54 protein-coding genes, 3 tRNA genes and 1 pseudogene (1 of these 58 only partly in view) are annotated in these 56,394 nt (G+C 58.6%); 27 read left to right on the forward strand and 31 right to left on the reverse strand.

Translation table 11 applies throughout. The features are described from left to right. From ACZO0A_RS05995 to ACZO0A_RS06025, 7 genes and pseudogenes are all read right to left on the reverse strand, one after another. Positions 1–627: FAD-dependent monooxygenase (locus tag ACZO0A_RS05995; protein WP_486846156.1), on the reverse strand; the 627-nt coding region annotated here is incomplete at its 3' end. A gap of 79 nt (positions 628–706) precedes the next feature. Further along, the gene (locus tag ACZO0A_RS06000; RefSeq protein WP_302375418.1) at positions 707–2,020 is read right to left on the reverse strand and encodes a CdaR family protein; all 1,314 of its coding nucleotides are present in this window, start codon (positions 2,018–2,020) and stop codon (positions 707–709) included. Then, on the reverse strand, positions 2,004–2,900 hold the full coding sequence (gene cdaA / locus ACZO0A_RS06005; protein WP_215692255.1) for a diadenylate cyclase CdaA: 897 nt from the start codon (positions 2,898–2,900) through the stop codon (positions 2,004–2,006). Before cdaA ends, ACZO0A_RS06000 begins: the two co-directional genes overlap by 17 nt. 152 nt (positions 2,901–3,052) lie before the next feature. Next, positions 3,053–3,520, reverse strand: coding sequence for a 2-C-methyl-D-erythritol 2,4-cyclodiphosphate synthase (gene ispF, locus ACZO0A_RS06010; RefSeq protein ID WP_417064932.1), 468 nt, complete (start codon positions 3,518–3,520; stop codon positions 3,053–3,055). Positions 3,521–3,589: 69 nt separating this feature from the next. Continuing rightward, a pseudogene (locus ACZO0A_RS06015) lies at positions 3,590–4,189 on the reverse strand (2-C-methyl-D-erythritol 4-phosphate cytidylyltransferase); the annotation flags it as partial. 197 nt (positions 4,190–4,386) lie between these two features. After that, positions 4,387–5,763 carry a sensor histidine kinase gene (locus ACZO0A_RS06020; protein ID WP_486846157.1) on the reverse strand — a complete coding sequence of 459 codons (1,377 nt, stop codon included), beginning with the start codon at positions 5,761–5,763 and terminating at the stop codon, positions 4,387–4,389. A gap of 2 nt (positions 5,764–5,765) precedes the next feature. Then, entirely contained in the window at positions 5,766–6,470 is a 705-nt protein-coding gene (locus ACZO0A_RS06025; RefSeq protein WP_486846158.1) for a response regulator transcription factor, read from the reverse strand. A gap of 249 nt (positions 6,471–6,719) precedes the next feature. Between ACZO0A_RS06025 and ACZO0A_RS06030 the strand changes: the two genes are divergently transcribed. From ACZO0A_RS06030 to ACZO0A_RS06045, 4 genes are all read left to right on the forward strand, one after another. After that, positions 6,720–7,628 (forward strand): ABC transporter ATP-binding protein, encoded by a 909-nt coding sequence (locus tag ACZO0A_RS06030; RefSeq protein ID WP_302370419.1) that lies wholly within the window; start codon positions 6,720–6,722, stop codon positions 7,626–7,628. A gap of 1 nt (position 7,629) precedes the next feature. Continuing rightward, positions 7,630–8,382, forward strand: coding sequence for an ABC transporter permease (locus ACZO0A_RS06035; protein WP_486846159.1), 753 nt, complete (start codon positions 7,630–7,632; stop codon positions 8,380–8,382). Positions 8,383–8,385: 3 nt separating this feature from the next. Next, positions 8,386–9,120, forward strand: coding sequence for an ABC transporter permease (locus ACZO0A_RS06040; protein WP_291210427.1), 735 nt, complete (start codon positions 8,386–8,388; stop codon positions 9,118–9,120). Between the two features lie 165 nt (positions 9,121–9,285). Further along, entirely contained in the window at positions 9,286–9,678 is a 393-nt protein-coding gene (locus ACZO0A_RS06045; RefSeq protein WP_215692248.1) for a hypothetical protein, read from the forward strand. A 145-nt stretch (positions 9,679–9,823) separates the two neighbouring features. Here the strand turns inward: ACZO0A_RS06045 and ACZO0A_RS06050 are convergent, their stop codons facing one another. The 8 genes from ACZO0A_RS06050 to deoD form a co-directional block, all read right to left on the reverse strand. Then, positions 9,824–11,146: a thymidine phosphorylase gene (locus tag ACZO0A_RS06050; protein WP_291231055.1), complete on the reverse strand. Its 1,323-nt coding sequence runs from the start codon at positions 11,144–11,146 to the stop codon at positions 9,824–9,826. Between the two features lie 69 nt (positions 11,147–11,215). Further along, positions 11,216–12,208: an ABC transporter permease gene (locus tag ACZO0A_RS06055; protein ID WP_215692246.1), complete on the reverse strand. Its 993-nt coding sequence runs from the start codon at positions 12,206–12,208 to the stop codon at positions 11,216–11,218. After that, positions 12,205–13,320 carry an ABC transporter permease gene (locus ACZO0A_RS06060; RefSeq protein ID WP_302375417.1) on the reverse strand — a complete coding sequence of 372 codons (1,116 nt, stop codon included), beginning with the start codon at positions 13,318–13,320 and terminating at the stop codon, positions 12,205–12,207. Before ACZO0A_RS06060 ends, ACZO0A_RS06055 begins: the two co-directional genes overlap by 4 nt. After that, positions 13,317–14,831 (reverse strand): ABC transporter ATP-binding protein, encoded by a 1,515-nt coding sequence (locus ACZO0A_RS06065; RefSeq protein WP_302375514.1) that lies wholly within the window; start codon positions 14,829–14,831, stop codon positions 13,317–13,319. Before ACZO0A_RS06065 ends, ACZO0A_RS06060 begins: the two co-directional genes overlap by 4 nt. 219 nt (positions 14,832–15,050) lie before the next feature. Beyond that, a complete protein-coding gene (locus tag ACZO0A_RS06070; protein ID WP_302375416.1) occupies positions 15,051–16,187 on the reverse strand; it encodes a BMP family lipoprotein in 1,137 nt (378 codons plus the stop codon). A 139-nt stretch (positions 16,188–16,326) separates the two neighbouring features. Next, complete coding sequence (locus ACZO0A_RS06075) at positions 16,327–17,490, reverse strand: BMP family ABC transporter substrate-binding protein (RefSeq protein ID WP_302375415.1); 1,164 nt, start codon at positions 17,488–17,490, stop codon at positions 16,327–16,329. A gap of 62 nt (positions 17,491–17,552) precedes the next feature. Continuing rightward, entirely contained in the window at positions 17,553–17,972 is a 420-nt protein-coding gene (locus ACZO0A_RS06080) for a cytidine deaminase (RefSeq protein WP_215692242.1), read from the reverse strand. A gap of 1 nt (position 17,973) precedes the next feature. After that, on the reverse strand, positions 17,974–18,705 hold the full coding sequence (deoD, locus tag ACZO0A_RS06085) for a purine-nucleoside phosphorylase (RefSeq protein WP_291210408.1): 732 nt from the start codon (positions 18,703–18,705) through the stop codon (positions 17,974–17,976). A gap of 104 nt (positions 18,706–18,809) precedes the next feature. Between deoD and ACZO0A_RS06090 the strand changes: the two genes are divergently transcribed. Next, positions 18,810–19,724 carry a radical SAM protein gene (locus tag ACZO0A_RS06090; protein ID WP_302375414.1) on the forward strand — a complete coding sequence of 305 codons (915 nt, stop codon included), beginning with the start codon at positions 18,810–18,812 and terminating at the stop codon, positions 19,722–19,724. Positions 19,725–19,726: 2 nt separating this feature from the next. Continuing rightward, positions 19,727–21,604: a hypothetical protein gene (locus ACZO0A_RS06095; protein ID WP_302375413.1), complete on the forward strand. Its 1,878-nt coding sequence runs from the start codon at positions 19,727–19,729 to the stop codon at positions 21,602–21,604. Positions 21,605–21,643: 39 nt separating this feature from the next. Here ACZO0A_RS06095 and ACZO0A_RS06100 read toward each other — a convergent pair whose 3' ends face one another. After that, the gene (locus tag ACZO0A_RS06100; RefSeq protein WP_302375412.1) at positions 21,644–22,033 is read right to left on the reverse strand and encodes an MmcQ/YjbR family DNA-binding protein; all 390 of its coding nucleotides are present in this window, start codon (positions 22,031–22,033) and stop codon (positions 21,644–21,646) included. Between the two features lie 92 nt (positions 22,034–22,125). On the opposite strand from ACZO0A_RS06100, the gene ACZO0A_RS06105 reads away from it, so the two are divergent. The 3 genes from ACZO0A_RS06105 to udk are packed head-to-tail and all read left to right on the forward strand — an operon-like array spanning position 22,126 to position 23,547. Continuing rightward, positions 22,126–22,401 carry a sporulation transcriptional regulator SpoIIID gene (locus tag ACZO0A_RS06105; RefSeq protein ID WP_302375411.1) on the forward strand — a complete coding sequence of 92 codons (276 nt, stop codon included), beginning with the start codon at positions 22,126–22,128 and terminating at the stop codon, positions 22,399–22,401. 30 nt (positions 22,402–22,431) lie between these two features. Then, positions 22,432–22,911: a deoxycytidylate deaminase gene (locus ACZO0A_RS06110; protein WP_291210393.1), complete on the forward strand. Its 480-nt coding sequence runs from the start codon at positions 22,432–22,434 to the stop codon at positions 22,909–22,911. Positions 22,912–22,923: 12 nt separating this feature from the next. After that, positions 22,924–23,547: a uridine kinase gene (gene udk / locus ACZO0A_RS06115; RefSeq protein ID WP_215692235.1), complete on the forward strand. Its 624-nt coding sequence runs from the start codon at positions 22,924–22,926 to the stop codon at positions 23,545–23,547. A gap of 202 nt (positions 23,548–23,749) precedes the next feature. Here udk and ACZO0A_RS06120 read toward each other — a convergent pair whose 3' ends face one another. After that, complete coding sequence (locus ACZO0A_RS06120; protein WP_215692234.1) at positions 23,750–24,946, reverse strand: cation:proton antiporter; 1,197 nt, start codon at positions 24,944–24,946, stop codon at positions 23,750–23,752. Between the two features lie 317 nt (positions 24,947–25,263). On the opposite strand from ACZO0A_RS06120, the gene ACZO0A_RS06125 reads away from it, so the two are divergent. From ACZO0A_RS06125 to ACZO0A_RS06150, 6 genes are all read left to right on the forward strand, one after another. Beyond that, positions 25,264–25,352 (forward strand) — tRNA-Ser (locus tag ACZO0A_RS06125). Positions 25,353–25,525: 173 nt separating this feature from the next. After that, the gene (locus ACZO0A_RS06130; protein WP_291210386.1) at positions 25,526–25,903 is read left to right on the forward strand and encodes a BlaI/MecI/CopY family transcriptional regulator; all 378 of its coding nucleotides are present in this window, start codon (positions 25,526–25,528) and stop codon (positions 25,901–25,903) included. A 2-nt stretch (positions 25,904–25,905) separates the two neighbouring features. After that, a complete protein-coding gene (locus ACZO0A_RS06135; RefSeq protein ID WP_302375410.1) occupies positions 25,906–27,810 on the forward strand; it encodes a M23/M56 family metallopeptidase in 1,905 nt (634 codons plus the stop codon). Positions 27,811–27,814: 4 nt separating this feature from the next. After that, positions 27,815–29,044, forward strand: a complete 1,230-nt coding sequence (locus ACZO0A_RS06140; RefSeq protein ID WP_302375409.1) for a murein hydrolase activator EnvC family protein — start codon at positions 27,815–27,817, stop codon at positions 29,042–29,044. Between the two features lie 14 nt (positions 29,045–29,058). Continuing rightward, complete coding sequence (locus ACZO0A_RS06145) at positions 29,059–30,414, forward strand: M23 family metallopeptidase (protein ID WP_302375408.1); 1,356 nt, start codon at positions 29,059–29,061, stop codon at positions 30,412–30,414. Between the two features lie 187 nt (positions 30,415–30,601). Beyond that, on the forward strand, positions 30,602–31,048 hold the full coding sequence (locus ACZO0A_RS06150) for an Lrp/AsnC family transcriptional regulator (protein WP_294828869.1): 447 nt from the start codon (positions 30,602–30,604) through the stop codon (positions 31,046–31,048). A gap of 40 nt (positions 31,049–31,088) precedes the next feature. On the opposite strand, the gene ACZO0A_RS06155 is transcribed toward ACZO0A_RS06150, so the two are convergent. The 3 genes from ACZO0A_RS06155 to ACZO0A_RS06165 all read right to left on the reverse strand — a co-directional run bounded on the left by ACZO0A_RS06155 (position 31,089) and on the right by ACZO0A_RS06165 (position 33,965). Beyond that, a complete protein-coding gene (locus ACZO0A_RS06155; protein WP_215692228.1) occupies positions 31,089–32,030 on the reverse strand; it encodes an AEC family transporter in 942 nt (313 codons plus the stop codon). Between the two features lie 224 nt (positions 32,031–32,254). Next, entirely contained in the window at positions 32,255–33,331 is a 1,077-nt protein-coding gene (locus tag ACZO0A_RS06160; RefSeq protein WP_302375406.1) for a tyrosine-type recombinase/integrase, read from the reverse strand. 139 nt (positions 33,332–33,470) lie between these two features. Beyond that, positions 33,471–33,965, reverse strand: a complete 495-nt coding sequence (locus ACZO0A_RS06165; RefSeq protein WP_302375404.1) for a helix-turn-helix domain-containing protein — start codon at positions 33,963–33,965, stop codon at positions 33,471–33,473. A gap of 147 nt (positions 33,966–34,112) precedes the next feature. Between ACZO0A_RS06165 and ACZO0A_RS06170 the strand changes: the two genes are divergently transcribed. From ACZO0A_RS06170 to ACZO0A_RS06225, 12 genes are all read left to right on the forward strand, one after another. Next, positions 34,113–34,328: a helix-turn-helix domain-containing protein gene (locus ACZO0A_RS06170; protein ID WP_302375402.1), complete on the forward strand. Its 216-nt coding sequence runs from the start codon at positions 34,113–34,115 to the stop codon at positions 34,326–34,328. Between the two features lie 3 nt (positions 34,329–34,331). Next, a complete protein-coding gene (locus tag ACZO0A_RS06175; RefSeq protein ID WP_302375400.1) occupies positions 34,332–34,550 on the forward strand; it encodes a helix-turn-helix domain-containing protein in 219 nt (72 codons plus the stop codon). Further along, the gene (locus ACZO0A_RS06180; protein ID WP_302375398.1) at positions 34,547–35,986 is read left to right on the forward strand and encodes an AAA family ATPase; all 1,440 of its coding nucleotides are present in this window, start codon (positions 34,547–34,549) and stop codon (positions 35,984–35,986) included. Before ACZO0A_RS06175 ends, ACZO0A_RS06180 begins: the two co-directional genes overlap by 4 nt. Before the next feature lie 234 nt (positions 35,987–36,220). After that, positions 36,221–36,409: a hypothetical protein gene (locus ACZO0A_RS06185; RefSeq protein WP_302375396.1), complete on the forward strand. Its 189-nt coding sequence runs from the start codon at positions 36,221–36,223 to the stop codon at positions 36,407–36,409. Between the two features lie 171 nt (positions 36,410–36,580). Next, positions 36,581–36,754 (forward strand): hypothetical protein, encoded by a 174-nt coding sequence (locus ACZO0A_RS06190; RefSeq protein WP_302375394.1) that lies wholly within the window; start codon positions 36,581–36,583, stop codon positions 36,752–36,754. Positions 36,755–36,910: 156 nt separating this feature from the next. Further along, positions 36,911–37,087: a hypothetical protein gene (locus tag ACZO0A_RS06195; protein ID WP_302375393.1), complete on the forward strand. Its 177-nt coding sequence runs from the start codon at positions 36,911–36,913 to the stop codon at positions 37,085–37,087. A gap of 6 nt (positions 37,088–37,093) precedes the next feature. Next, a complete protein-coding gene (locus tag ACZO0A_RS06200) occupies positions 37,094–37,246 on the forward strand; it encodes a hypothetical protein (protein WP_302375391.1) in 153 nt (50 codons plus the stop codon). A 232-nt stretch (positions 37,247–37,478) separates the two neighbouring features. Further along, complete coding sequence (locus tag ACZO0A_RS06205; protein ID WP_302375389.1) at positions 37,479–37,901, forward strand: hypothetical protein; 423 nt, start codon at positions 37,479–37,481, stop codon at positions 37,899–37,901. Between the two features lie 18 nt (positions 37,902–37,919). Beyond that, a complete protein-coding gene (locus ACZO0A_RS06210; protein WP_302375387.1) occupies positions 37,920–38,756 on the forward strand; it encodes a phage major capsid protein in 837 nt (278 codons plus the stop codon). A gap of 59 nt (positions 38,757–38,815) precedes the next feature. Then, positions 38,816–39,172, forward strand: coding sequence for a hypothetical protein (locus tag ACZO0A_RS06215; protein WP_302375385.1), 357 nt, complete (start codon positions 38,816–38,818; stop codon positions 39,170–39,172). Position 39,173: 1 nt separating this feature from the next. Continuing rightward, positions 39,174–39,440, forward strand: coding sequence for a hypothetical protein (locus ACZO0A_RS06220; protein WP_302375382.1), 267 nt, complete (start codon positions 39,174–39,176; stop codon positions 39,438–39,440). A 350-nt stretch (positions 39,441–39,790) separates the two neighbouring features. Continuing rightward, positions 39,791–40,048, forward strand: a complete 258-nt coding sequence (locus tag ACZO0A_RS06225; protein ID WP_302375380.1) for a hypothetical protein — start codon at positions 39,791–39,793, stop codon at positions 40,046–40,048. Positions 40,049–40,226: 178 nt separating this feature from the next. Here the strand turns inward: ACZO0A_RS06225 and ACZO0A_RS06230 are convergent. From ACZO0A_RS06230 to ACZO0A_RS06280, 11 genes are all read right to left on the reverse strand, one after another. Next, positions 40,227–40,310: transfer RNA gene (locus ACZO0A_RS06230), tRNA-Leu, on the reverse strand. Between the two features lie 180 nt (positions 40,311–40,490). Next, complete coding sequence (locus ACZO0A_RS06235; protein WP_308132721.1) at positions 40,491–42,053, reverse strand: MFS transporter; 1,563 nt, start codon at positions 42,051–42,053, stop codon at positions 40,491–40,493. Positions 42,054–42,125: 72 nt separating this feature from the next. After that, positions 42,126–45,125, reverse strand: a complete 3,000-nt coding sequence (locus tag ACZO0A_RS06240) for a glycoside hydrolase family 3 N-terminal domain-containing protein (RefSeq protein ID WP_215692226.1) — start codon at positions 45,123–45,125, stop codon at positions 42,126–42,128. Between the two features lie 62 nt (positions 45,126–45,187). Further along, positions 45,188–47,107 (reverse strand): glycoside hydrolase family 2 protein, encoded by a 1,920-nt coding sequence (locus ACZO0A_RS06245; protein ID WP_302375376.1) that lies wholly within the window; start codon positions 47,105–47,107, stop codon positions 45,188–45,190. A gap of 173 nt (positions 47,108–47,280) precedes the next feature. Beyond that, positions 47,281–48,564 (reverse strand): ATP-binding protein, encoded by a 1,284-nt coding sequence (locus ACZO0A_RS06250; RefSeq protein WP_486846160.1) that lies wholly within the window; start codon positions 48,562–48,564, stop codon positions 47,281–47,283. Next, positions 48,565–49,272 carry a LytR/AlgR family response regulator transcription factor gene (locus ACZO0A_RS06255; RefSeq protein ID WP_215692223.1) on the reverse strand — a complete coding sequence of 236 codons (708 nt, stop codon included), beginning with the start codon at positions 49,270–49,272 and terminating at the stop codon, positions 48,565–48,567. 99 nt (positions 49,273–49,371) lie between these two features. Further along, a complete protein-coding gene (locus tag ACZO0A_RS06260; protein ID WP_291232136.1) occupies positions 49,372–49,704 on the reverse strand; it encodes a hypothetical protein in 333 nt (110 codons plus the stop codon). Positions 49,705–49,759: 55 nt separating this feature from the next. Further along, a tRNA-Gly gene (locus ACZO0A_RS06265) sits at positions 49,760–49,835 on the reverse strand. 129 nt (positions 49,836–49,964) lie between these two features. Continuing rightward, complete coding sequence (locus ACZO0A_RS06270) at positions 49,965–54,008, reverse strand: PolC-type DNA polymerase III (RefSeq protein ID WP_374116766.1); 4,044 nt, start codon at positions 54,006–54,008, stop codon at positions 49,965–49,967. Positions 54,009–54,514: 506 nt separating this feature from the next. Continuing rightward, positions 54,515–55,570: a flavodoxin-dependent (E)-4-hydroxy-3-methylbut-2-enyl-diphosphate synthase gene (gene ispG, locus ACZO0A_RS06275; RefSeq protein WP_302375370.1), complete on the reverse strand. Its 1,056-nt coding sequence runs from the start codon at positions 55,568–55,570 to the stop codon at positions 54,515–54,517. 10 nt (positions 55,571–55,580) lie between these two features. Beyond that, positions 55,581–56,394, reverse strand: partial view of a M50 family metallopeptidase gene (locus tag ACZO0A_RS06280; protein WP_302375368.1) — the 3' portion only. The gene runs 278 nt beyond the window's last position; the window shows 814 of its 1,092 coding nt (coding positions 279–1,092); the start codon falls outside the window, past its right edge — the gene reads right to left on this strand; the stop codon is at positions 55,581–55,583.

Below are 56,394 nucleotides of genomic sequence, written 5' to 3' on the forward strand. Positions count from 1 at the left end.
GACGCCGCGCAGCAGGTCAGTACCCACATGGGGCTTTTGCCGCCAGGCGATATCAGCGGGTGCGCCGTGGTCGAGGAACGCCCCGGTCACGAACGCGCAGAGCGGGTCGCCGACGCGGGTGGTCAGCTTGCCGTCGGAAAAGGTTCCCGCGCCGCCCTCACCAAACTGGATATTGGCGTTTGGGTTCAGTTCGCCGGTCTTTTCAAAATGCCCGACGGCCCGGATGCGCTCATCCAGCGCAGGGCCGCGTTCCAGCACGAGCGGGCGGTAGCCATTGCGGGCCAGCAGCAGCGCCGCAAACAGGCCCGCAGGGCCAAGGCCCACGACGACCGGGCGGTGCGCCAGCGGAATTTTTCCCACAGAAAAGTCAAATTTTGGCGGCTGCGTATAACAGACACAGGGCGAGGCCCCGGCCAGCGCCGGTTCCTCACCCTCGTCGTTGAGTGTGACTGCGATGGTGTAGACGAGCACCGGCGTACCGTGCCGGGCGTCCACGCTGAGTTTTGCCACGCCGCAGTGCGCCGCCTTGCGGGCGGGCACACGCAGGATGGCCAGGGCCTTGGCCGCCGCCTCGGCATCCGGGTCGGGGCAGGTCAGCGGCAGGCGGATATTGCGGACTAGAAGCATAGACAGGATTCCTTCGGTTATTGATTTATGGCACGCCACCGGGTAGGGGCCGGGCATACCCGGCCCCTACGGCACTGCGTTATTTCGACGTGACCTCGCACTGGACGGTGTAGCTGCCGGTGGCGAAGATGCGGCTGGACGACGGGATCTGGATGCTGACGGCGATGGTCTGCTGGCCGACGGTCAGGTTCAAGCTCTGGCAGTCGATTTGCGCGACGATGCTGTCGGCGCTCAATTCCTCGATTTCAGCCGCCGGGCCGTAGAGCGTCACGTTGCTGACAAGGCTCGACAGAATTTGCAGCTCGTAGTTGCTGGGCACGTTGATGGCCCGGATGTTCGACACGTTCAGCTTGGTGGAGGCCATATCGGCGGTATCAAATTCCAGGGTAACGTTCGTTACGCCGTCCAGCGAGACGATACCCGCAGGCAGCTCGATGAGCCGCTGGTAGTCGCGGCCTGGCTCAAACTCCCGCGCCAGGTCAAAGTCCGTCACGGTCAGGCTTTCCAGTGTGCCGATGGTGCGTGCCGGACCAGCCACTTTGAGCGTCTGCTGGCTCAGCGAACAGTGCAGGCTTTCTACATCGAAACCGTTCGGCGTGCCGATGAAATCCACCTCCAGCGGCAGTTCGCGCACCTGGTATACCGTCAGCGTCACATTGGCGGAATCGCTGTCCATCGAGGTGTACTGCGGTGTGAACACATTGCCTTCCTCGTCGCGCAGTTCCAGCATGGCGGGCACTGTGGTCGTGTCGGCCAGCTCGCCATCGATCTGCACCGGGGCCACGATGCTGGACACCTGATCCAGCTCGCTCGTCGGGCCGCGCAGCGTAATTTCGGCAGGCACGGCGGCGGTGCGGTTCAACATATAGCCGGTGGAAATCGGCACAGCAGAGGCATCCACCGTGACCGGGATGGTTTTCTCGCTGACCTCGTCAAACACAACGTCGATGGTCTCGGGGCTTTCGACCGTGCAGTCGATATCGCCGGGGAAATCGGTAGTGTTCGTCACACGGGCCTGTAGGCGCAGCGTGACTTTGCCCGCGCCGCTGACGCCCGCGTAGCTGGGGTAGACCATGATATCGGAGTTCTGGATGTTGCCGATGATGGTGCTGTTGCCCTCGACCTTGACGGTAACGCCCTCAATGTCCGGCTTTTCCACGATATCCAGGCCCTGGGCCGTGTAGGTGGACGCGCCGCTTGTGTAGTTGATGGGCACGTTTGCTACGATTTTGCTGCCCTGCGGGTCAATAAAAACGGTAACGATCGTCCAGGTAACAAAGCCCAGGATGATGGCCAGCGCCATTGTAAAAATCGGGTTATCCCAAATCGTGCGCGGGCCTTTGGGCGCTGCGCCCTTTGCCCCCGGCACGCCGGGTTTATTCGGATTTGCCATGGTTCAGTGCGCCTCCCTTGCGCAGCAGCTTTTGCAGGGGCGAAGTGTTTTCGGCCTCGTCCTCCGCCGGGGGGACGATCTCCTCCTGCAGCAGATTGAAGAGGTTCTGGCGATCCAGGCGGCGGATCAGCACACCGTTCTTCGCCATGGAGATGATTCCCGTTTCCTCGCTGACGATGACGACAATGGCGTCGGAATTTTCGCTCATGCCAAGGCCGGCGCGATGGCGGGTGCCCATGTCCTTGCCCATTTCCAGGTTGTTGGACAGCGGCAGCACGCAGCCGGCAGCTACGATGACGCCGTCGCGGATGACGACCGCGCCGTCATGCAGGGGCGTACCTTCATAAAAAATCGTGCCCAGCATTTCGGGGATGACATCAGCGTGCATCGGCGTACCGGTGCGGATGATCTCATCGAGGTTATTGTTGCGTTCCAGCACCAGCAGGGCACCCGTGCGGGTGTCGGACAGCTGCTCGGCTGCGTCGCAGATAGCGACGACGGCGCTCTGCCAGGCGGCGCGCAGCGAAGGGTCTCTGCGGTGGGTGCCGAATAGGCGGTTGGCCCACATGGTACTTTGGCCCATGCGTTCCAGCGTGCGGCGCAGTTCCGGCTGGAAGATAACGACCGCCGCCATAAAACCGATGGTGAGCACATTATTCAGCAGCCAGGTCACCGTTTTCAGGTTGAGCATCACAGCCAGGCCATAAGACACGATGATAAGCAGGATGCCCTTGACCAGCTGGCCCGCGCGGGATTTGCGCGCAAATTGCAAAAGCTGGTAAAAAACAAACGATATAATGATGATATCCAGTGTATCAGACAGAGGTTCAAATGTACGCAGACTGCTTAGGATCGCGCTGATTGTCTGGTTAGGCAGCATGAGCGCCGCGTCCCCCTTTCCGGGTCAAAGATAAAACTGTGTCTTGCTGAGATGTAGGGGCCGGGCATGTCCGGCCCGCGGCTTTCCCGCAAGTACACAGGTAAGGCAAGGTTGCGGGCCGCATATGTGCGGCCCCTACAAACCGCCCTTGTTTACTCAATCAGCGCCACCGCGTGGGCGGCGATGCCGAGGCCCTCGCCGGTGAAGCCGAGGTGTTCCTCAGTGGTGGCCTTCACGCTGACGGCGTCCAACGGCAGGCCGAAGGCGTCGGCAATGTTCTGGCGCATGGCCGGGATGTGCGGGGCCAGCTTGGGGCGCTGGCACAAAATCGTGGCGTCGATGTTGCAGACTTTATAGCCGTGCTGGGCGATGATTTTTGCCACCTCGCGGGTCAGTGCCAGCGAGTCCGCGCCCTTGTAAGCGGGGTCGGTATCAGGGAAATGCTGGCCGATGTCCCCCAGCGCCGCCGCGCCCAGCACAGCGTCCATGACGGCGTGCAGCAGTACGTCAGCATCCGAGTGGCCGAGCAGTCCCTTCTCGTAGGGTACTTCGACGCCGCCCAGAATCAGCTTGCGGTCCTCCACAAGGCGGTGAACATCATATCCGTGACCAATGCGCATGGTTTTCTCCTTTTGTAGGTCCTCTTTGGTGGTGATTTTGTAGTTGGCGTAGTCCCCCGCCGTCAGCGTGACCGGCAGGCCCGCCAGCTCAAACAGGCTGCAATCGTCGGTGACAAGGCTCGCTTTTTCGCCGGTGACGGCACCCAGCGCCTGCAAATACAGTGTGCGCTGAAAGCACTGGGGCGTCTGCACGGCGTAGAGCGCGGCACGGTCGGGCGTCTCGACGACGCGGCCGGACTTATCCGCAATTTTGATGGTGTCCTTGACCGGCACAGCGGGGGCCGCCGCGCCAGAAGCGGCGGCAGCGGTCAGCGCTGCGGTGATGACCTCGGCGCTGATAAAGGGGCGGGCGGCGTCATGGATGGCGACCAGCTCCCCGGTGGCGGCGGCCAGGCCGTTGCGCACGCTGTCGGCGCGGGTGGCCCCGCCCTGCACAACGGCACAGGGCTTGGGGCAGGCGGCGGCGATTGCCTCGCAGGCGGCGCGGTTGCCGCCGCAGACCAGCACCAGCTGGGTGACAGCCGGGTGCGCAGCCAGGGCGGCGCAGCTTGTCTCCAACACGGTGCGGCCATCCGGCAGACGGAAGCTGAGTTTATCAAATCCCATTCGGCGGGACGCGCCCGCCGCCACGATGATGGCGGACACGGCGGGCAGGTTTTGGTTTTCCATGGGCGAAGTGCCCCCTTTATATAGGTATAATAAATATTATACAAGGTCATACAGAAAAAATCCACTAAAATCTGGATGATTTTTTGTGCGGAGTGAAAAAAGTATCGCATTCCCCGTAGGGGCCGGGCATGCCCGGCCCTCCACCGTACGGCAAGCGCGATATTTCGAGAGAGCTAAGGGCGGGACACGTCCCGCCCCTACCTATGTGCCTGATTTTCTGTGGGCAATGTCACCACGGCCTTTGCCCCCTGCGGTGCATTCTGCATAAACTGCACACTGCCGCCGTGGGCCTGGGCGATCTGCTCGACAACGTGCAGGCCCAGGATGTGGGGCGTATTCGCCCCTGTTTCACCGGTCTGCAAGGCGTGCAGCACCGCTGCCGGGTAGCCCGCGCCATCGTCGGCCACTGTCAGTTCCAGCGCGTTTTCGCGCAGGGCCGCCGCCAGCGTGATATGCACGCCGGGGGCGTTGTGGCGTGCAGCGTTGTTCAAGAGATTTTCCACCGCGCGGCCCAGCAGAGCGGCATCGGCGTGCAGCACAGCCTTGTCAGCATCGGGCGGTAGTTCCACCGCCATGTCGCAGCCCGCCGCCAGCGGGCTTTCGCAGAACTCGGCGGCCAGGCGGCGCAGCAAGGGCCCGGCCTGCACAGGCTGGCGGCGCAGCGGCTGTGCGCCGTATTGCAGTTTGCTGGTCAGGTTCAAATCCTCGATGAGCGCCCGCAGCTTCTCGCTCTGGGTGCGGATGTCCCCGGCCTTCTGCCGCACGGCGGCGGGCAGCGCGGCGTCCTGTTCCAGCTGTTCGGCCCAGCCCAGAATCAGCGCCAGCGGTGTGCGCACATCATGGCTGACCCCGGCGATCCAGTTCGTCCGCGCGTCGTCCCGCCGGGCAATGATTTCCTTGCGGCGGCGCAGCTGCTCACTGGCGCGGTTGACCGCGTCGGCCAGCTCGCCCGCATAGCCGGTGGTGGGTAGTTCCACCGTGCCGCCGTCGGCAATGGTGTCCAGCCCTGCCGCAATGGCCCGCAGCTGCCGCGCCCCCCGCCAGCTGAAAAAGACGCAGCACCCCACCACAGCGGCCAGCAGCACCCCCAGCGTAGGCAGCAGGCCCGCTGCCGTAGCGTACATCAGGGCGGCACTGCTGTAAATGTTGTACTTCCAGACTGAGCCGCGGGGCTGCGCCGCCACAAACAAACCGTAGTCCGCCGTCCAGCAGAACACCGGCCAATCGTCGAGATACCAGCGGGAGAAGGACGCGATTTCCGACGCTGTGTAGCGTTTATTTAAATTTTGCGGCAGGTCGTACTGCCAGATGACCGTGCCGTTTCCATCCAGAACCATGGCCCAGGCGTAGCCCTGCATCCACTGGGCAGGCGTTTGGGTGGTGTCAAATTGCAGGCCGTCGGCGGTGGGGGTCAGGGCCTCGGCCAGTGTGCCGATGCGGGCACGGTCGTCGGATGTTTCGCCATAATGCAGGCCCAGATAGACCGTCAGCCCCAGCAGCAGGCCCACCACCAGCAACACCACCGCTGCCGTGGCTAGCACATAGCGGCGTATCATGCGTGTAAAGGTTTTCAACTTCACATCTCCCCTGCCAGTTTGTAGCCGATGCCCCGGACGGTCACAAGCCACTGCGGGCGGCCGGGATCGGCCTCGATTTTCTCCCGCAAATGGCGGATGTGTACGTTCAGGCTGTTCTCATAGCCGTAGTAGTCCGCACCCCAGACTGCCTCACACAGAGCGTCGTAGGTCACGATATGCCCGCGCTCATCGGCCAGCTTTTGCAGGATGGCCCGCTCGGTGGCCGTCAGCGCGGCAGTGCCCTCCGCGCGGTGAACGGCGGCGTCCTGCAGGTCCACCGTGACACTGCCCATCGCTACTGTGCGGGGGCGGCACAGTTCGGCCCGGTAGGCGCGCTGCAAAATATGCTGGACGCGCAGGAGCAGTTCCTGCATCAGAAACGGTTTTGTCAGGTAGTCGTCCGCGCCGAGGCCTAAGCCGAACAGTCGATCGGCGTCGGCATCCCGGGCCGAGAGAAACAGCGCCGGCACATCGGATCCTGCGTGCAGGTCGCGGAACAGCCCGAAGCCGTCGCCGTCGGGCAGGTTGATGTCCAAAATCATCAATTCGGGGCGGCGGCGGGCAAAGGCGGTTTTGGCATCGGCACAGCTGGAGGCGGTGCGCACGGTTTTGTAGCCCGCCGTGTGGAGGTTATCCGCCACAAGGGCGAGCAGGTCGGGGTTATCATCGACAAGGAGAATATCAGCGTCGTAGATGGTGGTCATGGTTGCATCCCTTTACATTGGTGTTGAGAATGTAGGGGCCGCACATATGCGGCCCACGGCTTTTCCTGAAACGGTCATCTGCCATGCGGCTGCGGGCCGGGCATGCCCGGCCCCTACCTATCATACAACGATTCAATCAGCTCCACCATAACACGCCCCCAAATTTAAGCCAAAATTAAGCTGCCCTTACAGCTTCTTTAAGGTCGGCAGTGTATGCTGAAACCACCGAAACAAAAAGGAGTGTTGACAATGCAAACGGTAATTGAGACAAAATCCCTGTGCAAGCAGTACGGTACGCGGATGGCCGTTGACCATGTGGAGCTGCACGTGCCCCAGGGCTGCGTGTATGGGTTCATCGGGCCGAACGGTGCTGGCAAATCCACGACAATGAAGATGCTGCTGGGGCTGATCCACCCGACGTCCGGCAGCGTGCGGCTGCTGGGCCAGCCGCTGACCCGCGAAAGCCGCCTGGCTTTGCTGCGCCAGACCGGCAGCCTGATTGAAAACCCGGCTGGCTACCTGCACCTGACCGCGCAGGAAAACCTGGAAATCGTCGCCGACTTAAAGGGCGTGCCCCACAAAGACATTGGCCGCGTGCTGGATATCGTCCACCTGGCGCAGGACCGCAGCCGCAAGGTGGGGCAGTATTCGCTGGGCATGAAGCAGCGGCTCGGTATCGCCATGGCACTGCTGGGCAGCCCGAAGCTGCTGATCCTGGACGAGCCAACGAATGGCCTGGACCCCGCGGGCATCCAGGAAATGCGGTCGCTCATCCAGGATATGCCCGCCACTACCGGGGCAACGGTGCTGATCTCGAGCCACCTTTTGGGTGAGATGGAGCAGATGGTCGAGCAGGTGGGCATCATCGACCATGGCCATATGCTGTTTGAGGGGCCGCTGGCCGAATTGCAGCGTCACAGCCGGGGCAGCGTGACGCTGCGGCTGCTGGACCCCGCCAAGGCCGCGCCGATTTTGCGGGCGCACGGCATCGCGGCGGACGGCGGCTGCATTACCCTGCCGCCGCTGCGGGATGACCTACTGGCCGCGCTGGTGCAGCAGCTGGCCATGAACGGCGCGGGTGTGGTGGAACTGACGCCCCACACCAAGACGCTGGAAGAAATTTTCCTGAGCCTGACGGCCAACGAGGAGGCGGACTGATATGCTAAGCGCATTGCACGCGGAATTTCAAAAGGCGCACCGCCGCCACGATTTAGCGATTTGTCTGGTTGTGCCGGTGGTCGTGTTCCTCTGGACGGGGCGGCTTACTTCCAACGACCCGGAGGAATTGGCCAACGCGTACAGCGCCCTGCTGTACGCCCTGCCGGTGCTCAACGCGATTTTGATGCCGGTGGTCATGGCACTGCTGGCAAGCCGGTTGTGGGATATTGAGGTCAAGGGCAGCACGACAAAGCTCCTGTACACGCTGCAAAGCCGCCGCAGCCTGTTTGCGGCCAAGGCGGCGTTCGGCATCGGCGAGGTCGTTTTGATGGTCGCGCTGGAAATGGGCGCGGCAGTTTTGCTGGGGTGCACGCAGCACTACACCGAGGCGCTGCCGGTGGGGCAGCTGTTTTATCTGGGCGGCTGCACGCTGGCCGTGGATGTGATGCTGTATTTATCCGAGCTGCTGCTGATGCTGGCGTGGGAAAATCCGCTGCCTGCGCTCTGCGTCAGCATTGTAGGGGCGTTGGTAGGGCTGTTCTCGGCGTTTATGCCGCCCATCGTCAGCTATTTTGTGCCGTGGGGATATTTTGTCCCGCTGAGCAGTTACGAGGTCGCCGTCTGGGACCAGGAGACACACACGGTCCTGTTCGGCACGCGGCCCTTCAACTGGGGGCTGCTGGCGTTCACCGCGGCGCTGGCGGCAGTGCTGTTTGCAGCGGTCTGGCGCATGATGCGCGACAAGGAGGTATAACGAATGCTGAAACGTTGTATTGTTGCGGAAAACCGCAAGCTGCACGCCTCGCCGATTTGGGCCATGTTTGTGGTGCTTCCGCTGATTTCTGCTGGGTATGGGACCTTCAATTATCTGCAAAATCTCGAGATTCTGACCGAGCGGTGGTACAGTTTATGGACACAGCACACGCTGTTTTATTCGATGCTGTTCTTCCCGGCGATGGTGTCGGCGTATGCTGCCTACCTGTGGCGGCTGGAACATATGGGGCACAACTGGAATTTGATTATGGCCGTGCCGGTGCGGCCGTTTGATTTGTTCCTGGCGAAGTTTTTGGTTGTTGTAAAGCTGATGTGCTTTACACAGGTGTTTGTGTATATTTTGTATCTGGTCTGCGGGCGGCTGTTTGCCGGGTTTACCGATTGGCCGCCTGTCTCCACGTTATTCTTTATGCTGCGCGGCGTTTTGGGCGGGCTGGCCGTGGCGGCGGCGCAGCTTGTGCTGGCAATGCTGATCCGCAGTTTTGCGGTGCCGATTTTCTTAGGGCTGGTCGGCGGCATTATGGGGATGCTGCTGGGCAGCAAAGGCTTTTCCCTGCTGTGGCCCTACTGCCTGATGCAGCAGGGCATGAACGCCAACCGCAGCGAGGATATGCTGGCCGGGAATGCCGTGCCGTTTTTGCTGGCGTGCGCGGGATGGCTGGCGGTGGTGTTTGTGATTGCGGGGGTCGTGTTGGAGAAGCGGGATGTGAAGGCGTAAAGTTTGCCGCCATGTAGGGGCCGCACATATGCGGCCCGCCACTTTCCCGCAAGTGGGCGTCTGCCTTACACGCGCGGGCCGGGCATGCCCGGCCCCTACAACTGTGCTTGCCATTTTATCCGCCCTGCTGTATAATGAAACCATCAACAAACAGGAGGGCACGCCATGACTGCCAATGCTGCCGATTTTGCCGGTACCGGATGCGGACGCCGCTATGAAAAAGAGTTGGAAACACATTTCCGCGATTGTATGCTGTTTTATCTGGATGGCCGCATCCGGTTTGAGCGCTACTGCTATGGCGAGGCCGCCTGCCTGGTGTTCAGCGTATGGGCGCATGGCTTTGACGCTGACGGTAAAATTTTGTGGGACCGCGAGCCGGAGTTTGAGAGCCAGCAGACCGCCATCCCCCGCTATCTGACCGACGTGCAGGAAAGTGGAAATGCTTTACAGTTCGATAATGCCCGCAAACGGTACGTGCTGACCGAGGAATTTGACGCGGACAAGGCGAATGGGTACAGCAAATTCAAGGTGTTCTGGCTGAAACGGAAGAAAAAATAAAAAGAGCCTTGCAGCGTGTTGATGCGTTGCAAGGCTCTTTTGTTGTAAAGGCCGCGCGGGCGGCATATATGCCGCCCCTACAAGGCTTTTCTGAGCAGGCTTGTAGTGGCCGGGCATGCCCGGCCCCTACGGAGCAGTTAAGGAATCAGAACCGCTCCACACCGTCTGCGGTCACGCGGGCGTAAATCAGCGGCGGGACGGTCGGCTTTTCGGCACGGATGATGAGGCCGCCGCGGTACATTTCCTCGGCTGCGTCAAACAGGCTCTCGTCGTCAGCGTAGAACGTGCAGATGCTCTCCCCCGCTTTGACGTAATCGCCAAGCTTTTTGTGCATCGTGATACCGGCGGCAAAGTCGATGCTGTCCCCTTTCTTGATGCGGCCCGCGCCCAGCAGCACGCTGGCGTTGCCGATCTTCTCAACGTCATTCTTATAGATATAGCCGTCAGCTTGGGCGGTCAGCTCATAGCTGTACTTGGCTTTCCGGAACTTGTCGGCGTCTTTCAGCACGCTGATATCGCCGCCCTGGGCCGCAAACATCCGGCAGCATTTTTCAAAGGCCGTGCCGTCGGCAATGACGCTCTCGGCCAGCTTGCGGCAGGTGAGCATATCGCCCTTGCCCGCCAGCACCAACATATTGCTGGCCAGCTGCAGGCAGACCTCGGTCAAATCGACCGGGCCTTTGCCCTGCAAAACGGCCATGCTCTCGGCCACTTCCAGCGAGTTGCCGATGTTGTAGCCGAGGGGCTTGTCCATATCGGTGATGAGCGCCGCAACCTTGCGACCATGGGCCGTGCCGATGGCAACCATCTGGCGGGCCAGCTCCAGGGCACCGTCCAGATCCTTCATGAACGCGCCGTCGCCCATCGTGACATCCAGCAAAATGGCGTCGGAACCGGCGGCCAGCTTTTTGGACATGATGGAGGAGGCAATCAGCGGAATGCAGCCGACTGTGGCGGTCACATCGCGCAGGGCGTACATTTTTTTGTCAGCCACAGCAATTTTGCCGCTCTGGCCGATAACCGAAATGCCAATCTCGTTGACCTGCTTGAAGAACTCCTCCTGGGTCAGGCTCGTGCGGGTGCCGGGCACAGACTCCATCTTATCGATCGTGCCGCCGGTGTGGCCGAGGCCGCGGCCGCTCATCTTGGCAATCTTCACGCCGCAGGCTGCGACGATGGGCGCAATGACCAGCGTCGTCTTATCGCCGACGCCGCCGGTGGAGTGCTTGTCTGCCTTGATGCCCGCGATGGCGGACAGATCGACCATATCGCCGGAGTGGGCCATGACGTCGGTCAGCATGGCGGTCTCCTCGTCAGTCATGCCGCGCAGGTAAATCGCCATGAGCAGCGCCGACATCTGGTAGTCGGGCACGTCCCCTGCCACATAGCCGTTGACGGCAAAGGCAAGCTCGTCATGGTTCAGCGTACCGCCGTCGCGTTTCTTGGCGATAACATCGTACATTCGCATAATTTTTCTCCTTTTAAAAAGCAGAGGCCACCCGGCAGTTCAACCGGGCGGCCCTGCGTACTGTTGTGATTAACGGCTGCCCTTATCGTAAGGAATGCCCTCGGCCTTGGGGGCCTGGGAGTTCTTGGAGGTGAAGATCAGCACGATCATCGTGACGATATACGGCAGCATCTGGTAGAAGTTGGAAATTTCCTTGACACCCTCAAACTTCGGCAGGAAACTCAGGGTGGAGTTCAGCGCGGCAATGACCTTGAACAGCGCGAAGAACAGCGACGCGCCCAGGATCGGCAGCGGTTTCCAGTTGCCGAAAATCATAACGGCCAACGCCAGGAAACCGTAGCCGCCGACGTCGGAGTTGAAGCCGGAACCGGCTGCCACCGTGTAGGCCAGGCCGCCGATGCCGCCCAGGAGGCCGGAAATCAGCACACCGGCATAGCGCATCTTGTAGACGTTAATGCCGACGGAATCCGCCGCCTGGGGATGCTCGCCGCAGGCGCGCAGACGCAGACCAAAGCGAGTCTTGTACAGCACGATGTAGGCTGCGATGAACAGGACGATGGCGACCGGAGTCGTCAGGTAGAAATACTTGAAGATCAAGTTGTTCCAGAAGCTGGGGCCGTCCACCGGGGCAAGGCCGAAGGTCTCGCGGGTGATGCGCACCCAGTTGGGAATGAAGATGGTGGTCAGGCCCTGGCCCTGAATGGCCCAGGTCATGACGACCGCGAATGCGGGGGCAAACTGGTTTAGCGCTGTGCCGCCGATGGTCTGGTCAGCCTTCAGGTTGATGGCCGCGAACGCCAGGAACAGTGAGAAGATCATGCCGGTAATGCCCGCCACCAGAATGGCAATGAACATCGACAGCTGCGGGTGCGCGGGGCCGAAACCGCTCTGGTCCAGGCCCTGCAGCGTAAAGCAGGCAAACAGTGCGCCAATGATCATCATGCCTTCCAGCGCGATGTTGATAACGCCGGAGTGCTCACTGAACATACCGCCCATAGCGACGAGCAGCAGCGGCACTGCGAACAGGATTGTCATACTGATAATGTTAGCAGCGATCATCATTTCGCAGCACCTCCCTTTTCTTTACGGCCGGAGACCGCCTTGGCAATGACGCCGCGCATCAGCAGGGCGAAAGCCGCCAGGTAGATGATAACGGCAATAACGATATCGATTGTCTCGGAGGAGTATGCAGGCTGCATGGCGGCACCGCCGACCTGAATGTAGCTGATGAACAGCGCGGCAAAAATCGTGCCGATGGGGTTGGAGCTGGCCAGCAGGGCGACCGGGATGCCGTTGAAGCCCATGCCGAGGATGGACTTTTCCAGCACGTACTGGCCGGTACCGGCCAGGTAGTAGATGGCGCCGCCAATGCCGGACAGCGCACCGGAAATGACCATGGAAAGCACGATGTTACGCTTGGAATTGATACCCGCATACTGGGCGGCATCACGGCTGAGGCCGCAGGCTTTCAGCTCATAACCGAAGGTCGTCTTTTGCAGGATGACCCAGACGAGGATGGCAAAAAGAATCGTGATAATGATGGAAATGTTGATCCAGCTGGAATTGCCGAACAGCGCGGCAAACGGCCCCTTGGGCAGGATAGCCCCTGGGTTGGCGGCGCTCAGCGCGGCGGTACGGTCCGAGTTGGACGCGCCCCAGCCGGAAGCCAGCATATTGGGCATATTCGCCAGCAGCAGGTTCACCAGATACATACCGATCCAGTTGAACATGATGGCGGTGATGACCTCATTGACGTTGAAATACGCCTTGAACAGGCCCGGGAAAACGCCCCAGATGGCACCGCCCACAGCGCCCGCCAGCAGGCAGACGTACCACGGCATCTGGAACTGAATGGCGCACAGCAGCGAGAAAAATGCACCCATGGTGTACTGACCGGAAGCGCCGATGTTGAACAGGCCGGTCTTGAAGGCAAAGCCGACGGACAGGCCGCACATCATCAACGGCGCTGCCTGATACAGCACCTTGCCCAGCTTGTCCATGTTGGAAAAACCAGTGGTCAGCATGGCTTTCATGCCGCCCAGGGATGCCGAGGGATTCAGCAAGACCAGCAGCACAAAGCCCAGCACCAGACCGATGACGATGGACAAAAGGCTTGCCAGTACGCCTACGACGGCGGGACGCTGCAAAAGCGGCTGTTTATTTTGTTTGCTCATGCTTTCGCCTCCCCTTGCTTTTTGGCACCTGCCATGTACAGGCCCAATTCTTCCACGGTGGTCTTGCGCGGGTCAAACTCGCCCACGATCTCACCTTCATAAATGACCAGGATGCGGTCAGACAGGTTCATGACCTCGTCCAGTTCGAGACTGACGAGCAGGACCGCGCGGCCCTTGTCGCGCTCGGCCACGATCTGCTTGTGGATATACTCGATTGCGCCGACGTCCAGGCCACGGGTGGGCTGGACTGCGACCAGCAGCTCCGGCTCCTTATCGACCTCGCGGGCGATGATGGCCTTCTGCTGGTTGCCGCCGGACATACTGCGGGCGATGGTGGCAGGGCCTTGGCCGCTGCGCACGTCATACTGCTTGATAAGGCGCTCGGCGTATTCCTGCACGGCGGCCTTTTTGATGAAGCCGTGATTCTGGAACTCGGGCTGCCAATAGCGCTGCAAAACCATATTGTCCGCCAACGTGTAATCCAGCACCAGGCCGTGCTTGTGGCGGTCCTCCGGGATATGGCTCATACCCGCCTTGCTGCGCTCGCGGATGGGGGCGCTGGTGATGTCCTTGCCTTCCAGCTTGATGGTGCCGGAGGTGGGCTTTTCCAGACCGGTAATGCCGTAGATCAGTTCACTCTGGCCGTTGCCGTCGATACCGGCGACGCAGACGATCTCGCCCGCGTGGACATTGAAGCTGACGCCGCGCACGGCGTTGTTCTTGTGTACCTTGCTGGGCACAACGAGGTTTTCCACTTCCAGAATCGGCTTGCCCGGCTCGCAGGGCTTTTTCTCGACGGCAAACTGCACGTCGCGGCCAACCATCATCTTGGACAGTTCCTCTTTGGTGGTGTCCTTGATATCCACCGTGCCGATGTACTTGCCCTTGCGCAGGACCGTGCAGCGGTCGGAAACGGCCATGATCTCGTTGAGCTTATGGGTGATGAACAGGATGCTCTTGCCCTCGGCCTTGAAGCCGCGCATGATATCCATGAGCTCGTCAATCTCCTGCGGAGTAAGAACTGCCGTAGGCTCGTCGAAAATCAAGATCTCATTGTCGCGGTACAGCATCTTCAGGATCTCGACACGCTGCTGCATACCGACGGAAATGTCGCTGACCAGCGCGTCCGGGTCGACCTTCAGGCCGTACTTTTCGCTCAGGGCCATGACCTTTTTGCGGGCCTCGTCCTTCTGCAAAAAGCCGTGCTTCGTATCCTCGACGCCGAGGATGATGTTATCGAGCACCGTGAAGCACTCGACCAGTTTGAAGTGCTGATGCACCATGCCTATGCCCAGTGCGTTGGCATCGTTCGGGTTGTTGATCTTGACTTCTTTTCCGTTTTTCTTGATCGTACCCTGCTCCGGCTGGTACAGACCAAAGAGCACGCTCATCAAGGTAGATTTACCGGCGCCGTTTTCGCCCAGCAGGGCATGGATCTCGCCCTTGCGCAGCTGCAGGGTGATATCGTCGTTGGCTTTGATACCGGGGAATTCCTTGGTGATGTGCAGCATTTCGATGACATAATTATCTGCCAATCGTTGCACGCCCCTTTCAATGTGTACGGGCTTGTACACAAATTCTTACTCTATATTATACAGAAAAACTCTGCTGTGCACAAGAGAATCTGCGCAAAAAGTCGTCAGAATTTGTAGAAAACCAACAAAAACCACCCTGCGCGGGATGCGCAGGGTGGTCAAAAGTCATGCCTTTAAAGCATCTGCCGTATCAGATCAGCTCTGGTAGTCCACGGTGATGGTGGTGACAGCGGGCTTGACATCAGCATCGAAGCTGTCGTCGATGGCCAGAGAGCCGTCCACGATAGCAGCGTACATGGTGTCGTACTGCTCCTGGGTGAAGCTGGTGAACTTGCTGGTCGCCATGGGCAGACCAACACAGTTCTCAGCAGCGCCGAGCTTGGTCTCCTTGCCGGAGTAGGTCTCACTGAACTTCCAGCCGTTGTTCAGGGCATCGGTCAGGGCCTCGTTGACAGATTCGGCCAGACCCTTCATGGCGGAGGTGATAACGGTGTCGAACTGACCGGACTGGTCAACGTCAACGCCGATCATCTTGCCGCCGTTGGCCTGAGCAGCAGCGTCGCAGCTCTGGCAGACAGGGCCGCCGCAGGCAAAGACGACCTCGGTACCCTCAGAGTACCAGCCATCCATCTTGTTCTTGACTTCATCGGTAGCAGCGAAGCCGCCGGAGTACCAGTACTTGATGTTGACATCCGTAGCACCGATCTCCTTGGCAGCAGCGTCAGCGCCCTGCACGAAGCCGTAGCCGTAACGGATAACAGCGGGAACGGCCATGCCGCCCAGGAAGCCCAGCTCCTTGTAGCCGTCATAAACAGCGGCGTAGCCGGCCAGGTAACCAGCCTGCTCTTCCTTATAGGTGATCAGAGCGGTGTTGGCCGTGGGGGTCTTGTCGCCCAGGTCGGCGGTGGAAACGTCCAGGGCCAGGAACTGCACATCGGGGTACTTCTCCTGAGCCTCGGCAATGGCGGAACCGAACAGGTAGCCAGCCACGACGATGGACTTAGCGCCGTCGTTGACAGCGTTGTCCATCTGCTCCAGACGGGCAGCGTCAGAGTCCTCAGTGGGACGGTAGTAGTTGGCGCTCAGGTTGTTTGCAGAGCAGAAGTCCTGCACACCCTGCCAGGTGTACTGGTTGAAGGACTGGTCATCGATGTTGCCAACGTCGGTAACGAAGGCGACATCGGTCTTGCTGCCGGAAGTGCTGGCGGCAGAAGCGGCCTCAGAGGTAGCCTCCGTCGTGGTGCTCGTGGCGGTGCTGGCGGAAGAACCGCCGCAGGCAGCCAGAGAGAGCGCCATGCTGGCAGCCATTACAAAAGCAAGAAACTTTTTCATGGTTTTGATCTCCTTAGGTTGTTTTTCAGTTGCGCAGCGGGGCGAGTTCCCCGCCGCAGTACCTTCAGTATACCGCATCTGCGGCGGCAATTCAATGAAAAAAGATGACAAAAAGAATTACAAAAGCATAACAAAGGGTTTACATGGTCCGATTCACCGTCACATTGGGGGTGTCGGGCAGGGTGTCCAGGTCGGCGTAGGCATCCACTTTGCGCACGCTGGTACGCAGATCCTCGTACAGTTTTCGGTAATCGTCCTGGGTGAAGGTGTCAAACCGCCAAGGCGCACCCGCTTCCAGCGCGACCGCGCCGGTGGTGTAGCCGACCTTCTCGGTCTGGCCCGCGCTCTGGGTGTCCCAGCTGCCATTCGTGAAGAAGCTGTACAGCTCCCGCTGGACGGCGGCGTTATAGCACTTGACCGCGCTTGCCAGCACGCGGCCGCTCAGGGCGGTGTTGTCCACATCGGTGGTGACAGCCTTACCGCCGGTCTGGTTGACTGCGGAGACCGCACCCTCGTACAGGTTGCCGCCGCTGACCATAATGAGCGCTGTACCGTTATTGTACCAGTCCACCATACGCTGGGTGATGGCATCGCTGTTCTCGTCGGTGTCAGTGAACCAGGTCTGTAAGGTCACGTCCTCGCCCTGTAATTCTGCGGCGGCCTCTGCCCCCTGCAAAAAGCCGGTGGCGTACCGCACAATGCCGGGCACCTCCCGCGTGCCAATGAAGCCGAGGGCGGTGTACCCTTCGGTCACGACGGCGTAGCCCGCCAGATACCCGGCCTGTTCTTCCTGGAAGAGGACGCAGTGGACGAGTTCGGCAGTCTTGTAGGCGCTGTAATCGGCGTTGTGGGGTTCATCGTCGAACAGCAGGTAGTGTACATCGGGGTAGTTGTCCTGGATGCGGTAGAGTGCTTCGCCCGCAGCCTCGCCCTGGCAGACGACAAGCCTTGCGCCGCTCTCGGCGGCGGCACGCAGGGCAGTCTCGGCATCATCGGCCGTATTCCCCGCGGCGGCATAGGTATCGGCGGTGTAGCCGTACGTGTTGGCGAAGGTCTGCACGCCCTGCCACAGCATGGCGTCTGCCCCGTTCTCTGTGCCGGAGGGGCCTGTCACCAGTGCAATGGTCTGTCCGCCTGCCGGGATCAGCGTCGGGTCATCGGGCTGGTAGACGAACGTTGCGTCGTTGGTGGGGGCGGTCACGGTATTCTGTTCCTGCGCCGGGTCGGCGGCGTCAGCCGTTTTGCAGGCGGTCAGCCCTGCCAGCAGTACCAGCGTCAGGAACAGTGCTAAGAATTTCTTCATGGGTTAAGGGAACTCCTTTGGTTTTCTGAAAAGCCGCCCCTCAAAGGGGAGCCAAAGAATTTTCACTCCAGATTCGCCGGGCCGAAGCCGTAGGGCAGCAGGTCGCCGAGGGTGGTCACGATGTAATCGTTCTCGTCTTTCGCCATAATGACGGTCAGCTTCGGCCCGCCGAACTCATAGAGCGCCTGGCGGCAGACACCGCAGGGGCCAGTGACGAGGGTGTTCTTCTCCCCCACTTTGCTGCCCACAATGGCGATAGCGTCAAACTCGCGCACCCCCTCGCTGACTGCCTTGAACAGGGCCGTGCGCTCGGCGCAGTTCGTGGGGGTGTAACCTGCGTTCTCGATGTTGCAGCCCTTGAACACGCGGCCATCCCTGGCCCGCAGCGCCGCGCCCACATGGAAGCGGGAGTACGGCACATAGGCAAACTTCTGGCCCTCAAAGGCTTCGCGGATCAGGGCCTGGATCTCAGCTTTTTCCATCTTACTTCTCCAAAAAGGCGTCCACGCCCAGCGCGACCTTCATCATGGCGGTAAAGCTGGTTTGGCGCTGTTCGGCGGTGGTGATCTCCGGCGAGACAAAGCTGTCGGAGATGGTCAGCAGGCAGGCCGCGCGCTTGCCCAGCACCTTCGCGTTGTGGAACAGCGCGAAGCTTTCCATCTCAACGGCCAGGCAGCCCTTTTCGTCGCGCAGTTTTTCCCAGTAGGTGGGCTTGGCGTCGCTGGGCTGGCGGTAGAACACGTCGGAAGAATGGATGTTGCCCTCGATGAGAGGGATGTCCGCAGCCTTGGCGCTGGCACGCAGGGCGTCGTTCAGCTCGGCGCTGGGGGTCTGGATATCGTCGGTGTCGCCGCTCTGGGTCACGGCGTAGTTGCTCTCGGAGTAAGCACCGGTAGCCAGCACAACGTCAAACAGCTTGGCCTTGTCGGTGTAGGAGCCTGCGGAACCGATGCGGATGATGTTCTCAACGCCGTACTGGCTGAACAGTTCATAAGAATAAATACCGATGGACGGCATACCCATACCGCTGCCCATCACGCTGATGGGGCGGCCCTGGTAGGTGCCGGTATAGCCGAGCATACCGCGCACATCGGTGACGACGCGCGGGTTCTCGAGGAAAGTCTCGGCAATGAATTTAGCGCGCAGCGGGTCGCCGGGCATCAGCACGGTCTTGGCAAAATCGCCCTTTTCGGCGCGGTTATGAGGGGTAGACATAAGAGCACACTCCTTTATTTTAGGTTATTTGTAGGTATAGTATACCACACTTTCGCAGTTTGTGGTAAAATTAAATGAAAGATTTTTGTGAAAGAGGGATTCTTATGCAGCTGCCGCACCATTGCACCCTTTGCCCCCGGGCTTGCGGGGCCGACCGCGCCGCCGGGCAGCGGGGCCTTTGCGGGGCCGACGATACCCTGCGGGTAGCCCGCGCCGCCCTGCACCACTGGGAAGAGCCGTGTTTAAGCGGCGACCCCAGTGCCGAGACCGGCAGCGGCACGGTATTTTTCAGCGGGTGTACGCTACGGTGCTGCTACTGCCAGAACTACCCCATCAGCCAGGGTGAGGTTGGCAAAGCGATTTCCGTAGAGCGGCTGGCCGAGATTTTTATGAATCTGCAAAACGGCGGGGCGAAAAATCTGAACCTCGTCACGGCATCGCAATACCTGCCCTGGGTCACGGCGGCGCTGGATCAGGCAAGGACCGCCGGATTCTGCCTGCCAGTCGTTTACAACACCGGCGGGTATGAAACGGTGGAGGCCGTCAAGGCGCTGGCCGGGTATGTGGACATCTGGCTGGCGGACTACAAGTATGCGGACGGTGCGCTGGCTGCCGAGCTTTCCGCCGCGCAGAACTACCCTGCCGTGGCCGACGCCGCCCTTCGCCAGATGCTTTTGCAGACCGGTGCGCCGGTGTACGATGCGGACGGCTATTTACAGAAGGGTGTCATTGTGCGGCATCTGGCGCTGCCCGGCCATGCGGCGGACAGCAAGGCCGTTTTGCAGCGGCTGGCCGCACTGCGGGCGGAAACGGGCGTCGCATTTATCCCGAGTTTGATGAGCCAGTTTACCCCTTTTTATAAGGCGGCCGAGCACGGTTTAGGGCGGCGCATCACGACCTATGAGTACCGGCAGGTCATTGACGAGGCCGTGCGCCTGGGCCTGACCGACGGCTATATGCAGGAAAAAAGCAGCGCCCGCGAGGAATACACGCCGCCGTTTGATTTGGAAGGAGTGTAAAGATGCTGCTTTCGATTCTCTATCTTGCTTTATTCATATACGTTGGCCTGCTCTTGGCCCGCCGGGCGGTGCCGGATGGGAGCGCTGCCGTTATTCTGCCGCTGGGCTGCGGGTTCGGCGTGTCGCTGCTGGCGGTGCTGCCTGCAGTGCTTGCGCTGGCGCTGGGCTTCACGCTGCCCGCCGTTCTGCTGGCGGCTGCAGCCGCAGGCGTTCTGGGCGGCGTGCTGCTGCGCCGGGGTGTGCGGCTGCGCGGCATGGCAAAAGATGCCGATTGCGGCGCACTGTGGGCCTGCATCCTGCCGGTCGCGCTCATCACGCTGTACCTGCTGCACACCCATGTACTGCACACGGTAAACGGCGCGTACCACACCGGGCAGAGCTGCTACGGCGATATGCCGATGCACCTGGGGTTCATTAAATATATCGCGCAGAGTGGTGAATTTTTACCGTGCTATCCCCTATTGGGCGGCGAGCACCGGTTCGGGTATCCGTTCTTGTGCGAGACTGTCTCCAGCGTATTTTTGGTGCTGGGGGCGGACCTGCGCACGGCGTATCTTCTGCCGATGCTGCCCGCATTTTTGTCGGTGTACGGTATGTTCTGGCAGCTGGCCCGCCGGATGACGGGCAGCGCCGCCAAGGCAAGCCTTGCGTTTTACCTGTTCTTTATGGGCAGCGGGTTCGGCTTTGTGTATTTTCTCGGCAGTGCTGAAAAGTTTGCGGGCATCTTCACCGGGTTCTACACCACACCGACGAATTTTGTGGAGCAAAACATCGAGTGGGTCAACCCCATCGTTGATCTGCTCATCCCCCAGCGGGCAACGCTGTTCGGCTGGTGCGTGCTCTTTCCCGCCGTGTACCTGCTGTGGCGGTTCTGCTATGAGGGCAAGCGCCGCCTTTGGCCATGGCTGGCCCTGCTGGCGCTGCCCCTGCCGCTTTTGCATACCCACAGTGCGCTGGCGCTGGTGCTTTTGTGCCTTGTGGGCGGCGTATACACTCTGGCGCAGGGTGCACGGCGGGAGACGCTTTTGCCCTGGCTGGGGCTGGCGGCAGTGTGCGGCGCGGCGTGGCTGGCGCAGATGCTGCCCACCGTGCTGGCCCAAAGCCTGGACGGTCAGCACATGCTGCGGCTGCACTTTAACTGGATCAACGGCCAGGACGACGGCACGCTGAAGGACAATTATTTCTGGTTTTACATCAAAAATATCGGGCTTGTGTATCTGCTGCTGGTTCCGGCGTTTATCCACGCCAAGCCCAAACAGCGGTGGCTCTACGGCGGCGGGCTGGCAATTTTGGCGCTGGCGGAGTTTGTTGTGTTCCAGCCCAACAATTACGACAATAACAAACTGCTTTACGTCTGGCATATGCTGGGGTGCATTTTAGCGGCGCAGCTGTTGGTCGATTTGTTTGCCAAGGTCCGTGCCCTGCCCTGGCGGGCGTTGGGGCTGGCGGCGTGCTGTTTTGCGGCCATGTTCGGCAGTGTACTGACCGTCGGGCGGGAGATTTTCAGCGACTACCAGCATTGGAGCGCGAATGACATTGCACTGGCCGACTATATTGATGCGAACGCCGAGAGCGACGCGCTGTTTTTGACAAGCGACAGCCATGTCACGCCGGTATTTGCGCTGGCCGGACGGCGGATACTCTGCGGGTCGGGCAGTTATGTCTATTACCACGGCATGGATTACGCCGACGAGTACAGCGCCATGGCAGCGCTGTACGAGCATCCCAACGAGAGCACACTGGCGGCGTGGGATGTGGGGTATGTGCTGTTTGATTCCTCCGTCTACGGCAAATTTGCCGATGCAGACGAGAGTTGGTACGCCGCGCGGTATCCTATCTGGTACGAAAATGACGGATGCCGCGTGTATAAAATTGTATAAACAAGATCCGCGCCGGATGTTTTCCTGCGCGGGCCTTGCCTATTCCCCCAAAATTTCTTTCTGCATTTTCTTTGTCAGCTTGGCAAAAATCAGTGCATACCCGCTTTTGCACAGGCGCATGACCTCTTCCTGCGGCACGGCCCCATCCAGCCGCACGCTGATCCAGTGCTGCTTGTTCATGTAATACCCAGGCAGGATATCCGGGTACTGTCGCTGCAGGAAGTTTCCCTCTTCCGGTGCGACTTTCACCGTCAGCATCGGATGGTTTTGGTATTCCGGGGCACAGTCGTCTGCCGTAGTCAGCAGTGCGGCGAACATTTTGCCGCCCACCATATAGCGATCCCAGCCCCACTCGGGTTTATAATCCCGCACTGCGCCGGGATTTGCCAGCAGCAGGGTATCCAATTCCGGGTAACGTTCAAATGTCATCGGGTTTCCCTCCTTTGTAAAAACAGTATAGCATACTCCGCCCCTCTTTCACATAGGATTTGACAGAAATTCCTATGTGAGGAGGTCAGGCTATGAAGGGCGACCCTGAGGAGCGCGCGGCGGCGGTGGGACGGTATATCGCGGAGAGCGGCGCGACCGTGCGGGCGGCGGCAGCCGTGTTCGGCGTGAGCAAATCCACGATCTGGAAGGACCAGCACCGGCTGCGCCGCCAGAACCCCGGCTTGTGGGCCGAGGTGCAGGCCGTCGTGCAGAAAAACAAGGCCGAGCGTCACCTGCGCGGCGGCGAGGCCACGCGGCGGAAATATTTGCGCGAACCATCTTGCACCGCGCCGCACGGCACAGTATAATAAAGAAAAAGCCAAAAGGACGGTGTACCTATGAAACGGCAGGATTACATCAGCTGGGACGAATATTTTATGGGCATTGCCATGCTTTCGGCCATGCGGTCGAAGGACAACAACAGCCAGGTCGGCGCTTGTATCGTCAGCCCCGAGAATAAGATTTTGTCTTTGGGCTACAACGGTATGCCCATCGGCTGCAGCGACGACGATATGCCGTGGGAGCGCGAGGGCGAGGATCTGGACACAAAATATATGTATGTCTGCCACTCGGAGCTGAACGCAATTTTGAACAGTCCCAACCACGATTTGCGCGGTTCGCGGATGTATGTGACGCTCTTTCCCTGCAACGAGTGCGCCAAGGCCATCATCCAGAGCGGCATCAAGGAATTGATCTATTTATCGGATAAATATCACGACACGCACGCCAGTATTGCCAGCCGTCGGATGTTCAACATGACCGGCGTGAAATACCGCGCGTATCAGCCCACCGGGCGCGAGATCAAATTGGACGTATAAGGAGCTGTGGATATGAAAACCATCATCATCGGCATTGCAGGCGGCACCGGCAGCGGCAAGACGACCCTGACCGAGAAGCTGCGGGATCATTTCGGTGCGAACGAGGTCAGCGTCATCAACCATGACAGTTACTACAAGCGCCACGACGAGCTCCCCTACGAGGAGCGCTGCAAGCTGAACTACGACCACCCGGACAGCTTTGACACGCCGCTGATGGTCGCCCACCTGCGGGAGCTGCGCGCCGGCCACCCGGTGCAGGTGCCGGTGTATGACTACACCATCCACAACCGCAGCGACAAGGTCGTTCTCGTGCAGCCCGCGCCGGTCATCATTGTCGAGGGTATTTTGATCTTCGACTCCCCCGAGCTGTGCGACTTGATGGATATGAAGGTGTTCGTGGACACCGACGCCGATGTGCGCATTCTGCGCCGCATCGTCCGCGACGTCAAGGAGCGCGGCCGCACGCTGGACAGCGTGGTCAACCAGTATTTGACCACCGTCAAGCCGATGCACGAGCAGTTCGTCGAGCCGAGCAAGCGCAAAGCCGATTTGATTGTGCCCGAGGGCGGGCACAACCTGGTGGCGCTGGAGCTGCTGATCAAATGGGTGGACAATCATCTGCATAATGCAGAATAAAAAATGAAAAGGCAGGCGCAAAGCAGCGTCTGCCTTTTTTAGTTCCTCTTTGATGGGAGTTCCCACCGCAGCGGGTGAGGGGGTGGGCCGCAGCCTCGCGGCATAAACAGTCAGCTCCCGGCCGCCGCTCCCCTTCTGGCGCTATGCGCCACCTCCCCCGTATCGGGGGAGACTGTCCTCAAAGGGGAGGCTTTTACTCGAATTACGCCTTTGCCTGGCTCGGATGCGGGACGGGCGGCATTTTTGTAAACAGGGCTTTCAGCGCCAGCGGTGTGGCGACGCTGGACACAACGATCAGCAGGATGACCGCCGTAAAGTAGACCGGGTCAACGACTCCGACTTCCAGGCCCTTCTGGGCAACAATCAGCGCGACCTCACCGCGGGTCATCATGCCGACACCGACCTTGAGAGCATCGCCCCAATTAAAGCGGCAGATTTTGGCCGCCAGGCCGCAGCCGATAATCTTGGTTGCCAGCGCTACAATGACAAAGCAGACGCAGAACAGGAAGATTTCCGGCGTAAGGCCGCTGATATCGGTTTTCAGGCCGATGGACGCAAAGAACACCGGTGCAAAGATGACATAGTTGCTGATGTCCACGCGGCGCTCGACGTAGGAGGCGTCGTTCATCGTGCACAGGACGATGCCCGCAATGTACGCGCCGGTGATATCGGCAATGCCGAAGTACTGCTCGGCAATGTAGGCCATAGCGAAGCAGAACGCCAGGCTGACAACGGTGATGCGCTGGGTGTGAGGGTTGCGGGCGTCCAGCCACTTCATGGCGTAGTGGATGATGACGCCCACACCGATGGCGACAAGGAAGAACAGCACAGTCTGGATCAGCACGCCGCCGATGCCGGTGCCCTCGCCGGAGCTGGCACCCAGCACGCAGGTCAATACGATGATACCGATGACGTCATCAATGACCGCCGCGCTGACGATGGTCGTGCCGAGGAAGCTCTTCAAATGACCAAGCTCCTGCAGCGTTGCCACTGTGATGGAAACGCTGGTGGCTGTCATGATGGTGCCGATGAACAGCGCACGGTAAAACTCCGGGCTGCCCACTGCCGCAAAGCCGTAGAACGCGCCATACAGCAGCGTGCCGCCCACCAGCGGCACAAACACGCCCACGCAGGCGATCAGCGTAGCGATGGGGCCGGCACGCATCAACTCTTTCAGGTTCGTGCCCAGGCCGGTGGTGAACATCAGCAGCACGACGCCGATTTCGGCGAAGATGGAAATGGAATCGCTGGTCTGCACCAAGTTCAGCAGGCACGGCCCGATGAGCAGACCGGCGATGATCTCGCCCACGACCTGCGGGGCCTTGCACTTGCGGGCGACCAGCGCAAAGAATTTGGCGCTCAGAATAATGATCGCCAGGTCACGAAAAATGGAATACATGAAATATCCTCTCCTTTTGTCCGGGTGAAATCGTGCACCCACAGAAATTGGGAAGTCGTACATCCCCGATGCACGCATTTTTGATCTGCAGGGGGGCGCAATGCCCGGAAGATGTTTCACACCTATATAGTTTTAGCACCTTGCACGGCGGTTTGCAAGAGGATAAAACGTACAAAATATGCAGTTCGAGCGCATATTTTGCGTGCATTTCGCCCATCGGGAAAATTTTCGAGAATTTTCTGCAATTTTTGCTTGACATTTGCCGCACCGATTGCTATAATAGCTCATGCAGTCAGGCGCTGCACAACTGAATATGTGGAAAGATGGCTGAGCTGGTCTAAGGCGCACGACTGGAAATCGTGTAGGGCCCCTAAAGCCCTCAAGGGTTCGAATCCCTTTCTTTCCGCTTATGAACCGCCCTCGTGAGTTTTCATGAGGGCGGTTTTGCTGTTGCCCCTATGCCCCAAGTTCCCTGCCGCATATCTGCGGCGGGGAATTTTTATTGACATTTTCGGTCTATTGTAGTAGACTATAAGCAAGGACAGGTCTATTGCAATAAACCAGGAAGGAGCTTTCCCTATGCCAAACCATGAACCGCTGCGCCTTGCCGAGGGTGAATACCGTTTTGCCTGCCTTGTGTGGGACCATGAGCCGCTGCCCAGCGGGCAGCTGGTGACGCTGGCCGCCGACGCGCTGGGCTGGAAAAAGAGTACGACCTATACCGTGCTGAAAAAGCTCTGCGAACGGGGCGTTCTGCAAAACGCCGACGGCCAGGTGACGAGCCTTATTAAAAAGGAAGATGTCCAGCAGGCCGAGAGTGCCGCCGTGGTGGATAAGACCTTTGGCGGCAGCCTGCCGCGCTTTGTGGCTGCCTTTTTGAACACCCAGCCCATCAGCGACGCCGAGGCTGCCGAGATCCGTGCACTGCTCGACGCCGCCCACCGCGAGGAGGGATAGTTATGCGCAGTACCGTGTTCGCGTTTTTGCTGCTCAGCGCCCGGGGCGGCGCTGCCGCGCTGGCGGCCTGGGCCGTCTGTAAGCTGCTGCGCCGCGCCCACGCGCCCAGCCGCCTTTTGTGCTGGCTGTGGCTTGCCGTGGGGCTGCAGTTCGTGCTGTCCTGGGGCATCCCACTTTCCCTGCCCCGCCCGCAGAACACCCAGCTGGCCGCAGCTGCTGACACCGTGCAGGAGTTGGGCGAACTGCCGCTGGTCGCGCCCCCGCCCGCTGTCTCCGCGCCCGCCGCGGCGCTGCCGTGGTACGCCCGGCTGACGCCCTGGCACGCGCTGGCCGCCGTGTGGGCGGTTGGCGTAGCGGTGCTGGTCGTGCGCGGTATCGTTGGGTACATAAAATTGAAACGTCATGTGGCGCTGGCCTGCAAAACATCGGACGGCTGCTACGGCGGGGCCTGCGTGACCGCGCCGTTTACCTTAGGTATTCTGCGCCCGCGCGTCTACCTGCCCGACGATTTGCAGGGAACCGCCCGGCAGGCCGTGCTGCTGCACGAGCAGACCCACATCCGCCGCCGCGACCCGCTGACCAAGCCGCTGTTCTACGCCGTGGCCTGCCTGCACTGGTTCAACCCGCTGGCCTGGCTGGCGTTTTACACCTTTGAGCGCGACATGGAGGCCGCCTGCGACGAGGCCGCCGTGCGGGGCCGTCCCCTGCCCGAGCGCAACGCCTACTGTGAGAGCCTTCTGCATTTTGCCGTGCAGGGCCGCAGCATACCGGGCAGCTTGGCTTTCGGCCAGGGCAGCGTGAAGGAGCGCATTGTCCATTTGCTGCATTACCGCCGTTTGGGTGCCGGGGCATTGGCCGTCTGCGCCGCCGTGGTGGGTTTGAGCGTAACGGCCTGCATGGTGCGCCCGCAGGTCGAGGATGCCCCCGCCACCGCTGCGCCGCCCGCCACCGCCGAGACGGCAGAGCCGACCCCCACACCCGCACCGACCAGCGTGCCCGCTGTGGCTGCCGCTGCCCTGCCGACATTGGATAACGCTGCGAACAGCCCGCGCTTTATCTGCCCTGTCAAGTACAAATATATTTCCCGCTTTGCCACGAACGGCCACCGGGGCGACGATCTATGCGCTGCCGAAGGCACCGAAATTTACGCCGCCGCGGACGGTGTTGTGCTGGCCGCGCAGGAGCATTACAGCTGGGGCAATTTTGTCGAGATCGACCACGGCGCCGACGCCAACGGTCTGCGCTGGTCCACGCTGTACGCCCACATGCAGTCCTGCGCCGTGCAGGTCGGGCAGACCGTGACCGCCGGTCAGGTCATCGGGTACGTGGGCAGCACCGGCAATGCTACCGGCAACGCCTGCCATTTTGAGATGCAGGTCAATGGCACGCTGGTGGAGCCGCGGTATTTTACCGCCTACGGCGGCAGCGATGCCGCCGAACTGACACAGGAAAAGGCGGATGAAATCTTGGCCGAGGCCGTGCGCCGTGCCGCTTCCGACCAGGTGACTGCCGCCGATGGAGCCGCCCTTTCCGGCGTGGATCTCTTTACCCTGCCGGTCGCGCCCCCGCCGCAGGTCAGCGGCTATGACCCCGAAAACGGCCACCCCGGCATTGACTTTGCCGCCGAGGAAGGCGCAGAGGTTTACGCCGTTGCCGGTGGCATCGTGACCGCCGCCGACTACGATGTTGAAAAGGGCAACTATGTCGTCCTTGACCACGGCGGGCTGGAAACGGAGTATCAGCACATGAAGTCGTTGCTCGTCTCTGCCGGGCAGGCCGTGGTCCAAGGCCAGGTCTTGGGATATGTGGGCAGCACCGGCAATTCCACCGGGCCGCACCTGCACTTTGAGGCACGGCAGGACGGCGCGCCCGCAGACCTGACCGGGACTGCCCTATTAGCGGAGTAACAAGATGAAATACAGGCACTTCCCCGCCGCTGTATTGGCGGCGGGGCTGCTTTTTTGTACCCTTTTTTCGGGTTTTGCCGCCTATGCGGATGATAAAAAGGGCGAATTAACACAAAACCAGACCGAAGCGCGGCAGGAATATGAAGCCGAACAGGCAGCCTTAAACGAACTAAAAAGCGCCCAGGCGCAGACCGAGAACGAGGTTGCCGCGCTCACCGGGCAGGCGGCGGAACTGGCGGGGCAAATCACTGACGTGACTGCCGCCGTGCAGGCTGCCCAGACCGAATTGGATGTTCGCCGGGCTGCCACAGAAGCCGCCGACGCGACGCTGACTGCCAAGCAGACTGAATATGACGCGCGGCTCGCCTTGTGCAAGGAGCAGCTGCGGGCCATGCAGCGGCTGGACGGCGGCGGGGCGCTGTGGCTGTTGGCGCAGGCGAAAAGCCTGTACCAGGTGCTGACCTTTGACACGGTGCTGCGGCAGATGAGCGCTAAAAACAGCGCCGTACTGGCAGAACTGGACGCCGAGGCCGCAGCGCTTGAACAGGCCCGCGCCGAAGCCGAAACCGCCGCCCAACAGGCTGCCGACGCGAAAGCAGCGCTGGATGCCCAGCAAGCCGCGCTGCAAGCCACGCAGTGCGAGTTGGAGACGGCGCTTTTGGACGCGAACAGCGCCCTGACCGCACAGCAAGCCGCCGCCCAGGCCCAGGCCGCTGTGACCGACGCCGCGAAAAAAGCCTACGAGGCTGCCACCGCCGCGCTGGACGCCTACGTACGGGCGCAGAGCCAGCGCTACACCACGGCAGATTTACACCTGACGAGCCTAGCCTTTCGCTGCCCGCTGGACAGCTATGGGCGCATCACGACCCAGTTCGGCGAGCCTGACCCCTGGGGCATCCCCCACCGGGGCACCGACTTTGCCGCGCCGGGCGGCACGCCGATTTACGCCATTGCCGACGGCGTTGTCAGCGCCGCGCGGACCATGAACAGTTACGGCAACTGTGTACAGGTCAGCCACGGCACTGCCGACGACAGCCATTGCTATGACAGCCTGTACGCCCACATGAGCAGCATCGTCGTAGCCCAGGGCGACACCGTGCAGAAGGGTGATCTGCTGGGGTACGTTGGCAATACCGGCAATGTTTACGGCGCAGGCGGCGGGTATCACCTGCATCTGGAACTGCGGGTGGACGGCGGCAGAGTGAATCCGTTGGGGTATGTGCCGACATTGTAGGGAGGCTGTCTGCTTTGACTTTCGGGGATGTTTTATATTTTGTCGGCTTCCATGTCGAATACACCGCCGTGCGGGTCGGGCGCGGAGCGGCATTTTGGCTGCGGGAGCTGGCCCGGGCGCTGGTTCAACTGTTGGCCGTGGTGCTGCGGCCCCTGGTGCGGGCGGCGGCATATTTCCGTGCAGCGCTCATCCACCCGCACCGCCTTGTCGGCCTGCTGCTGCCGCTGGCGGCGGGGGCGGCGCTGGTTTTCTACGTGCGCACCACACTGGCACAGCCTTTTGTGCTTCGGGTCGAGGTTGGCGGCCAGACCGTCGGCTATCTGCCCGGTGAGCAGGCCTTTGAGGCCGCCCGCGCCGACGTGCAGGCTCGCATCAGCGGCGCGGCGGATTGGGATATCCAGCCCGAGTACACCCTTGTCTGGGGTGCGGGCGTGCAGACGATGACCGAACGCGAGACCGCCGACGCGATTTTGCGGGCGGCGGGCGGCGACATCACCGAGGGCACCGCCGTTTACATCGACGGCACGCTGCGGTACATCACTACCGAAGGCGACCACCTGCGCCGCTGCCTGTACGCCGTGCGCCAGCTCTGGCAGACCGAGGGGGTGCAGACTGACTTCGTCCACCCGCTGCGCCTGGTAGACGGCATCTACCCTGCTGTTGCCGTCACGCCCTACGGCACATTACTGGACGCCCTGCGGGACAGCGGGCTTTTGCAGGTCAAAGTCACCCGGTACGAGACGGTAACAAAAGAGCTGCCCTTTGAGACGCAGACCGTCGAGGACGCTGACCTGGATTTTGGCAAGACCGAGACGGTACAGGCCGGGCAGAGCGGCAGCGAGCAGGTCACAAGCGAAATTGTGACCGTGGACGGCGCGGTCGTCAGCTGCCAGGCCGTGGACGTGCAGCTTTTGCAGGCCCCCGTGCCGGAGATCATCCACCGGGGTACACGGCTGAAAAGCGGCATGATCGGCAAGCTCGGCACCGGCAGCTTTCTCTGGCCTGTGCCGGGGTATTCGGGCATCAGCCGGTGGGCTAATCTACCCTATGGCCACCGCGGGGTGGACATCACCGCGCCCTACGGCACGCCGATTTACGCCGCCGACGCGGGCACGGTCATCGCTGCCCAGTGGCACAATCACCCTACCGCGAGCTGGGGCTATTATGTGGAGATTGACCACGGCAACGGCTACAAGACGCTGTACGGCCACATGTCGTCCTTTGTGGTGCAGACCGGGCAGACCGTGACGAAGGGCCAGCTGATCGGCTACGTGGGGGCGACTGGCACCGCCACCGGCAACCACTGCCATTTTGAAATGTATTATAACAATGCACTGATCAGCGCAAGAAATGTGTTCCCGGATATATAACTGCCTGCCAGAACACTGCGGGCGGATGTGAGCATCCGCCCCTGCAATTCTACAATTCTTTTGCAAAACGCTTTACTTTTTACTTTGTATATGGTAAAATTCTTTCCATAGTAAAGCTACAAAAGCTCTCGTTCAGGTGCAATGACGCACACGAACGGGAGCTTTTTGCCTAAAATGAGGTGTTACCATGGATCACATCGACCGCAAGATCATTGACATATTGCAGCACGACGCGCGTATTCCCCTAAAAGAAATCGCTGACCAGGTATTTTTGTCCAGCCCTGCGGTGTCGGCCCGCATTGCCCGGCTGGAGCATTCCGGCACCATCACCGGCTATCAGGCCCAGGTGGACGCACCCAAACTGGGCCACATGGTCAAGGCGTTCATCAACCTGGACATGGACCCCCAGCGCAAGCCGGAGTTCTACCCCTATATTGAGAGCTGCGCCCATGTGGTGGAGTGCAACTGCGTCACCGGCGATTACAGTATGCTGATTGAGGTTTTGTTCGGCACGACGCAGGAATTGGACCAGTTCATCAACCACTTGCAGCAGTTTGGCCGCACGCGCACGCAGATTGTGTTCTCGACCCCGGTAGAGCACCGCGGTGTGCCGGTGGCGGAGCCGGAGGAATAAAAAACGCCTTTCTCAATGGAGGGATGAAGCCTTTGGGATATTACAGGTATCCCCCGCTGCGCAGCAGGAATATCCAGCCGGTCAGCGTCAAGGCCGAGAGCAGCGTCGTCAGGGCGATGCAGCTCGACGTCAGCACACCCTCGTGGCCCATGTTTTTGCTCATGACATAGGCGCTGGGAGTCGTGGGGCTGCCCAGCATGATGAGCAGCGCAATCAGTTCCTCGTCGCGGAACCCCAGCGCCACCGCGCAGGGCAGAAATACCGCCGCCAGCCCCACGGTCTTGATAAAGGCCGCCGCCAACGTCGGCCCCAGCTTTTTGATGGCCTTGGCCCCCTCAAACGAGGCACCGATGGACAGCAGCGCCAACGGCGTAGTGACGGAGGCAATATTGTTCAGCGTTTTGGTCAGCACTGCGGGCAGCGTGAACGGCAGCAGCGCATAGACCGTGCCGGACACGATACCCAATAAAATCGGGTTGGTGGCCACGCCGCGCAGCAGCTGCTTTGGCGTGGGGATACCACGCTGCTGTGGGGATTCCAGCATCAAAATCAGCACCGCAAAGATGTTGAACAGCGGCACGCTGCCCAGAATCATCAGCGGGGCCATGCCTGCGTTGCCGTAGATGTTCTGGATGAACGCCACGCCCAGCACAGCCGCACTGCTGCGGTAACCCGCCTGCACGAACTCCCCCACCAGCGATTTATCTTTGAGGAACCGCTTTGCCCCTGCCCACACAACAAGGATGCCGATGAACGTTGCGCCAAAGCAGAACAGAACGAACTTCGGCTGGAAATCGTGCAGGATGTCAACGCTGCCCATATCCAGAAACAGCATGATGGGCAGTGTGATTTTAAAGGTCAGCTTATCCGACGCCCTGCAAAATTCCGGCGGCAGAAAGCCCCACTGCCCCAGCGCGTACCCCGCCACCATGACCAGAAACACCGGCAGCGTCGCATTCAGGCTGAAAATCAGGTTTTGCATCGTGACATCCTTTCTTTTTAGAGAAAAAGAGAACTCCCACAGCGAAACGCTGTGGGAGTTCTCTTGGTGCGGAAGATGGGACTTGAACCAAAATTGCTTCGATTTACCGTTGAAATCTCCTGCACGAAAGCTATAACTGCCGTGTTTTCGCTGTACTAAATCTCATGGATAAAATATAAAACTTGCCTATAAGAATCAAAAGTGTGTTCAAATATGTGTTCAGATTACGCCTGTTTCAGCACCCGCAAGAACACGCTGTTGACGGCCTGCGCGGTGTTCTCCGCATCCCCTGTCAAGGCATGACCGTACACGCCGAACGTGTCCATGTCGGCGCTATGGCCTACAAGCGGCTTGACCTCTCCTGCTGGTAAGGTCTTTACCACGCTTACAAAGGTGTGGCGCAGCTCGTATGGGCTGACTGCCTGTAATTCATTGACACGGCAGTAAATGCGCCAGCGGTAATAATAGAACTGCTCTGACTTGATGCAGAATACAGATTCTTCATCTCCTGTGAGATTGCGTTGATCGTCCAGCACGCGCCTTGCCACATCGGACATGACAAACGAGCGGACGGCGTTCTCATTCTTGCCGTGTGTCTCTTCATCATCTACATTGATGGAGCGGGAAAGGTAGACCATGTTGCCGTGTATATCAGCCCAGCGCAGCCCTACAAGCTCACCGGGGCGCAGACCTGTAAGTACCTGAAATCGGTAAGCGTTTATGAACTGATCGCGGACAACAGCGCCTTTATAGGTCGTAGTATCTGTGTTAAACAGCTTTACCATGTCAGTAGGTTGCAGCACCTTTTTGCCCTTGAAGCGTGCGCCTGCCGGAATCGTCAAGTCTTCGGGCATATAGGTAGACAGCTTTGCCTTGCGGCAGTATTTGCAGAATGACCGCATATCAGCAGCGAGAAGCATAAGCGTTTTCTTGCTCTTGCCTGCCACATGGGCGTTGTTTATGACCGTCTGTAAATCCTGATCTGTAATAGCATTGATGCGTTTCTTGCCCAGCACAGGCAGCACCCAGCAGCGCCAACGGCTCTCTAATGGGCGGTAGTTTGTGCTGCTGGTAGTTATCTCGACATTATGCAGCCATGCTTTGCAGACATCCTCAACGCGCCCGGCGCGGGCAGCTATGCCATCATCTAACCATGCATCGGCTTTTGCGTTTGCCTCCCGCTGACCTGTGCGCCCCGGCTTGCTGCTGTAAAACTGCTTGCGCACACCGTCTTTCTGTACACTGACCCGCCAGCGCTGTGTTGACTCTACCCACTGCGCTGTGTTCGTTCTCTTGCCCATAATACACCACCTTCCCGCCGTCTGTGATAATGCAGGCGGCTTTTATTATGCCTGTCAGCCCGTGAGAGAGCGCATATAACGGGCTTGACATTACAGACGTATAATTTCATTAAAAGCGCGAAAAAGCGGTAAATAGCGGTTATTCTTCGGCTTTCTTTTGGTATTGAGGTGTATTTGCAAGCTGCTTCAGATATGCGATGACTTCCGGGATGCTTTCTTTATCCAGATGCCGAAAAAAGCACCGGGATGCTTCAAACTTTCCGGGATCGTTCAAAAGGCTGTACAGATAGGCGATTTGGTCATCATCGGATTTAAGCTGAATCTCAAAAATGCCAGAGTTTATCGGGTCAGATGCTTTTTGCATGGGGCCGTTTGTTGCAATGCTTTTTTGCATCCGGCTGGAAACATCGTCTATAATTCCCTGCGCTTGTTCGTGCGGATTATCAGAAATCAGCTCATACCATTCCACACCGAGCGCAGCCGCGATTTTCTTTAGCGTGGCAGGTTTTGGATTTTTTATCCCGCGTTCGTATTGGCTAATTGCCTGAGGAGTTACACCAAGGCGCTTTGCAAGTTCGGCCTGTGTTATGCGCATGGTGACTCTTGCCTGTTTGATTAGTTCCCCTGTATGCATCTTTAACCCTCCCATTAACAAATAGAATACCATGAAAGAAAGGAAAAGTAAAGAAAAAGGTTTAATTTAGCTGTTGACAAAACCAAAAGATTGATATATACTTGAGAAAAAGTGAACCAAAAGGTTTACTGAAAGTGAGGTGGAAATATGGCGAAGTCTATCGTTGTTGACCGCGTGAAGGTCATCGCCCAGATGGCCCGCTTGGACATCACCGGCGAGGAACTAGCCCAAAAGGCTGGTGTTGGCCGCAGCGCAGTTATCAAAATGCGGAAAGGTCAAGCTGTGTGGCGTACCACTGCGCAGCACGTCGCCCGCGCTCTGGGCGTGGACGTGGCCGAGCTGTTAGAAACCAAAGGAGAGTAAACCATGCGACAGAAATTTTTCAATCTTCGGGTCAAGCTCTTGGAGCATGACATGACCCAAGAGGAGGCCGCCAAGATTGCGGGCATCAGCCCCAGCGCGATGGTGAACCGCATGAGCGGCCGCTATCCGTTCGATGCGTGGGAGATGCAGCGGCTCGCAAAGGCACTTGACATTGCCCCGGCTGATTATGGTCGCTACTTCTTCAGCGAGGTAGGCGCATGAACAATGTCAAAGATCCGCGCAAGGCGCAGGAACTGGCCGTGCAGATGCTACCGCTTGCCGATGCGTGGCAAGCTGACATTATCGCCCCGGTCTGTACCAACGATGACTTTAAGGCTTTACTAGTGGCTTTAGGGAAAGCCATTACCTGCACAGACGCACTCGACCTTATATACTTCCTTGCGGGAACGCCCAGCGCTACAAATGACCGTAAGGCGCGGCTGGACACGATTTTGGAACGTCGTTCCTACTGGGAATACTTAGACTCAAATGCAGTCGCAAAAGATCACGACGAACAAGCATCCATCCCAATAGGGGCGAAGAAGCCGTCAGCTCTCAACGCCTTGAGGGAACTTGCGGGAAACGCCGCAATAGGCGCACCGGGAAAGCCCTTGAATCTGGATGAAGTTAAGTCAAAGCCTATAGACTGGCTGATTCCAAATCTAATCCCACGAGGGGAGCTTGTCGTATTAGGCGCTGACGGCGGCACAGGCAAGGGGTTGTATTATGCACAGTTGCTTGCGAATCTGACCACAGGCAAAGGAAACGACTTTTTCCCCATCGACCTACCCACAGCGGGGCGCGTGTTGATTTTCTCTGGAGAAGATGAACCTAGCACTATCTACAAGCCGCGCTTGCTTGCGGCGGGTGCAGATTGCTCTAAAATAGCCATTCTGACGGCAGACAGCTATTTTAGAGATACCGGGAAACTACTGAATCTTAACGACGCAGACACAGAATCTTTTATCAGACAGGCAGCCCCCGACCTAATCGTTATTGACCCCTATCAGAGTTTTCTCGACGCTCACGTCAACATGAGCCAGAGAAACGAAATGCGCGCAGCGATTACCCCGTTTCGTACATTTTGCCGCAATAATAACGCGGCGGGGCTTATCGTCTGCCACACGAACAAAAAGAGTGCCGTCGCAGGGCGGCAGCGTCTTGCAGATAGTGCTGACTTGTGGGATTTAGCACGCCTTGTCATTATGCTCGGCTGGTCAAAAGCGGATGAAGCAGTGTATGCCAGCGTTGAGAAAATCAGTTATAGCAAGCGCCCCATGTCAACGCTGTTCAGCATCGAAGCCGCAGAAGCCGAGGATGTAAAAACTGCCGTCGCCGTCTACAGAGGTCGCACAGATCGCCGAGATGCAGACTTCATCTTACAACGTGCAGCAACACCGACACCGACGCGCGACGCCGTCAGAGACGCCATTCTAGCCGCACTGGAAGATTCCACGCTCGGAAGTATGGCGAGTACGGAACTGCAAAAATCTGTCTTGCTTGAGACCGGATGCAGTGAAGCCACATACCAGCGAGCGTACAAGCAACTTACGGACGAAGGACTTATTTTAAAGAAACCACTGCACACAGCAGGAAAGAAAGGTGTTTCAAGCTGGTTTACCTACCTTGCGGCCTGCTGTTCAAGTAGCACTCTTTGAGAGTGATTTCAGAAGAAGAAGTTGACATTTTATAACCACATATCGTCTGTTTTTAACTTCTTCACGAAGCAGAAGTTAAAAGCCTGCGCCTTGTCCGCTGCTTTAACTTCTTCTTGCTGACGAAGTTTATAAACGACACATTAACGTCAAAATCTTTAACTTCTGCTTATTCCATCTCTTCCTACCAACGAAAGGAGTTTTATAATGCCTGTTGTTCCTAAAATCTGCCCCCTAATGCAACGTGACTATTGCCAGCGTGAGAACTGCGCTATCTGGCACCATGACCGTTGCGGCCTTATCGTGGACGGCGTCTTTATCGCCCAGAGCATCATGGGGCACACCATCTCGCAAGAAATCCTCGGCGAGATTCCTGCCAAGCTCGACGATCTGGCCGAAGCTATCAAAGGACGCGGCGAACAGTGATCTACTGGACCTGCCCTTGTTGCGGAGCAAACCTTGACCCCGGCGAACGTTGCGACTGCAAAACAGAAAAGCCGCCCAGAGTGTTGCAGCACTCACAGGCGGCGGGCGGTAAACAGCTTTTGCACGGCAGTTATACCGCCTCTAGCTTATCAGATTCGGAGGAAAAGTACAATGGATTACACTAAAATTGTGAAGGTTCTTTCGTTAGCAGCAACAGGGAACAGCATTGATGCAGCTCTTGACGAAATGAGTAAAAAAGAGCTTGAATATCTGCTTGAACTGTGCGAGGAAGAAAAAGCCCGTCGCCAAGCGGCAAAGAATGGGGGTGCTTGCAATGACGGCTGAAGCATCAGAAAACATTGAAAAACTGGTGTCCATATTGCTGACCTTTTCCCCTGAGCAAATGGCCGAGTTTGTGGCCAGTGCACGGGAAATCATCACCCAGTACAAGTAACAAACACGGCTGTGCTATCAGGCCATACGGGCTTATGAGGTGATGAAATGAAAGACTACGAACAGCGAGAACGTGACTTAGCCAACATGGGACACAAAGACCTAATCCGCTTTATGCGCCATGCCTACAACTGGTTACTTGATGACGGCATGAGCGAAAGCGAACTTGAAGCAAGTCTTGCGAAATTCGGACTTTGCAAAGAGGATCTTTTCGGAAGGGGGTGAATCGACTTGAGGATTAAAATGACCTACACCGACCAGGAACGCGCCGCCTTTGAGCGCGTCCGTGCCGAGCTGCTACAAAATCTGCCCAATGTACGGCAGCACAGCAGCATCGCGCCGGGCGGCGTTCATGTATTCTACTTAACCACTTGCAAAAAGTAACGTTTTGTGGTATAATATTATAAACAAGAGTACCGCCGAAAGGTAAAGCTACACAGGCTCAGGGAAACGTTTACCGTTTCTTTGGGCCTGTTTTTTTGTGCATGGGCGCAGCCTCCGGCGCATCTCCTTTGCAGGCTGTTTCTGGCGGTGAACGTTTCCCTGTACCTATGTGGAAGCCCACAGCGGTACAAATACGCTTACGGCAGCGGTAAAGCCGGAAAGGAACCCCTATATGGAAAATACTAATATCAACGAAACGCAGACCACCAACGCCACCCAGACGGAATCTGGGGAAAAGCTCTTTACCCAAGAGCAGGTCAATCAGATCGTGAGCGAACGGCTCGCACGAGAGCGCAGCAAGGCCGCAACAGAGCAGGCTACCACCGACAGGGAAAAAGCCCTTGACGCACGGGAGCAGGCTCTTAAATGCCGTGAGCTTGTGGCAGGCGATAAGAAATACCCTGCCAAGCTGCTGGACGTGCTGGACACTGCCGATTTCGACAGCTTCAAAGCACAGGCGGACAAGCTGCTGGAAGCGTTCCCCCACATGGGTGATACCTTCACGGTCAAGGGGGCAAACATTGCCACCCCACCGTTCACTAAAAGCGAACCGGACGAAAGCGAACTGATCAGAAAAGCGTTTCTCAAAAAATAACCGAAAGGACGCTTTATAATGGCGATTACTCTTACCGAAAAATTTGCACCGTACACCGATGAACAGTTCAAGAATGAGAGCAAGCGCAGCCTTGTGACCAATCAGGACTTCGACTGGACAGGCGCACATACCATTAAGGTTTACAAGATTCAGACCTCCGAGATGCAGGACTATGGTCGTACCGGTCCGACCGGCGACAATTTCAGCCGCTACGGCTCTATTGCCGATCTAAACGCCAGCACCGAGGAGCTTGCCCTGAAGAAAGACCGCAGCTTTATCTTCAACGTGGACAAGTTGGACGCGGACGAAACCCAGCAGCAGGTCGAAGCTGCAAGCGCACTCGCTCGCCAGAATCGTGAGGTCGTTATCCCGGAGGTTGACAGCTATACCTACGGCGTTATGGCTACCAATGCAGGCACCAAGCCCGCCGCAAAGGCCCTTACCGCCGAAAGCATTTACAGCGATATTCTGGCAGCGTCTGCCGCGCTAGATGATGCAGAGGTTCCGGAAACTGACCGCGTGCTAATCGTGACCCCTGCCACCTATCAGCTTATGAAGCAGAGCGAGAGCATCGTTCTCAACTGTGACGTGGGCGAGGAGATGCGCCAGAAAGGCGTTATTGCGAACATTGACGGCATGAACGTGCAGAAAGTGCCTGCAAACCGTCTGCCTGCCAAGTTTGGCTTTATGGTTGCCCATCCCTCTGCCACCGTTGCCCCGACCAAGCTGGAAGACTTCAACGTCCACAACGACACGATCTACAGCAGCGGTGCGGTTGTGACTGGCCGCATCTGCTATGATGCTTTTGTTCTGGACAACAAGAAAAAGGGCATCTATTATCAGGCAACGACCTAAAAGACTTCCACAGCGGCGCGGGCTACGGCTTGCGCCGTTCTTTTGTATGAGGTGATTATATGACCCCTAAAAAAGAAAAAGCCCTTGCAGCGCTTCTCACGTCCCCCACAGTAAAGGCGGCAGCACAAGAAACAGGCGTGGGAAGCCGCACAATGCGGCTCTATCTGAAAGACCCAGAATTTTTGGCAGAATACAAAAGGCGCTGTTCCTCACTGCTGGAGGATGCCACGAACAAAGCAAAAGCAGCCCTGCCGCCTGCTATTGAGCGCCTTTCCTCTATTGTTATGGATGATGCGCAGCCGACACAGTATCAGATTGCGGCGTGCCGTGCATTGTGCGAATACAGCTTGAGGATGACCGAAGTTGTAGACTACGAACAGCGCTTGCAGGCGCTTGAAGATGAAATGAGGCGGTAATATGAAGGTATTGAACAAAGCAAGGCTGGATGCGCTGGAACGGGCATTGAAAAGCAAAGATGGCGTCCTTGTGGTTGAACAGGTCGAGGGCGGTTATGAATTGCCCAGCGGGGAGATCGTGAACGACCTTGCACCGCTGCATAAACGCTATGCTGTCGTTATTGTGGACGACGTGGAATACCGCCTTGCCCACCCGGAAGAATGGACGGACTTTGAGCGTTTTTGTCAGGAAAAAAACAGACGATTAAACCCGCAAATGTACCAATAAACAAAAAGACACGCCACGGCTCTTACAGGGCTTGCGCGGCGTGTCGAAATATGGTATTGTAAATATGCCGCTTCGGCGGCAAGGCGCTGCACAACACGGCAGGCGGTTGGCCACACTTCCCGAGAGGGGGTGAAGCCAATGCGTATTACGATTCATGTCGGCATCTTCACGGTGACGATTATCGTCAAAAAACGCAAGAACCGCCACCCTGCACGGTGACGGTTCTTAGATGAACCTATAATCCAAAAGGGCTAACCGCTTGTCGCAGCGCCTTTTCTATGTTTATTATAGCAATCATGCGCTGACCTGTCAAGCAAATATAGTGCGCGTTTTTTTAAGAGGTAAAGAATATGGTTTTGTTTACAATAGATGATGTGAAAGAATCTGATATTCTTGAAATGCAAGATACGCTACGAGAAATTAAGATAAACCATTCTTACGATACTAGAATAGGAGGTATCCCGCCCGATTGGGGGCACAAAGAGCTAAACACATATCTCGAACAAGAGATTGCCCGGGATTGTTTTGACACTCTAAAGGCTCTCAACCGTCTCCCCGATGATGTACCATGGATTCAAGATGAGCTGAAACGTGAAAATACAGTTTGAAGACCACAATGCCGAGGTGCTGCAAGCTCTGGATGCTGCTTGCAATCGCACACTTGAAAAATGCGGGCTTGTGGCTGAATATCTGCTATTTTAGCACTTCATTCTTCAATGTGTGTTCAAAAGTGTGTTCATACAAAGCAAAAGAGCGCAGGAATAAACGTTCCTACGCTCTTTTAGCTGGTGCGGAAGATGGGACTTGAACCCACACGTCATAGACACACGCACCTCAAACGTGCCTGTCTGCCGATTCCAGCACTTCCGCTTATTGCAGTGACTGCGAGAGATATAATAACACAATTCACCCCTAAAAGTCAAGCGTTTTGCGAAAGTTTTATCGGAATACACAGCACTATACACACAAATACCGCCGCCCCGGAAGAGATTCCTCTTCCGGGGCGGCGGTGCGTTTATGGAAGGACAAAGAGAATAGCGGTTTTAGGGGTTACGCGCGGTACTCCGCGGGGAGCTGGTCGATGGTGACATACTTCTCCATGGCCTCTTCCAGCTTCATGCCGTTTGCCACGGCGTCGCGGCGGCAGGCGTTGATAGCCTGGATTTCCTTCATCTTCTCGCCGGTCAGACTGTAACCCTTCATGGCGATCAGGGTGGCCGCCCAAGCGACCATCGGGATGACACAGAACAGGACGATGACGACCATATTCATACCGGGGGTGTACGGATCGTACTGGGTCGGCAGGCTCTCCAAGCCGATGAAGCTGACCGCCACACCGACAACGGTGGCGGACAGGCTGGAAACGAGCTTATCCACCAGGCTGAACAGAGTACCCATGATGCCGGGGATGTACTTGCCGGACTGGTACGTTTCGTAGTCAGAGCAGTCGGCGACCATCGGGATGGGCATATCCGCCGTAGCATAGTACGCACCGTAGCCGACGCCGAACAGCAGGATGAACAGAACCGTGTACAGGTTGAGTGCCAGACCGTTTTCACCCATGATGGACAGGGTGAAGCCGTCGCCCTTGCCCCAGAGCATCAGCAGGACAAGCACGCCCACATAGCACACCAGCGCCACGCTGACATAGCGCATCAGGCTGGCTTTCTGACCTTTCTTCTGGCTCGTGCGCACGGTCAGCAGGAAGAACGGAACACTAAAGACGTAGCCCAGCACCATCATGGGCAGGTACAGCCCGTCATAGTTGCCCATCATGCAGCCGTACAGCATACAGAGGACCGTTGTGTTGGTGGCGATAGACAGCGCCAGCTTGCAGCCCGCACCGGCAACCATCAGGCGCTGCATGGGCTTGTTCTCCTTGATGATCTGGACGTACTCGGAAACCTTGAGCTTTTCGGTCTTTTCGCCGCCGATGCCGAAGTACTTGGGCTGATCCTTTTCCCAGATGCCGATGACGGCCAGCAGGGTGAGCAGAATGGAAATGACGATGCCGACGGGAGCCAGCATACGGAAGAAGCCGGCGGAGCCGTAGCCGCCCTCGTAGTTCTTAGCCAGGATGGGCGCGAAGAACTGCATCGCACCCATGCCCAAGAGAGAACCGACGGTGTTGAAGATGGTGAACAGCGGGCGCTGCTTCGGGTCGTTGGTCAGAACGGTCTGCCCAGAGCGGGTGCAGCTGGTCTGGAAGGTGTAGCCAATGACCCAGACTGCGTACAGGCCGACAAAGGCAGCATAGCGGGCCCACATCATCGTGTCGGGAATCAGCGGGGTCACACAGTACAGCACCAGAATGCTGACAGCCATGATGAGGTTGCCGATGACCATGAACGGGCGGAACTTGCCGAACTTGCCGTTCGTGCGGTCCATCAGTGCTCCGATGATGGGGTCGGTGACAGCGTCAAACAGACGCATACCGGTGACCATGACGGAGGCAAAGATCATGGACAATGCCAGGACCTTGCTGCCGAAGGTCGCGATGTAGGACAGAACCAGAACGTAATACACGTTCGTGGCACCGTTGTTCAGCGGGAACAAGACCAGCTGATAAGGTTTGGCGCGGTTGACACTCTGCGCCTTTGCGTTTTCGCTCATAGGGTTGCTCCTTGTTGTGGGGGAGAATTTACTCAAAAGTCCCCGCCGGGGCCGGCGGGGAGCTTGCGGGGATTACTGGTTGGTACTGTTGTTGTCAGCGGGGGGCTCGGTGGCAGCGGCAGCCTTGGCAGCCTTGCTTGCCTTGATGCGCTTGACCAGCATGACGATGCACAGGACCGTCAGAACGGCCAGCACAACATCGAGGACGATGAGGGCGGTCTGCCACCACGGGGTGACCTTGACGATCTTGGTATCAGCGGTGAAGCCGTTCATCGCGCAGGAGTTGGCGATGACGTACAGGATGCGGTGGGTGGACTGGCGCATGGCCTGGACGACCTCGGGGCAGTCCTTGTACTGGGTGGTCAGTTCGGTAGTCCACTGTACGTCAGAGGAGTCCCAGCTGTCGGTACCGGCCAGTACGCCGTAAGCAGCGTCGAAGGTGCGCAGGGCAATGCCGCGGGCGGTGAACATCGGGTTACCGGAGAAGTCGGTCAGGACGAAGCCGTCGAAGCCCCACTCATTGCGCAGAACGTTGGTCATCAGGCCGGCATCAGCACCGGACCAGACAGCGCCCACACGGGCAAAAGCGTTCATAACAGCCTTAGCGCCGCCCTCGGTGACGGACATCTCGAAAGGCTTGAGGTAGATCTCACGGATGGACTGCTCGTTTGCCCAGGTGGAGATGCAGCGGCACTTGGTCTCGCTGTCGTTCAGGGCGAAGTGCTTCATGTAAACATAAACGCCCTTGGATTGGATGCCGCTGATCTCAGCAGCAGCGATCTTGCCGGAGAGGAAGCCGTCCTCGGAGTAGTACTCAAAGTTACGGCCGCAGTAAGCGTTGCGGTGGGTATCCATGGCGGGGCCGTAGAGGCCGGAAGCGCCCAGATCCATAACATCGTTGCCGATGCACTTGCCGACTTCTTCCATCAGTTCGGTGTTGAAGGTAGCAGCCATGATGTTCTCATCGCTGTAAGCGCAGTGGTTGGTGGAGATACCGGTCAGAGACTGGGTGAAGCCCTGGGGGCCGTTATCGTCCAGGGTGCTGGGCTTGGAAACGCTCTGCACCATGGCGGTGTTGTGGTAGCCCTGGCCGATCAGCTTAGCCATCTCATCAAAGGTAACCTGGTCGAGCAGCTTGTCCCAATCGGGGTCATCGTAGCTCTTGCCAATCATCATGCCCAGGGTCATGCCGTTGTCGGCACCCATGGTGGGCATAACAGCGTCAGAATCGGGGTCAGCGGTATAGTTGCCGGTCATGTTCAAGTCGGCAATCAGAGCCTCGTTGGCTTCCAGGGTAACGACCTGGGGCCAGGTGCCCTGCCAGTCAGAGCGGGACAGGTAGTTAATGCCGTCCATACCGTAGTAGCTGGGGTCGGCATTGTCGAACTGGTTGGTGATGGCCTCACCGGTGACAGCGGAAACGCTGTAGGTGTCCTTGTCCAAGCTGGCAACATTGTAGTTCCAGGCCATATCGGCGTTGCCGTCGGCGGTCATGCCGTTCTCAACGGTGTAGCCCTTGGCGGCCAGCACGTTGTTGATGGCATCGTGAGAATCGTGGGCAGCGGTCAGGTAGTAGTCACCGGCATCCAGGATGTAGGTCTTGGCACCGTTGGCATCGTATGCAGCCAGTTCGCTGCGGGGCACGTTGACGGTAACGGTCTCGGAAGCACCCGGCTCGAGGATCTCGGTCTTACCGAAGCCGCACAGTTCAACAGCGGCCTTCTCGACCTTGTTCTGCTTATCGTAATCGGTGTAGGGGCTCTGGAAGTAGACCTGCACGACCTCTTTGCCTGCCACGCTGCCGGTGTTCTTGACATCAACGCTGACATTGAAGCTGTCGGTAGCGGCATCATAGCTGGACTTAAAGTTGGACCAGTCGAAGGTGGTGTAGCTCAGGCCATAGCCGAAGGGATAAGCAACATTGGCGTTGTAGTCGTAATCGCCAGCGTTGCCCTGGCCCAGGACAGCGTCCTCATAGCGGGTCTCATAGTAGCGGTAGCCGATGTAGATGCCCTCGCTGTAGACGTTGTAGTACTTGTTGCCGTCCAGCATGAAGTCATACCACTCAGCATTGTTGTCCTCGGTAGCGTTGGCGTACTGGGTGCCGTAGAAGTTAACCAGAGAGGGAGCGGTGCTGTTGTCGTTGCAGTAGGTATCGACCAGGTGGCCGGAGGGGTTGACCTCGCCGGTCAGGATGTCGGCAACGGCGTTCAGGCCCCAGGTGCCGGTGTAGCCAATCCACAGGGCGGCGTCGACGCCGTAGCTGTCATCGGTCAGGAAATCACATTGCATAGCGTTGGTGGAGTTGATCAGGACGATGACCTTATCGAAGTTCTCGCGGGCCATAGCCAGCAGGTCTTTCTCCTCCTGTGTCAGTTGCAGAGCGTCGGTGCCATCGGTAAAGCCATCGATGGGCACATCATACATCTCGCCAGCCAGGCGGGTGATGGTGATGATGGCAGCATCGCCATAGGAGGCAAAGCTGTCCTTGACGGCGTCGGTGTAGACATCCATCGGAACTTCGTTGACATGGTAGTCAGAGCGGACGTTGATGCCGGTAGCATCGGTATCCTTGGAGGGGTTGCGGGGGAACTTGCTGCCTTCGCCGGTCAGGTAGAAATCCCACAGGGTGGGGTTGACTTCCAGGCCGTCGGCTTCCAGGGCTTCCTTCAGGGTGGGAGCCTTGGAGGTGTCGATGTCAGCAGAGCCGGTGCCGCAGGTGGCGATGCCAACGCTGGAGTGGCTCAGGGTAGAGATCTTGCTGCCAGCGGCCAAGGGCAGAGCACCGTTGTTCTTCAGCAGGACAGCACCCTCGCCGGTGAGCTGCTCGGCGATCTCCTTGTCGTGAGCTTCGAGATCCTCGACAGAGTCGAAGCCAGTCTCGAAATACTTAACACTGTCATCCTTGCCAACAGTCTTGTTGGTGGAGGTCTTGAGCGCGATGTTGACAGCCTGGGCACTTGCATTGGCCAGGTTGGTGCCGACACAGGCTGCACCGAAAGCCACTGCAGAAACGCCGGTCAAGACGCTCCACAGGACAACGCCGCCGCCCTTCTTCTTGTTCTTTGCCATAAATCTTTCTCCTTCTCCTTGTTTTGTATAAAACAACCGCGGAGTGCAGTGTGTTTCCAAAATTACACCCAGTTTGCGCTGGTGGACTTTTTCTTAGTCAGCTTGTAGTCCGGGTTCGGGGCATCGACCTTGCGGAAAACGGCATCGTCGATGCTGTCCCCTGCCACGGCCTGAACCTTCGTCTCACCGTTCAGCTTGACGCGGAACTTGAAGATGTGCTCCCCTGCCTGCTCGGCCAGCTTTTCGCCGTTGACATACAGCGTCACGTTTTTCTGGTTCGAGTAGACCTTGACCTCGATCTCACTCTGGGTGCGATCCACAAAGCGCTTGGAGCAGATGTGCACGAACGGCTCGTCGCTCCACCACGCCTTATAGATATAGAAGCTGTCCTTCTTGGTCTTGCGGTCGAAGGTGATCAGGCCCTTGTGGTTCATGCCCGGCTCGCCGCCCTGGTCGCGGGCATCGGCAGCGAAATCGTACATATTCCACACATGGGTGGCCCACAGCCATTTGTGGCGGTCGAAGCAGCGCAGCATATACTCATGATAGATGGCCTGATACTCTTCGGTGTGATCGCCGCGGTGCGGGTGGTCGCTGTGCAGGTTGGGCATACCCTCGGCACCGTACTCACTGAAGCCCAGCGGGCGGTTCGGGTAGCAGAGGTGGAAGAAGTCCATCCACAAATCATTCAGGAACAGGCCCGGCACGTACCAGCCCAGGTACAGGTTCCAGCTGACCAGGTCAGTGATGTGGGCCACCGGGTTGAAGGGGCCGCACATCGCATAGCAGGCCAGCGTGGTCAGGCGGGTCTTGTCCATCTCGTGGCAGAGATCATTCAGCACATGATGGTTGTCGCGCATATCGCGGTTGTCCTTAGTGCTGATGGTGATCTCGTTGGAGACGCCCCAGCAGACGATGCAGGCGTGGTTGTAGTTCTGGACGATCAGCTCCTTCATCTGGCTGATCGTGTTCTCGCGGCCGTTGGGCATATGCTCGGAAATGTAGGGGATCTCGGCCCAGACGACCATACCGGCTTCATCGCAGAGGTCGTAGAAGTACTGGTCGTGCTGGTAGTGCGCCAGACGGATCGTGTTTGCACCCAACTCCTTGATGAACTGCATATCCTCGTCGTGCATCTCCCGCGTTATGGCATTGCCCAGCCCCTTGCGGTCCTGATGGCGGGAGACGCCATGCAGCGGATACGGACGGCCATTGAGGAAAAAGCCCTGCTTGGAGTCAACCGAGAAGCTGCGCACGCCAAAGCGCTGGCTGACCTCGTCCTGCACCTCGCCGTTCAGCACAAGGCGAACCACGCAGGTGTAGAGATACGGGTCACGGACACCGTCCCACAGGTGCGGGTGCTCGATCGTGACGGTGGTGTCGCTGCCCTTGCCGGAGACGACCTCGCTGCCGTCAGCCTCGTAAACCGTGAACTCAACCTCACCGTCACCCTCGGTCCAGCTCTTGATATTGATGTCGGCGTTGGAGCCGTTGACGGTGGGGGTGATCTGCACGCCCGGGCCGCCGAGGTAATCCAGCGCAAGGTGGTTCTTGTTGACGACCAGCAGCGTCACATCGCGGTAGATGCCGCCGTAGAAGGTGAAGTCAGCCTTCTGGGGGTAAACGCGGTCGTTTTTGCTGTTGTCGACCTCGACGGTCAGCTCATTGTTCTCGCCCAATACGGTGGTGACATCCGCACGGAAGGTGGAGTAACCGCCGTTGTGGCTGGCGACCTCCACGCCGTTCAGCGTAACTCTTGCGCTGGCATTGACACCCTCGAATTGCAGCCAGACCTGCTGGGCAGCAACATCAAAGGCGGGTGCCGCGAACTGCGTTTTATAGGTGCAGGTACCGCGCCAATAATCATTGCCGCCGTCCTGACCATCGATGTTGTTCCAGGTGTGCGGCAGATCGACGGCGACGGTCTTGCCGTCAGGGCCGGTGAACTGCCAGTTCTTCATCAGCTTGGTCGTGCTTCGCATTGCGCCCTCCTGTGTTGTTTTTTATCGTATTTGTATTGTAGCGAACTGTTAAATTCTTCGCAATAGGTTTGCGAAAAGTGGTATTTCTGGTGTGATATTCGGTTTTTTGCCCACAAAAAAGCCCACCCCATCTTTGTGTAGTTTGCACAAAGATGGGGTGGAAAATTTTACATTCAGCTCTGGGCGGGCGGCAGTACGATTTTGACCGCAAACAACTCGCCCCGGGGTTCGGTGGCCATGCTGCCGCCGTATTTCTGCACCACGCGGCGGGCCACTTTCAACTCATATCCATGGCGGCGGCCATGGTCAGGCTGGCTTTCCACCGGATTGGGACCAATGACATTGATAACGCCAAAGCCCTGTCGTTTGCAGACCAGCAGGTCGATCATACGGTGGTCGGCGTCCCGCTGCTGGGCGGCGGCATCGATGGCCTGATCCAGCAAATTTGAGAACAGCGCGTAAAGGTCGCCGGGTTCCAGCGCCGCCAGGCAGGTGCCGTCGGCCACACAGTTCAGCCGGATATGCTGGGCCTCGCACAATAGGCTCTTCTCGGTCAGGACGACATCCACGACCTCGTTGCCGGTGGCAGCGTTGGCATCGTACATCCGGGCGGCCTGCTCGGCTTCGTCCAGGCTTTGGGCCACAGCTTCATCGGGGTGCAGGCGGCGCAGGTCGGCGATCTGGACCTTCAGCTCATGGCATTTGCGGTTGATGATCTGCACGTTCTGCCGCGCGATTTGGTACTGTTTGCGCTGACGGTCGTACAAAAGGTTCAGCGCGTCCATCTCCTTCTGCAGCGCCGATTTTTTGAAAAGTTCAGTCTGCAGATAGAGCAGCGTCAGGCAATACAGCTGGGTCAGCAGCGACGGCGCAACCACCGCCGAAGGCTCCAGCCCAACGCGCAGACTGGTATGCAGCGCAAAAAACTGAAAGACAAACATCACACCCAGCAGCCCCGCACTGCTTAATTGCCGCGGGCCAATGTGATAGATTCCATCCTCCGGCATCGTGCGTGCCATCGTATACCGGATAATGATGCAGCAGATAACGGTAAAGCCCAACTGTCCCAGCAACATCGGCGTACTGTGCAGCGGCAGATGGCGCATTCCCAGCGCCTGCGCCACCCAAATCAGAACACGCCACAGCTCGTAGGCCGACTCCGACGTCAAGACGATCCAAACGCTGCAATAGGCACTGGCTGGCCAGTCCAACAGGGTGCAGAGCCGGGTCGATACCATGGCCCAGGTGAGATAGCCCCCATAAATCACCAGCAGCATTACCGGCTTGGTGTGACCACTGTTTGCCCAGGTAATGACCTGCGCAAACGGCACCGCCGTGATAAAATTGATGATGATGCGCAGAGCAAAGTTTTCACGCCTTTTCAATGGCAGCCAGTAGGCCAGCTCTGCGCTGCAAAGGCCAACCGCGCAGACCAGCAATGTCAGAAGTGCATCCACTTACAGCGCACCCCCGACATAGGCGGCCAGCGCCCCCAAAAAGGCCGTGCGCTGGCGGCGGCTGATTTCCAGCCGCTGCTCCCCCACCAGCACCAAATCATCCTGCACGCCCTTGACGTAGCGCAGATTGACAAGGTAGCACTGGTTGCACCGGGCAAAGTGGTAGGCAATCAAATCTTTTTCGGCCTTTTGCAGGCTGCCCCTTACCGACCAGGTATCGGCAGTTGTGTGGTAGTGCAAAAGACGGTCACGGGTCTCCAAATACAAAATATCGTCGGTGTCCAGTAATTGCACCCCGCCGCCGACCTGCAGGGCCACCTGCCCGCCGCGCCGCCGCTGGATGCGCTGCAGGGCGCGTTCCAGCTTGGTGCTGAACTGGTAGTAGCTGACCGGCTTGAGCACGAAATCCAGCGCGTCGACCTCGTACCCGCGGATGGCATACTGGGCCATGTTGGTGACGAAGATCAGCACGACCTCGGGGTCAAGCTGGCGGATGCGCTCGGCCGTGGGCATACCGCCCAGGCGGGGCATCTCAATATCCAGAAAGATGATGTCAAAGCCGGGGCGATACGGCTCCACGATCTGGGAGCCATCCGCGAAAGGGGTCACATCCAGCTTGCGACCGCTCTCCTGCGCGTACTTTGCGATAAACCCGCACAGTTCTTCCCGCACGGCGGTGTTATCCTCGACTACGGCGATCTTTGCCATGGCGCTGTCCCCTTTCCTTTACATATATATGTATTATGACAAGATTTCACCAAAAAAGCAACGCCCTTTGGCTGAAAAGGTGTTGCTATTGCCAAATTTTCAGCGATCCGGCTCACAGTCCAGGATCGAGGGGATGTTCTCCCAGCGTTCCGGCTCGCTGTGGTAGCGGTCATGCAGCCAAGCCACCGCGGCGTCCAGCCCCGCCTGATTGCCTTCAAACTCCTGCGTCTCGATTTTTTCCTCTGCAGTATGTTCAATGCTCCACGGCCCGGGCCAGACCTGGGCCGTCAGGTACTCGACTTTCTTTTTGCCGCTCTCGTCGCTGGGGTCGGGCTTTTTGCCCGGCGTGATGACATAGCGCATCCCGCCCTCGGCCCCGGAATAGGGGTTGCCGTTATGGAACCAGTGGTAAATGGGGAAAGCATCGAGCATAATCTGCGCACCTCGCAACAAAAAATACCCTGAAGCGAAATGCTTCAGGGTATTTTGGAGCGGGATACGAGTCTCGAACTCGCCACCTACTGCTTGGGAAGCAGTCACTCTACCGGATGAGCTAATCCCGCATCAGTGACTGCTATTATACCGCAATTCAGGTGGGTTGTCAAGGGGGGCGGGCGGCATATATGCCGCCCCTGCTGCGGTGGATTTTGTAGGGGGCGGCGTCCCCGACGCCCCGCGGATGGGCAATTCCTTTATATCATACTGAACAAATCCACCTGGCTGGTCTCGGGCAGATTGCCCAGGGCACCGACGGCGCGGAGCTTGTCAAAGACCGACTGCGCCACGCCGCTGGCCTGCTGCAATTCCTCCACCGAGATATACTCTTGGCCGTGCATCGTGGCCTGTTCCAGCGCCACAGCGGCGGCATCGCCCAGGCCGCGGATGGCCGTGAACGGCAGACGGACCTTGCCGTCCTCGACCACGTACTTGCTGGCGTAGCTTTTACCCAGTTCAATGGGCAAAAATTCGCAGCCGCGCTGCAGCATCTCGTTTTCCAGCTGCAAACTGACAAGGGCGTCATCGTCCTTGGCGGTGCGTTCGTCTTTTGGGATCTTCTCGTTGTCCTTCAGGTGCTGCTTTGCCACGCGGACGCCGCCAACGGCGGCCTCGTAGTCGATATCCGCGCCGCGCACCGTGAAGTACACCGCGTAGAAGATGGCCGGATGGTAGACCTTGAACCACATCAAGCGGATGGCCGCCATCAGGTAGGCCACGGCGTGGGCCTTGGGGAACATATACTTGATCTTGCGGCAGGATTCGATATACCAGTCGGGCACGTCGTGCTCGCGCATGGCTTCCTCCCAGCCGGGCTTAAAGCCCCCTTTGGCGACCTTGCCTTTACGCACGGCCTCCATAATGTCAAAGGACATCTTCGGTTCCAGGCCCTTGCGCAGCAGGTACAGCATGATACTGTCACGGCAGCCGATAACCTCCGCGATGGTACATGTGCCCGAACGGATGAGTTCGTCGGCGTTGCCGGTCCAGACATCGGTGCCGTGGGACAGGCCGGAAATCTGGATAAGCTCGGAGAAATTCTTCGGCTGTGCATCCAAAAGCATCTGACGCACAAAGTTTGTGCCCATTTCCGGGATGCCGAAGGTGCCGGTTTTGGAGCCAATTTGCTCTTCGGTCACGCCCAGCGCTGCCGGGCTGGTCAGCAGGCTGTACACCTTCTCGTCGTTCATCGGGACCGAGTCGATGGGGATGCCGGAGTATTCCTCAAAGAATTTGTAGAAGGTCGGCACATCGTGGCCCAGCTCATCCAGTTTGAGCAGCGTGTCGTGCAGATATTTAAATTCAAAGTGGGTGGTCAGCAGGCCGCCCTTGACATCGTCCGCCGGGTGCTGGATGGCGCAGAAGTCGTAGATATCAAACGTATCCGGCACGACGACCATGCCGCCGGGGTGCTGGCCGGTCGTGCGCTTGACGCCGGTGCAGCCCATGACAAGGCGGTTTTCCTCGGCACGGTTGACGGTCTTGCCGCGCTCCTCGAGGTACTTTTTGACGTAGCCGTAGGCCGTTTTGTCCTGCAAACCGGAGACGGTGCCCGCCTTAAAGACGTTTTCCTTGCCGAACAGTTCCTCGGTATAGCGGTGGACGTGGGACTGGTACATACCCGAGAAGTTCAGGTCGATATCGGGTTCCTTGTCGCCGTAGAAGCCCAGGAAGGTTTCAAAGGGAATGTCGTGGCCTTCGACGATCATTTTTTTGCCGCAGACCGGGCAGTTTTTGTCCGGCAGGTCAAAGCCGTCAAAGTGGATGCCGTCGTTGATCCACTCGCTGTGCTTGCAGTTGGGGCAGAGATAATGCGGCGGCATCGAGTTGACCTCGGAAATGCCGGAGAAGTGCGCCACAGCCGACGAACCGACGGAACCACGGCTGCCGACCTGGTAGCCGCCCGCATTGGAGTAAGCCACCAGACGCACGGCGATGACGTACAAAACCGCATAGCCGTGGCCGCAGATGGAGTCCAGCTCCTTTTTCAGCCGCTTTTGCAGCACATCGGGCAGCGGGCTGCCGTAGTCGCGGGCCGCGTGTTTCCAGGTGTCGTCGCGCAGTTCCTGCTCGGCACCCGGGATGCTGGGCGGGTAGGTGCCCTTGGGGATGGCGCGCAGGTTGTTGTCGATGGTGGCGGCGATCTTGTTGGGGTTCGTCACCACAATTTCATACGCCTTTTCCTGCGGCAGGTAGCTGAAATCTTCCAGCATATCGGGCGTGGTGCGGAAGTAGAGCGGGGCCTGGTTGTCGGCGTCCTTGAAGCCGTTGCCTGCCTGCAAAACAGCACGATAGATCCAATCTTCCGGCTCTTGAAAGTGGGAGTCGCCGGTGGCGACGACCGGCTTATGCAGGTCCTCGCCCAGTTTTATGACGGTGCGGTTGAAGTTCTTGATGGCTTCGATGGAATCCACCTGGCCGTTGCGAACCATGAACTCATTGTTGCCAAGCGGCTGCACCTCAAGGTAATCGTAGTAATCGGCGATGCGCAGCAGCTGCTCATAGGGCTGGCCCGCCACAATGGCGCGGTACAACTCGCCCGCTTCGCAGGCGGGCGAAAGCAGCAGACCCTCGCGATACTGATTCAAAAGACTGCGGGGCACGCGGGGCTTTTTGAAGAAATACTGGGTGTGCGCCGCGCTGACAATGCGGTAGAGGTTTTTGAGGCCCACCTGGTTTTGCACGAGGATAATCAGGTGGTAGTATTTCTTTTTCAGCACCTCTTTATTGCCGCCGAGACCGGTGTTGATGGCCTCCACCGTGTGGATGTCCTTCTCCTGCAAGTCGGTCAGCATGACTTCAAAGATGCGGGCCAGCGCCATGGCATCATCGACAGCGCGGTGATGGTTGAAGGGTGGGATCTCCAGATGTTTGTTGATGGTGTCCAGCTTGTAGTTGCGCAGGCCCGGAAAGAGTGCCTGTCCCATAGGCAGCGTGTCGATATAGGTATTCTCGTCCCAGCTGACGCCCGCCTTCTCCCCCGCTTTGCGGATGAACAGCATATCAAAGCTGTGGGCGTTGTGGGCAACGAGGATGTTGTCCCCGCAGAACTCTTTGAAGGCGCGGATGGCTTCCTCCGGCGTGGGGGCGTCGGCGACCATGGCGTCATTGATGCCGGTCAGGTCAACGACCTTCTGCGGGATGGGCTTGCCGGGGTTGACGAAGGTGCAGAACTTCTTTTCTTCGTTGATCTTACCGTTTTCCACAAAGACGGCGCCGATCTCGGTCAGCCGCTCGGTGTTGGAATCAAGGCCGGTCGTCTCGGTATCGAACACGACAAACGAGCCGGACAGCGGCATCTGCGCCCCGCCGTAGACGGCGGGGATCATATCGTCAACAAAGTAGGCCTCGCAGCCGTAAATCAGCTTGAAGTTCGGGTCCGTCTCGTGGATGGCGTCGGTGGCAAGCATGGCCTCGGGGTAGCCCTGGCAGACGCCGTGGTCAGTGATGGCGATAGCGCGGTGGCCCATGCGGTGGGCCAGGCGGACAATTTTGCCCGGGTCGTTGAAGCCGTCCATTGAGCTGGACTTGGTATGCAGGTGCAGCTCGACGCGCTTTTCGCCGTCGGGGGCTGTGTCCTGGCGCTGCTGGCGTTCAACCTGCAGGACGTCGTAGGGCAGGATGACAAAGTCGTGCTCGTACTTATCGTACATATAGTTGCCGCGCACGATCAGGGTGGTGCCGGGCTTGAGGTTCTCCCACTTGGACATATCGGCGTCCTCGTCGCCCAGGACTTTCAGGTTGACGGAGCCGGAGTAGTCGGTGATGGAGGTAAAGTAGATTTTGCGGCGGCTGCCCTTGACCTCGGTGGCGAAGACATCGCCCCAGACTGTGACCTTACCGCCATCGCCCAGATCGTTCAGATGGCGGATGTCGGCAGGCTTGAAGGTCTTGCCGTAGAACAGCTTGACCGGCTTGTTCGTGAGGGCCAGCCCCTCGATCGTAAAGTCGGGCGGCGTCTCCTTGGCCTCAAACTTGACGGCGGGGACTTTCTCCTGCAAGTACTGTTCAAATTCTTCTTCCGTGCGCGCCTTTCCGCTGTCGGCAAGGCGCACGATAGGCAGCGAACCGGTGCGCTCCTGGATGAGTTCGGCCAGCACGCGGGGCAGCTCGACGCTTTCCAGGATCGGGCGGCCCGCGTTGACATGGATGGTGATGCCGTCGTCGCCGAAGGTGACAGGCTCGGTCTTATCCAAAAAGCCGTTGACCGGCATCCCCTGCCCCTTCAGTTCCTCGATCATCAGACGCACGGCCTCGGGGGTGATATTCGGGTAAGCAAAGTAGCTGCGAACCTGCAGTTCATACCCGGCGAACACCTCGGCCAGGGACGCACAAAGACGCCCGCACAGCGCCTGGTCCAGGGGTTCAGCACTGCGCAGGCAGATAACGACCTGTCTTTTTGTGCGGTAAAGTTCCACGCGGTCAACAAGCACGCTGCCGAACGCCGCGCAGAACTGCTGGTCCGCCGTAAACTGCGGCCAGACCTGAGTGACAAATGGTTTCAAGGAAATTTTACCTCACAAGTGGATAGCATATTATAGGAGGCGGCGTCCCCGACGCCCCGCGGGCGGATATGGAATCCGCCCCTACGGAGTTTTGGCTTTCCCCTCGGGGGAAGCTGTCCGCGAAGCGGACTGATGAGGGGCAACGCTGCCTATATTACCCGTAAATGGGTTGCTGCGGGTACGCCGCCCCTCATCCGGCCTTCGGCCACCTTCCCCCAAGGGGGAAGGCTTTTGGGGAGTGTTCACATCTTATGGATCTCGTCCAGCAGCTGGCCGACAATATCGCCCTTCAGCATACGGATCTTCTCACCGCGGATGAAGAGCAGGGCCTCGTCCTTGCCGCCGGCAATGCCGATATCAGCGTCGGATGCCTCGCCGGGGCCGTTGACAACACAGCCCATGATGGCGATTTTCAGCGGCTTTTTAAAGCCCTCGTCCCGCAGGCGCTGCTCGACCTCGTTGGCAATCTCGATCATCGGGTACTGGGTACGGCCGCAGGTGGGGCAGCTGATGATCTCGGGCCCTGCCACGGCATAACCCACCGCGCGCAGGATATCATATCCGGCGTAGACCTCGTTCTCGGGTTCGTCGGTCAGACTGACGCGCAGCGTGTCGCCGATGCCCTCCATCAGCAGGCCGCCGATGCCCATGCCGGACTTGATCAGGCCCATGCGGTTGCCGCCTGCCTCGGTCACACCGACGTGCAGGGGGTAATCCGTCTGGCCTGCCAACAGGCGGTAAGCCGCCATCATGCGGGGCACGTTGCTGGATTTAATCGATATAACGATGTTATCAAAGTCATATTTCTGCAAAAGGCGCACATGGTACATGGCGCTTTCCACCATAGCCTCCGGCACAGGCGCACCGTATTTCGCCAGGATGTGCTTTTCCAGGCTGCCGCCGTTGACGCCGATGCGGATGGGCACGTTCTTGGCGTTGCAGGCGTCGGCCACAGCCTTGACGCGGTCGTCGCCGCCGATGTTGCCGGGGTTGATGCGGATTTTGTCTGCACCCGCGTCCAGGGCGGCCAGCGCAGCGCGGTAGTCAAAGTGGATATCCGCCACGACCGGGATATCCACCTTCTCTTTGATGGCGGCCACGACGGCGGCGTCCGCCGGGGTGGGCACCGTCACGCGGACGATCTGGCAGCCGGCCTTCGCCACGCGCTGGGCCTGGGCCACATTGCCCGCTATGTCCTTGACCGGCACATTCAGCATAGTCTGCACGGCAATCGGGTTCGTGCCGCCGATTTTGATATTGCCAATCTTGACTTCCTTTTTCAGTTGACGCTGCATCATTGTTTCTCCTTTATAAGAATCGTGTAAGGTCCTGCAATGTGACCAGAACCATCAGCCACACCAGGGCCACCATGCCCGCTGTGTTGACAAAGCCCTGCACGCTGTCCGGCACAGGATGGCCGGTCAGCCCCTCCCACGCGAGGAAGAGCAGCTTGCAGCCGTCCAGCGCCGGGATGGGCAGCAGGTTGAAAATGCCGACATTGATGGTCAGCAGCGCCATCAGGGACAGCACATCCCGCCAGCCATAGCGCACAGCCTGGCTGACCGCCGACACTGTACCGATGGGGCCGGACAGTTCCTCCATGCCTGCCTGGCCGGTGAACAGCTGCCAGAAGCCGCCCAGGATGGCCCCGCTGTAATAGCGGAACATCTCCCCGGTGACGACGGCGACGCTGTGTACGCTGAGTTTCTGCGCTGCCACGCGGAAATCCGTGGCATAGCTGACGCTGCCGTCCTCGTTCAGCGTGGGGCCGACTGTGACGGCGGGCAGGGTCACGACCTCGCCGCCGCGCAGGACTTTCATCGTGTGGGTCTTTTCGGTGCCGTCAAAGACATCGGCCAGTGTGTAGATGGTCCAGCAGGGCTTGCCGTCCACCTGTAAAATCGTATCACCGGTCTGTAAAGTCGCGGCACTCTTGGCACCGTCGCTGAAATCGGCAATCGTCGTGCTGCCGAGCCTGCCCTGCGAGAGGACGAGCACGAGCAGCACCACAACGCCGAGGACAAAGTTCATCAATGCGCCGCAGAGCGTGACAAAAAAGCGCTGTCCGGCGGTGGCATCCTCAAACTTCTGGCCGCTGACTGCCAGCGGAAAAAGCGCCGTT

It is taken from the genome of Gemmiger sp. (assembly GCF_057431175.1).

Excerpts from the sequence above, each read along its gene's own strand:
- ACZO0A_RS06000 (WP_302375418.1), bottom strand. The coding sequence starts at position 2,020 with ATGGCAAATCCGAATAAACCCGGCGTGCCGGGGGCAAAGGGCGCAGCG.
- cdaA (WP_215692255.1), bottom strand. The coding sequence starts at position 2,900 with ATGCTGCCTAACCAGACAATCAGCGCGATCCTAAGCAGTCTGCGTACA.
- ispF (WP_417064932.1), bottom strand. The coding sequence starts at position 3,520 with ATGCGCATTGGTCACGGATATGATGTTCACCGCCTTGTGGAGGACCGC.
- ACZO0A_RS06025 (WP_486846158.1), bottom strand. The coding sequence starts at position 6,470 with ATGACCACCATCTACGACGCTGATATTCTCCTTGTCGATGATAACCCC.
- ACZO0A_RS06030 (WP_302370419.1), top strand. The coding sequence starts at position 6,720 with ATGCAAACGGTAATTGAGACAAAATCCCTGTGCAAGCAGTACGGTACG.
- ACZO0A_RS06035 (WP_486846159.1), top strand. The coding sequence starts at position 7,630 with ATGCTAAGCGCATTGCACGCGGAATTTCAAAAGGCGCACCGCCGCCAC.
- ACZO0A_RS06040 (WP_291210427.1), top strand. The coding sequence starts at position 8,386 with ATGCTGAAACGTTGTATTGTTGCGGAAAACCGCAAGCTGCACGCCTCG.
- ACZO0A_RS06045 (WP_215692248.1), top strand. The coding sequence starts at position 9,286 with ATGACTGCCAATGCTGCCGATTTTGCCGGTACCGGATGCGGACGCCGC.
- ACZO0A_RS06050 (WP_291231055.1), bottom strand. The coding sequence starts at position 11,146 with ATGCGAATGTACGATGTTATCGCCAAGAAACGCGACGGCGGTACGCTG.
- ACZO0A_RS06055 (WP_215692246.1), bottom strand. The coding sequence starts at position 12,208 with ATGATGATCGCTGCTAACATTATCAGTATGACAATCCTGTTCGCAGTG.
- ACZO0A_RS06060 (WP_302375417.1), bottom strand. The coding sequence starts at position 13,320 with ATGAGCAAACAAAATAAACAGCCGCTTTTGCAGCGTCCCGCCGTCGTA.
- ACZO0A_RS06065 (WP_302375514.1), bottom strand. The coding sequence starts at position 14,831 with ATGCTGCACATCACCAAGGAATTCCCCGGTATCAAAGCCAACGACGAT.
- ACZO0A_RS06070 (WP_302375416.1), bottom strand. The coding sequence starts at position 16,187 with ATGAAAAAGTTTCTTGCTTTTGTAATGGCTGCCAGCATGGCGCTCTCT.
- ACZO0A_RS06075 (WP_302375415.1), bottom strand. The coding sequence starts at position 17,490 with ATGAAGAAATTCTTAGCACTGTTCCTGACGCTGGTACTGCTGGCAGGG.
- ACZO0A_RS06080 (WP_215692242.1), bottom strand. The coding sequence starts at position 17,972 with ATGGAAAAAGCTGAGATCCAGGCCCTGATCCGCGAAGCCTTTGAGGGC.
- deoD (WP_291210408.1), bottom strand. The coding sequence starts at position 18,705 with ATGTCTACCCCTCATAACCGCGCCGAAAAGGGCGATTTTGCCAAGACC.
- ACZO0A_RS06090 (WP_302375414.1), top strand. The coding sequence starts at position 18,810 with ATGCAGCTGCCGCACCATTGCACCCTTTGCCCCCGGGCTTGCGGGGCC.
- ACZO0A_RS06095 (WP_302375413.1), top strand. The coding sequence starts at position 19,727 with ATGCTGCTTTCGATTCTCTATCTTGCTTTATTCATATACGTTGGCCTG.
- ACZO0A_RS06100 (WP_302375412.1), bottom strand. The coding sequence starts at position 22,033 with ATGACATTTGAACGTTACCCGGAATTGGATACCCTGCTGCTGGCAAAT.
- ACZO0A_RS06105 (WP_302375411.1), top strand. The coding sequence starts at position 22,126 with ATGAAGGGCGACCCTGAGGAGCGCGCGGCGGCGGTGGGACGGTATATC.
- ACZO0A_RS06110 (WP_291210393.1), top strand. The coding sequence starts at position 22,432 with ATGAAACGGCAGGATTACATCAGCTGGGACGAATATTTTATGGGCATT.
- udk (WP_215692235.1), top strand. The coding sequence starts at position 22,924 with ATGAAAACCATCATCATCGGCATTGCAGGCGGCACCGGCAGCGGCAAG.
- ACZO0A_RS06120 (WP_215692234.1), bottom strand. The coding sequence starts at position 24,946 with ATGTATTCCATTTTTCGTGACCTGGCGATCATTATTCTGAGCGCCAAA.
- ACZO0A_RS06130 (WP_291210386.1), top strand. The coding sequence starts at position 25,526 with ATGCCAAACCATGAACCGCTGCGCCTTGCCGAGGGTGAATACCGTTTT.
- ACZO0A_RS06135 (WP_302375410.1), top strand. The coding sequence starts at position 25,906 with ATGCGCAGTACCGTGTTCGCGTTTTTGCTGCTCAGCGCCCGGGGCGGC.
- ACZO0A_RS06140 (WP_302375409.1), top strand. The coding sequence starts at position 27,815 with ATGAAATACAGGCACTTCCCCGCCGCTGTATTGGCGGCGGGGCTGCTT.
- ACZO0A_RS06150 (WP_294828869.1), top strand. The coding sequence starts at position 30,602 with ATGGATCACATCGACCGCAAGATCATTGACATATTGCAGCACGACGCG.
- ACZO0A_RS06155 (WP_215692228.1), bottom strand. The coding sequence starts at position 32,030 with ATGCAAAACCTGATTTTCAGCCTGAATGCGACGCTGCCGGTGTTTCTG.
- ACZO0A_RS06160 (WP_302375406.1), bottom strand. The coding sequence starts at position 33,331 with ATGGGCAAGAGAACGAACACAGCGCAGTGGGTAGAGTCAACACAGCGC.
- ACZO0A_RS06165 (WP_302375404.1), bottom strand. The coding sequence starts at position 33,965 with ATGCATACAGGGGAACTAATCAAACAGGCAAGAGTCACCATGCGCATA.
- ACZO0A_RS06170 (WP_302375402.1), top strand. The coding sequence starts at position 34,113 with ATGGCGAAGTCTATCGTTGTTGACCGCGTGAAGGTCATCGCCCAGATG.
- ACZO0A_RS06175 (WP_302375400.1), top strand. The coding sequence starts at position 34,332 with ATGCGACAGAAATTTTTCAATCTTCGGGTCAAGCTCTTGGAGCATGAC.
- ACZO0A_RS06180 (WP_302375398.1), top strand. The coding sequence starts at position 34,547 with ATGAACAATGTCAAAGATCCGCGCAAGGCGCAGGAACTGGCCGTGCAG.
- ACZO0A_RS06185 (WP_302375396.1), top strand. The coding sequence starts at position 36,221 with ATGCAACGTGACTATTGCCAGCGTGAGAACTGCGCTATCTGGCACCAT.
- ACZO0A_RS06190 (WP_302375394.1), top strand. The coding sequence starts at position 36,581 with ATGGATTACACTAAAATTGTGAAGGTTCTTTCGTTAGCAGCAACAGGG.
- ACZO0A_RS06195 (WP_302375393.1), top strand. The coding sequence starts at position 36,911 with ATGAAAGACTACGAACAGCGAGAACGTGACTTAGCCAACATGGGACAC.
- ACZO0A_RS06205 (WP_302375389.1), top strand. The coding sequence starts at position 37,479 with ATGGAAAATACTAATATCAACGAAACGCAGACCACCAACGCCACCCAG.
- ACZO0A_RS06210 (WP_302375387.1), top strand. The coding sequence starts at position 37,920 with ATGGCGATTACTCTTACCGAAAAATTTGCACCGTACACCGATGAACAG.
- ACZO0A_RS06215 (WP_302375385.1), top strand. The coding sequence starts at position 38,816 with ATGACCCCTAAAAAAGAAAAAGCCCTTGCAGCGCTTCTCACGTCCCCC.
- ACZO0A_RS06220 (WP_302375382.1), top strand. The coding sequence starts at position 39,174 with ATGAAGGTATTGAACAAAGCAAGGCTGGATGCGCTGGAACGGGCATTG.
- ACZO0A_RS06225 (WP_302375380.1), top strand. The coding sequence starts at position 39,791 with ATGGTTTTGTTTACAATAGATGATGTGAAAGAATCTGATATTCTTGAA.
- ACZO0A_RS06235 (WP_308132721.1), bottom strand. The coding sequence starts at position 42,053 with ATGAGCGAAAACGCAAAGGCGCAGAGTGTCAACCGCGCCAAACCTTAT.
- ACZO0A_RS06240 (WP_215692226.1), bottom strand. The coding sequence starts at position 45,125 with ATGGCAAAGAACAAGAAGAAGGGCGGCGGCGTTGTCCTGTGGAGCGTC.
- ACZO0A_RS06245 (WP_302375376.1), bottom strand. The coding sequence starts at position 47,107 with ATGCGAAGCACGACCAAGCTGATGAAGAACTGGCAGTTCACCGGCCCT.
- ACZO0A_RS06255 (WP_215692223.1), bottom strand. The coding sequence starts at position 49,272 with ATGGCAAAGATCGCCGTAGTCGAGGATAACACCGCCGTGCGGGAAGAA.
- ACZO0A_RS06260 (WP_291232136.1), bottom strand. The coding sequence starts at position 49,704 with ATGCTCGATGCTTTCCCCATTTACCACTGGTTCCATAACGGCAACCCC.
- ACZO0A_RS06270 (WP_374116766.1), bottom strand. The coding sequence starts at position 54,008 with ATGATCGAGGAACTGAAGGGGCAGGGGATGCCGGTCAACGGCTTTTTG.
- ispG (WP_302375370.1), bottom strand. The coding sequence starts at position 55,570 with ATGATGCAGCGTCAACTGAAAAAGGAAGTCAAGATTGGCAATATCAAA.